This window comes from Bradyrhizobium sp. Kon10 (genome assembly GCF_055807395.1).
This window is the reverse complement of sequence record NZ_JBVVOZ010000018.1, coordinates 56,472-111,600: the sequence shown is the minus strand read 5'-3', so window position 1 is coordinate 111,600 and position 55,129 is coordinate 56,472. Positions and strand designations below refer to the sequence as shown.

Annotated in this window: 51 protein-coding genes, 1 tRNA gene and 1 pseudogene (2 of these 53 only partly in view); 31 read left to right on the top strand and 22 right to left on the bottom strand. The window is 64.5% G+C overall.

Features of this window, described 5'->3' with window-relative positions; all coding sequences use genetic code 11:
- Positions 1–589 carry the 3' end of an MFS transporter gene (locus AC0L2O_RS23955; protein ID WP_473371427.1) on the top strand. It extends 740 nt beyond the left edge of the window, so 589 of the gene's 1,329 nt are visible here — the last part of the coding sequence; its start codon lies beyond the left edge, outside the window; it ends in the stop codon at positions 587–589.
- A gap of 177 nt (positions 590–766) precedes the next feature.
- Here AC0L2O_RS23955 and AC0L2O_RS23950 read toward each other — a convergent pair whose 3' ends face one another.
- The gene (locus AC0L2O_RS23950) at positions 767–2,158 is read right to left on the bottom strand and encodes a M48 family metalloprotease (protein ID WP_369726562.1); all 1,392 of its coding nucleotides are present in this window, start codon (positions 2,156–2,158) and stop codon (positions 767–769) included.
- Between the two features lie 131 nt (positions 2,159–2,289).
- The gene (locus AC0L2O_RS23945) at positions 2,290–3,141 is read right to left on the bottom strand and encodes a thermonuclease family protein (protein WP_473371440.1); all 852 of its coding nucleotides are present in this window, start codon (positions 3,139–3,141) and stop codon (positions 2,290–2,292) included.
- A 254-nt stretch (positions 3,142–3,395) separates the two neighbouring features.
- Here AC0L2O_RS23945 and AC0L2O_RS23940 point away from each other — a divergent pair, with 254 nt between their 5' ends.
- From AC0L2O_RS23940 to AC0L2O_RS23930, 3 genes are all read left to right on the top strand, one after another.
- Positions 3,396–4,601, top strand: a complete 1,206-nt coding sequence (locus AC0L2O_RS23940; RefSeq protein ID WP_473371426.1) for an ABC transporter substrate-binding protein — start codon at positions 3,396–3,398, stop codon at positions 4,599–4,601.
- A 124-nt stretch (positions 4,602–4,725) separates the two neighbouring features.
- Positions 4,726–5,517, top strand: a complete 792-nt coding sequence (locus AC0L2O_RS23935) for an enoyl-CoA hydratase (protein ID WP_409191021.1) — start codon at positions 4,726–4,728, stop codon at positions 5,515–5,517.
- Between the two features lie 2 nt (positions 5,518–5,519).
- The gene (locus AC0L2O_RS23930) at positions 5,520–6,284 is read left to right on the top strand and encodes a VOC family protein (protein ID WP_473371439.1); all 765 of its coding nucleotides are present in this window, start codon (positions 5,520–5,522) and stop codon (positions 6,282–6,284) included.
- A 275-nt stretch (positions 6,285–6,559) separates the two neighbouring features.
- On the opposite strand, the gene AC0L2O_RS23925 is transcribed toward AC0L2O_RS23930, so the two are convergent.
- The 3 genes from AC0L2O_RS23925 to AC0L2O_RS23915 form a co-directional block, all read right to left on the bottom strand.
- Positions 6,560–7,378 (bottom strand): enoyl-CoA hydratase/isomerase family protein, encoded by an 819-nt coding sequence (locus tag AC0L2O_RS23925; RefSeq protein WP_473371425.1) that lies wholly within the window; start codon positions 7,376–7,378, stop codon positions 6,560–6,562.
- A gap of 89 nt (positions 7,379–7,467) precedes the next feature.
- Positions 7,468–8,628, bottom strand: a complete 1,161-nt coding sequence (locus AC0L2O_RS23920; protein WP_473371424.1) for an acyl-CoA dehydrogenase family protein — start codon at positions 8,626–8,628, stop codon at positions 7,468–7,470.
- Positions 8,629–8,644: 16 nt separating this feature from the next.
- A complete protein-coding gene (locus tag AC0L2O_RS23915) occupies positions 8,645–9,709 on the bottom strand; it encodes an acyl-CoA dehydrogenase family protein (RefSeq protein ID WP_473371423.1) in 1,065 nt (354 codons plus the stop codon).
- Between the two features lie 277 nt (positions 9,710–9,986).
- Between AC0L2O_RS23915 and AC0L2O_RS23910 the strand changes: the two genes are divergently transcribed.
- Positions 9,987–10,772, top strand: a complete 786-nt coding sequence (locus AC0L2O_RS23910; protein ID WP_473371422.1) for an SDR family NAD(P)-dependent oxidoreductase — start codon at positions 9,987–9,989, stop codon at positions 10,770–10,772.
- Between the two features lie 193 nt (positions 10,773–10,965).
- Here the strand turns inward: AC0L2O_RS23910 and AC0L2O_RS23905 are convergent, their stop codons facing one another.
- On the bottom strand, positions 10,966–11,238 hold the full coding sequence (locus AC0L2O_RS23905; protein ID WP_197087151.1) for a GlsB/YeaQ/YmgE family stress response membrane protein: 273 nt from the start codon (positions 11,236–11,238) through the stop codon (positions 10,966–10,968).
- A gap of 28 nt (positions 11,239–11,266) precedes the next feature.
- Positions 11,267–11,842 carry a YidB family protein gene (locus AC0L2O_RS23900; RefSeq protein ID WP_473371421.1) on the bottom strand — a complete coding sequence of 192 codons (576 nt, stop codon included), beginning with the start codon at positions 11,840–11,842 and terminating at the stop codon, positions 11,267–11,269.
- Between the two features lie 143 nt (positions 11,843–11,985).
- Here AC0L2O_RS23900 and AC0L2O_RS23895 point away from each other — a divergent pair, with 143 nt between their 5' ends.
- Positions 11,986–12,987: a 2-dehydropantoate 2-reductase gene (locus AC0L2O_RS23895; RefSeq protein ID WP_473371420.1), complete on the top strand. Its 1,002-nt coding sequence runs from the start codon at positions 11,986–11,988 to the stop codon at positions 12,985–12,987.
- A gap of 27 nt (positions 12,988–13,014) precedes the next feature.
- Positions 13,015–13,230, top strand: coding sequence for a hypothetical protein (locus tag AC0L2O_RS23890; protein WP_369719780.1), 216 nt, complete (start codon positions 13,015–13,017; stop codon positions 13,228–13,230).
- Between the two features lie 121 nt (positions 13,231–13,351).
- On the opposite strand, the gene AC0L2O_RS23885 is transcribed toward AC0L2O_RS23890, so the two are convergent.
- A complete protein-coding gene (locus tag AC0L2O_RS23885) occupies positions 13,352–13,966 on the bottom strand; it encodes a hypothetical protein (protein ID WP_473371419.1) in 615 nt (204 codons plus the stop codon).
- A gap of 204 nt (positions 13,967–14,170) precedes the next feature.
- On the opposite strand from AC0L2O_RS23885, the gene AC0L2O_RS23880 reads away from it, so the two are divergent.
- From AC0L2O_RS23880 to AC0L2O_RS23865, 4 genes are all read left to right on the top strand, one after another.
- Positions 14,171–15,199, top strand: coding sequence for an alpha/beta hydrolase (locus tag AC0L2O_RS23880; protein WP_473371438.1), 1,029 nt, complete (start codon positions 14,171–14,173; stop codon positions 15,197–15,199).
- Positions 15,200–15,224: 25 nt separating this feature from the next.
- Positions 15,225–15,863 carry an RraA family protein gene (locus AC0L2O_RS23875; protein WP_473371418.1) on the top strand — a complete coding sequence of 213 codons (639 nt, stop codon included), beginning with the start codon at positions 15,225–15,227 and terminating at the stop codon, positions 15,861–15,863.
- Between the two features lie 95 nt (positions 15,864–15,958).
- Positions 15,959–16,035 (top strand) — tRNA-Arg (locus AC0L2O_RS23870).
- Positions 16,036–16,161: 126 nt separating this feature from the next.
- A complete protein-coding gene (locus AC0L2O_RS23865; RefSeq protein ID WP_473371417.1) occupies positions 16,162–17,301 on the top strand; it encodes an amidohydrolase/deacetylase family metallohydrolase in 1,140 nt (379 codons plus the stop codon).
- 329 nt (positions 17,302–17,630) lie between these two features.
- Here AC0L2O_RS23865 and AC0L2O_RS23860 read toward each other — a convergent pair whose 3' ends face one another.
- Both AC0L2O_RS23860 and AC0L2O_RS23855 read right to left on the bottom strand, forming a co-directional pair.
- On the bottom strand, positions 17,631–18,776 hold the full coding sequence (locus tag AC0L2O_RS23860; RefSeq protein WP_409191012.1) for an acyl-CoA dehydrogenase family protein: 1,146 nt from the start codon (positions 18,774–18,776) through the stop codon (positions 17,631–17,633).
- A 133-nt stretch (positions 18,777–18,909) separates the two neighbouring features.
- Positions 18,910–19,854: an SDR family NAD(P)-dependent oxidoreductase gene (locus AC0L2O_RS23855; protein ID WP_473371416.1), complete on the bottom strand. Its 945-nt coding sequence runs from the start codon at positions 19,852–19,854 to the stop codon at positions 18,910–18,912.
- Positions 19,855–19,927: 73 nt separating this feature from the next.
- Between AC0L2O_RS23855 and AC0L2O_RS23850 the strand changes: the two genes are divergently transcribed.
- Together AC0L2O_RS23850 and AC0L2O_RS23845 are read left to right on the top strand one after the other, a co-directional pair.
- A complete protein-coding gene (locus tag AC0L2O_RS23850) occupies positions 19,928–20,581 on the top strand; it encodes a TetR/AcrR family transcriptional regulator (RefSeq protein WP_369719721.1) in 654 nt (217 codons plus the stop codon).
- A gap of 25 nt (positions 20,582–20,606) precedes the next feature.
- On the top strand, positions 20,607–21,284 hold the full coding sequence (locus AC0L2O_RS23845) for an alpha/beta hydrolase family protein (RefSeq protein WP_473371415.1): 678 nt from the start codon (positions 20,607–20,609) through the stop codon (positions 21,282–21,284).
- A gap of 2 nt (positions 21,285–21,286) precedes the next feature.
- On the opposite strand, the gene AC0L2O_RS23840 is transcribed toward AC0L2O_RS23845, so the two are convergent.
- On the bottom strand, positions 21,287–22,261 hold the full coding sequence (locus AC0L2O_RS23840; protein WP_473371414.1) for a ketopantoate reductase family protein: 975 nt from the start codon (positions 22,259–22,261) through the stop codon (positions 21,287–21,289).
- Positions 22,262–22,419: 158 nt separating this feature from the next.
- On the opposite strand from AC0L2O_RS23840, the gene AC0L2O_RS23835 reads away from it, so the two are divergent.
- The gene (locus tag AC0L2O_RS23835; RefSeq protein ID WP_473371413.1) at positions 22,420–23,223 is read left to right on the top strand and encodes an enoyl-CoA hydratase-related protein; all 804 of its coding nucleotides are present in this window, start codon (positions 22,420–22,422) and stop codon (positions 23,221–23,223) included.
- Between the two features lie 130 nt (positions 23,224–23,353).
- Here the strand turns inward: AC0L2O_RS23835 and AC0L2O_RS23830 are convergent.
- Positions 23,354–24,222 (bottom strand): annotated as a pseudogene (locus AC0L2O_RS23830) (LysR family transcriptional regulator).
- A gap of 112 nt (positions 24,223–24,334) precedes the next feature.
- Between AC0L2O_RS23830 and AC0L2O_RS23825 the strand changes: the two are divergent.
- The 4 genes from AC0L2O_RS23825 (at position 24,335) to AC0L2O_RS23810 (ending at position 28,571) form a co-directional block, all read left to right on the top strand.
- On the top strand, positions 24,335–25,699 hold the full coding sequence (locus AC0L2O_RS23825) for an FAD-dependent oxidoreductase (RefSeq protein ID WP_473371412.1): 1,365 nt from the start codon (positions 24,335–24,337) through the stop codon (positions 25,697–25,699).
- A gap of 32 nt (positions 25,700–25,731) precedes the next feature.
- Complete coding sequence (locus AC0L2O_RS23820) at positions 25,732–26,736, top strand: ABC transporter substrate-binding protein (protein ID WP_409191008.1); 1,005 nt, start codon at positions 25,732–25,734, stop codon at positions 26,734–26,736.
- Positions 26,737–26,977: 241 nt separating this feature from the next.
- Complete coding sequence (locus AC0L2O_RS23815; RefSeq protein ID WP_369719714.1) at positions 26,978–27,751, top strand: ABC transporter ATP-binding protein; 774 nt, start codon at positions 26,978–26,980, stop codon at positions 27,749–27,751.
- Positions 27,744–28,571 carry an ABC transporter permease gene (locus AC0L2O_RS23810; protein ID WP_473371411.1) on the top strand — a complete coding sequence of 276 codons (828 nt, stop codon included), beginning with the start codon at positions 27,744–27,746 and terminating at the stop codon, positions 28,569–28,571. Before AC0L2O_RS23815 ends, AC0L2O_RS23810 begins: the two co-directional genes overlap by 8 nt.
- 117 nt (positions 28,572–28,688) lie before the next feature.
- Here the strand turns inward: AC0L2O_RS23810 and gtdA are convergent, their stop codons facing one another.
- Positions 28,689–29,729, bottom strand: coding sequence for a gentisate 1,2-dioxygenase (gtdA, locus tag AC0L2O_RS23805; RefSeq protein WP_473371410.1), 1,041 nt, complete (start codon positions 29,727–29,729; stop codon positions 28,689–28,691).
- A 201-nt stretch (positions 29,730–29,930) separates the two neighbouring features.
- Here gtdA and maiA point away from each other — a divergent pair, with 201 nt between their 5' ends.
- A complete protein-coding gene (gene maiA, locus AC0L2O_RS23800; RefSeq protein ID WP_473371409.1) occupies positions 29,931–30,563 on the top strand; it encodes a maleylacetoacetate isomerase in 633 nt (210 codons plus the stop codon).
- Complete coding sequence (locus AC0L2O_RS23795; RefSeq protein ID WP_369719710.1) at positions 30,553–31,065, top strand: MarR family winged helix-turn-helix transcriptional regulator; 513 nt, start codon at positions 30,553–30,555, stop codon at positions 31,063–31,065. The genes maiA and AC0L2O_RS23795 overlap by 11 nt, the downstream gene beginning before the upstream one ends.
- A gap of 167 nt (positions 31,066–31,232) precedes the next feature.
- On the opposite strand, the gene AC0L2O_RS23790 is transcribed toward AC0L2O_RS23795, so the two are convergent.
- The 4 genes from AC0L2O_RS23790 to AC0L2O_RS23775 form a co-directional block, all read right to left on the bottom strand.
- Positions 31,233–32,846 carry a benzoate-CoA ligase family protein gene (locus AC0L2O_RS23790; RefSeq protein ID WP_473371408.1) on the bottom strand — a complete coding sequence of 538 codons (1,614 nt, stop codon included), beginning with the start codon at positions 32,844–32,846 and terminating at the stop codon, positions 31,233–31,235.
- A complete protein-coding gene (locus tag AC0L2O_RS23785; protein WP_369719708.1) occupies positions 32,843–33,982 on the bottom strand; it encodes an FAD-dependent monooxygenase in 1,140 nt (379 codons plus the stop codon). The genes AC0L2O_RS23790 and AC0L2O_RS23785 overlap by 4 nt, the downstream gene beginning before the upstream one ends.
- A gap of 203 nt (positions 33,983–34,185) precedes the next feature.
- Positions 34,186–35,046, bottom strand: coding sequence for a cysteine rich repeat-containing protein (locus AC0L2O_RS23780; RefSeq protein WP_473371407.1), 861 nt, complete (start codon positions 35,044–35,046; stop codon positions 34,186–34,188).
- A 156-nt stretch (positions 35,047–35,202) separates the two neighbouring features.
- Complete coding sequence (locus AC0L2O_RS23775) at positions 35,203–36,204, bottom strand: NADP-dependent oxidoreductase (RefSeq protein WP_473371406.1); 1,002 nt, start codon at positions 36,202–36,204, stop codon at positions 35,203–35,205.
- 207 nt (positions 36,205–36,411) lie between these two features.
- On the opposite strand from AC0L2O_RS23775, the gene AC0L2O_RS23770 reads away from it, so the two are divergent.
- Together AC0L2O_RS23770 and AC0L2O_RS23765 are read left to right on the top strand one after the other, a co-directional pair.
- Positions 36,412–37,707, top strand: coding sequence for a dicarboxylate/amino acid:cation symporter (locus AC0L2O_RS23770; protein WP_369719704.1), 1,296 nt, complete (start codon positions 36,412–36,414; stop codon positions 37,705–37,707).
- 13 nt (positions 37,708–37,720) lie between these two features.
- Positions 37,721–38,671, top strand: a complete 951-nt coding sequence (locus AC0L2O_RS23765) for an amino acid ABC transporter substrate-binding protein (RefSeq protein WP_473371405.1) — start codon at positions 37,721–37,723, stop codon at positions 38,669–38,671.
- A gap of 213 nt (positions 38,672–38,884) precedes the next feature.
- Here the strand turns inward: AC0L2O_RS23765 and AC0L2O_RS23760 are convergent, their stop codons facing one another.
- The gene (locus tag AC0L2O_RS23760; protein ID WP_473371404.1) at positions 38,885–39,682 is read right to left on the bottom strand and encodes an ATP-grasp domain-containing protein; all 798 of its coding nucleotides are present in this window, start codon (positions 39,680–39,682) and stop codon (positions 38,885–38,887) included.
- 401 nt (positions 39,683–40,083) lie between these two features.
- Between AC0L2O_RS23760 and AC0L2O_RS23755 the strand changes: the two genes are divergently transcribed.
- The 3 genes from AC0L2O_RS23755 to AC0L2O_RS23745 all read left to right on the top strand — a co-directional run bounded on the left by AC0L2O_RS23755 (position 40,084) and on the right by AC0L2O_RS23745 (position 43,283).
- A complete protein-coding gene (locus tag AC0L2O_RS23755) occupies positions 40,084–40,857 on the top strand; it encodes a ferredoxin--NADP reductase (protein ID WP_369719702.1) in 774 nt (257 codons plus the stop codon).
- A gap of 456 nt (positions 40,858–41,313) precedes the next feature.
- A complete protein-coding gene (locus AC0L2O_RS23750; protein WP_473371437.1) occupies positions 41,314–42,939 on the top strand; it encodes an FMN-binding glutamate synthase family protein in 1,626 nt (541 codons plus the stop codon).
- A 104-nt stretch (positions 42,940–43,043) separates the two neighbouring features.
- Complete coding sequence (locus AC0L2O_RS23745) at positions 43,044–43,283, top strand: PilZ domain-containing protein (protein WP_369719701.1); 240 nt, start codon at positions 43,044–43,046, stop codon at positions 43,281–43,283.
- A gap of 180 nt (positions 43,284–43,463) precedes the next feature.
- Here the strand turns inward: AC0L2O_RS23745 and AC0L2O_RS23740 are convergent, their stop codons facing one another.
- Positions 43,464–44,759, bottom strand: a complete 1,296-nt coding sequence (locus AC0L2O_RS23740; protein WP_473371403.1) for a hemolysin family protein — start codon at positions 44,757–44,759, stop codon at positions 43,464–43,466.
- Between the two features lie 232 nt (positions 44,760–44,991).
- On the opposite strand from AC0L2O_RS23740, the gene AC0L2O_RS23735 reads away from it, so the two are divergent.
- Complete coding sequence (locus tag AC0L2O_RS23735; protein WP_473371402.1) at positions 44,992–47,067, top strand: methyl-accepting chemotaxis protein; 2,076 nt, start codon at positions 44,992–44,994, stop codon at positions 47,065–47,067.
- 21 nt (positions 47,068–47,088) lie between these two features.
- On the opposite strand, the gene AC0L2O_RS23730 is transcribed toward AC0L2O_RS23735, so the two are convergent.
- The 3 genes from AC0L2O_RS23730 to AC0L2O_RS23720 form a co-directional block, all read right to left on the bottom strand.
- Positions 47,089–49,053, bottom strand: a complete 1,965-nt coding sequence (locus AC0L2O_RS23730; RefSeq protein WP_473371401.1) for a carbohydrate porin — start codon at positions 49,051–49,053, stop codon at positions 47,089–47,091.
- Positions 49,054–49,449: 396 nt separating this feature from the next.
- Complete coding sequence (locus AC0L2O_RS23725; protein WP_473371400.1) at positions 49,450–49,707, bottom strand: hypothetical protein; 258 nt, start codon at positions 49,705–49,707, stop codon at positions 49,450–49,452.
- 140 nt (positions 49,708–49,847) lie between these two features.
- Positions 49,848–50,654, bottom strand: a complete 807-nt coding sequence (locus AC0L2O_RS23720; RefSeq protein ID WP_473371399.1) for a creatininase family protein — start codon at positions 50,652–50,654, stop codon at positions 49,848–49,850.
- Between the two features lie 163 nt (positions 50,655–50,817).
- On the opposite strand from AC0L2O_RS23720, the gene AC0L2O_RS23715 reads away from it, so the two are divergent.
- From AC0L2O_RS23715 to AC0L2O_RS23695, 5 genes are all read left to right on the top strand, one after another.
- The gene (locus AC0L2O_RS23715; protein ID WP_473371398.1) at positions 50,818–51,840 is read left to right on the top strand and encodes an ABC transporter substrate-binding protein; all 1,023 of its coding nucleotides are present in this window, start codon (positions 50,818–50,820) and stop codon (positions 51,838–51,840) included.
- A 203-nt stretch (positions 51,841–52,043) separates the two neighbouring features.
- A complete protein-coding gene (locus AC0L2O_RS23710; RefSeq protein WP_473371397.1) occupies positions 52,044–52,859 on the top strand; it encodes an ABC transporter ATP-binding protein in 816 nt (271 codons plus the stop codon).
- Positions 52,860–52,873: 14 nt separating this feature from the next.
- The gene (locus AC0L2O_RS23705) at positions 52,874–53,674 is read left to right on the top strand and encodes an ABC transporter permease (RefSeq protein ID WP_369719695.1); all 801 of its coding nucleotides are present in this window, start codon (positions 52,874–52,876) and stop codon (positions 53,672–53,674) included.
- Entirely contained in the window at positions 53,674–54,663 is a 990-nt protein-coding gene (locus AC0L2O_RS23700) for a 2-hydroxyacid dehydrogenase (protein ID WP_473371396.1), read from the top strand. The genes AC0L2O_RS23705 and AC0L2O_RS23700 overlap by 1 nt, the downstream gene beginning before the upstream one ends.
- Positions 54,663–55,129, top strand: the 5' portion of a protein-coding gene (locus AC0L2O_RS23695) for a protease inhibitor Inh/omp19 family protein (protein WP_473371395.1). Its footprint extends 226 nt past the window's final position; 467 of the gene's 693 nt are visible here — the first part of the coding sequence; the start codon lies at positions 54,663–54,665; the stop codon falls past the right edge of the window. Before AC0L2O_RS23700 ends, AC0L2O_RS23695 begins: the two co-directional genes overlap by 1 nt.

Genomic DNA, 55,129 nt, shown 5'->3' with positions numbered 1-55,129 from the left:
CGCGCGCGAGGGCCACAACATCATGCTCGGCGCGTTCGCGCCGCTGGCAAGCTTCGCGCTGTTCCACATGGTCACGGTGTTTCCGCTGTCCTGGGTGTTCCTGTTCACCCGCGAAAGCCCGGTGCGCTTTCTGATCATCGAGATCGTCGCCGCCGTGTTCGGTGTCGGCGCGATCGTGCTGTCCGGCGTGATTGCCGACCGCGTCGGCCGCAAGTCGCTGCTGATGGGCTCGGCGATCGCGATCGCGATCTATAGCGGCTTTGCGCCGCAGCTGCTCGATGCCGGCGCGTTCGGCGAAACCATCTACATGGTGATCGGCTTCATCCTGCTCGGCCTCTCGTTCGGCCAGTCGTCCGGCGCGATCGCTTCGAACTTCAAGCAGATGTATCGCTATACGGCCTCGGCGCTGACGTCGGACATGGCGTGGCTGTTCGGCGCCGGTTTTGCTCCGCTCGCAGCGCTCCTGCTCGCCACCAATCTCGGCGTCATCGCCTCCGGTGCCTATCTGCTGTCGGGTGCGTTCTGGACCCTGCTGGCGCTCTGGCTCAGCGGTCAGCGCGAGGCCGGCGATATGGACGCGGGCGGGTAGGGCCTTTCAGTTGTAAGACCAACGGAAATGTCGTCCCGGCGAAGGCCGGGACCCATACCGCGTGATCTGTCGAACGCGGGTGTTCTTCGTCCCGAACGACGAGCATCCGCCAAACTGCTCCCTGTGGTTATGGGTCCCGGCCTACGCCGGGACGACAGCGGAGTTTGAGGCCGCGCTTCAATCCGTCACGATCTTGACGCGGTCGCGCACCTTCACCTGCGCATGTGCATCGAGGCCGTTGAGCACGCGAAAACGTTCGGCGGGATGATCGACGCCGGCCATCCGGTGCGAGAGCGACTCCGCAGTATCGCCCGGCTGCACGGTGATCACCTTGATGCGCAGGGGGCGGGCAGCCTGGATCTCCTCGAGCGTCAGGCGGCGGAATGAATTGACGGTCTCGCGCGCGTTGCGCTCGCTCTCGGTCGATTTCTGCCGTGTGGCGAAGATGAAGCGATAGACGTCGCTGCCGAAGCGGAGCGCATACACCTTGAACTGCCACTGGTCGCCCTTGGCGGTGGCGGAGGCCGCCGGGAAGCCGTTGATGGTGATATCCTCGGTGGACGCCTTCTCGACGCCCTCCATCCAGCCTGAATTGAGATAGTCGCCGAGCGACTGCTCGGCCGGCACGCGCACGACGTCGAAGCGCATCGCCTGCGAACCGCCCTCGCGCACGCCGATCACCGCCTGCGCGGTATTGTCGAGCGTAAAATTGTCCGGCGCCTGGAAGGTGAAGCCGAGCTTCGGATGCAGGAAGCGCCGGCCGCGGACAAAACCTTCGCTGGGGTCCTCGCCGTAGACGAGGTTGTCGATCGCGGCGAGATAGGTCTCGCGGTCGCGCTCGCCACCCTCCGGCGCAGCATATTGCCGCGCGATGGTCTGCGCGTTCTGCACCCGCTCGGGCGTTGCCGGATGCGAGGAGGTGAAATCCTGCGCGCGCGGATCGAGCGAGGTCTTGCCGACTTTCAGCTCCGCATTACGCTCCATCGCCGAGAGGAAGCGTGCGGCACCATAAGGGTCGAAATGTGCCTTGGCGGAAATGCCGACGCCGATGCCGTCGGCCTCGAATTCCTGATTGCGCGAGAAGCTCGCCATCGTGAGCTTGGTCTTGGCGAGCGCAAGCGCAGTGAGATCGGGATCGGTGCTCATGTCGGTCACGACGCGGGTGACGATCGCGGCCTGGCGGGCCTGGTCCTCGCGCATCGCGGCGTGCTTCGACAGCACATGCGCCATCTCGTGGCTCAGCACCGAGGACAATTCCGAGGTATCACTCGCGAGAGCAAGAAGTCCGCGCGTGACATAGAGCTGGCCGTTCGGCAGCGCGAACGCGTTCACCGCACCGGAATTGAGGATGGTGACCCTGTAGCCCTGGTCGGGGCGATCGGACGCCGCGACGAGCCGATCGACGGTCTTGCTGACCAGTGATTCGAGCCTGGGGTCGTCATACGTGCCGCCATAGCTCGCCAGGATGCGCTCGTGCTCCTTTTCGGTGGCGGGGGTCTGGGCCACGGCCGGCTTTGGCTTGGGCATCGCGATCGTCGGGGGCATCGCAGCGGTCTGGAACCGGCCCATATCGCCGCAGCCGGCGAGGGCTGTGCCCAGCACGAGGCAAAGCACAGCCGACGCTGCCCGCAGGCTGCGGCCATGACCTCGTCCGTGCCGTCCTAGCACCCCATTCACGTCGCTTAACCCGTGCCTGGCCCTTAGGGCCTTACCCCTGTCGGCTCGTTTGCGCCCAGCAACTCGACCTGTGCCACGAGGCGCACGTCGATCCGCGGCCCCGCCGTCCCCTCAACCCAGCCCCGAACGCGAATACGCCTATTTTCCAGGGACTTAAGAGTCATTCCGGCGCTTTCAAACGCCGGCACCATGCGCCTTGAAATAGTCACGGCAAAGCCGCGTGTCCAGTTTCGACCGAAGTTGAGGTAGGTCGTTGCCCCAGCTTGCCGGACCGACAGGACTTTGCCCTCGACCACCATAAAGCGCCCGATCCCGGCCAAAATATCGTCCGGACTTTCCGCGTTTTTTATGGCCGACGGGTCAGCCCAATTGCCCTTTTTTTGGCGCCGCGCCTCGGCCTCGGCCCCCATCAGGGCGGCCGCGCAGTCCTTGTCGGCGATCTCGGCGGAGACGAGCGCTTCGCCCTGGGCCAGCAGCATGGCCTGCACGGAGGTGTCGCTGTCGCCGATAAACAGGAGGGCCGATTGGCGGCCGTAACGGTCGGGCGTGTCGTCGGTGCCACGCAGGCTCACATCGCGGCCGACGAGCTGCGATGTCAGCGCTTGTTTCGTCGTTGCAGTTGTCTCGATTCCGGTCAGGCGGATCTCGCGACCATCGCCGAGGCGCACGCTGCGCGCGTCGACAATGGCGGCAACGCGGCCCTCGCCTTGGGACTCGAACTGGCAAGGGCTCGCGTGCGCGGTGTGACTCGCGGCGAGAAGGAATGCGGCGAAGAGGTGAAACGGTCGTGTCACGTGACCCGTAGAGGTTGCGTTGCGTGCCGACCTTAACTGAAGCGTAGCAGGTCGCGAAGTGGCTTCGTCACACTCCGTCATTGCGAGCAACACCAATCCTGCGTCTTCCCGTGGCGACAGACTGGATTGCTTCGCTTCGCTCCAATGACGTGGAAAGATTGATCCGACCCTGACCATTCCGTTTTGCGGAAAACGGAAGGCCGCACGCGAGATTGACAGTGCAGCTGCGCTTGCTGCGCTGTCGCGCATGCGGCATGATTGCAGCAACAAGTTCTACCAAGAGCAATAATCAAGCCGCCATCAGAGCACGGCACGATAAGGGAGGTCTATCTTCAATGAAGAGAATTTTGTCGGGCATTTTTGCCGCGTCGTTCGCCCTGAGCGCGAGCGCGGCGCAGGCACAGGACAAGCCACCGCTGAAGATCGGCGGCATCCTCGACATGTCGAGCCTCTATGCCGACATCACCGGCCTGGGCAGCGAGACCGCGGCCAAGATGGCGGTCGAGGATTTCGGCGGCGAGGTGCTGGGACGCAAGATCCAGGTGCTGGCGGCCGACCATCTCAACAAGGCCGATCTCTCCGCCAGCATCGCCCGTGACATGCTCGACAACCAGGGCGTCGAGATGATCTACGACGTCGCGGCCTCCGCGACCGCGCTGGCCGCCGGCGAGATCGCCAAGGCGCGCAACAAGATCATCATCTTCAACGGACCCGGCTCGATCCGCCTCTCCAACGAGGCCTGCGGTCCCACCACCGTGCACTACGTGTTCGACACGTTCGGCCAAGCCAACGTGACCGGCCTTGCTGCGGTGAAGTCGGGTCTCGACACCTGGTTCTTCCTCACCGCCGACTATGCCTTCGGGCAGGATCTCGAGAAGGACACCAGCAATGTCGTCGTGAAGACCGGTGGCAAGGTGCTGGGCAACGTCCGGCACCCGCTCAACACCTCGGATTTCTCGTCCTTCCTGCTCCAGGCCCAGGCTTCCAAGGCCAAAGTGATCGGGCTTGCCAATGCCGGCGGCGACACCGTCAATGCCATCAAGCAGTCGGCCGAGTTCGGGATCATGAAAGGCGGCCAGAAGATCTCGCCGCTGCTCGCCTTCGTCACCGATATCGACTCGATCGGACTGGACACGGCGCAAGGCCTGCTGCTCGCGGAGGCGTTTTATTGGGACCTCAACGACGACACGCGCGCATTCTCCAAGCGTTTCAGCGAGCGCATGAAGCGGCCGCCGACCTCGGCGCAGGCCGGCGTATATTCATCGGTCATGCACTACCTGCAGGCCGTGAAGGCGGCCGGTACGACCGATTCCGCCGCGGTCATGAAACTGATGAAAGAGATGCCGATCAACGACTTCTTCGCCAAGAACGGCAAGATCCGCGAGGACGGACGCATGGTGCACGACATGTACCTGTTCGAAGTGAAGAAGCCGTCGGAGTCAAAAGGCCGCTGGGACGATTACAAGCTGCTCGCCACCGTGCCCGGCAACGAGGCGTTCCAGTCGCTGGAGCAGTCGCGCTGCCCGCTGGTGAAGAAATGACGGCGTGACGAAGTCGCGCCGTCATCCCGGGGCGCGAAGCGAACCCGGGATCTCGAGGTTCCGGATTCTCGCTTCGCGAGCCCCGGAACGACGGAGATACAAAACAACAACAAGGGAGACACCCATGAGCAACGACATGGTTCTGCAAAAGCTCGAAGGCGGGCTGCTCACCATCACCATGAACCGCCCCGAGCGGAAGAACGCGCTCAACCCCGACATGGTGCGCGGGCTGGTCGAGGCCGCGCGGCGCGCGGCCGACGATCCGGAGGTGCGCGCGGTGCTGTTCAAGGGCGCCGGGGGCAGCTTCTGCGTCGGTGGCGACGTCAAGTCGATGGCGGAGGGCCGCGCGCCGCTGCCGTTCGAGCAGAAGCTCGCAAATCTGCGCCGCGGCATGGAGGTGTCGCGCATCCTGCATCAGATGCCGAAACCCGTGGTGGCGCAGCTCGATGGCGCCGCGGCCGGCGCCGGGCTGTCGATGGCGCTGTCCTGTGACCTGCGTGTCGCCAGCGAATCCTGCAAGATCACGACCGCCTTCGCCAAGGTCGGCTTCTCCGGCGATTACGGCGGCACCTATTTCCTGACGCAACTGCTCGGCAGCGCGCGGGCGCGCGAGCTCTATCTGACCTCGCCGGTGCTCACGGCCAGGGAGGCGCATGCGATCGGCATGGTGACCAGGGTCGTGCCCGATGCGGAGATCGACACCGCCGCGCACGAGCTCGCGCTGTCGCTGGCGCAGGGGCCGTCGATCGCGCTCGGATTCATCAAGCGCAACATCAACAATGCCGAGCACCTGGCGCTGGAAGACTGCTTCGACGGCGAGGCGATCCATCACACCCGCTGCGGCGACACCGAGGACCACAAGGAGGCCGCCAAGGCCTTCGTCGAGAAGCGCAAGCCGGCGTTCAAGGGCGCATGACGATGGTGCCCTATATGCGGCTGCGACAGATCTGCTTGGTCGCGCCGCAGCTCGCGCCTGTCATCTCCGACATTGCCGAGATCATGGGCCTCGCCGTCTGCTACCGCGACGGCAATGTCGCAAAATACGGCTTGGAGAACGCGCTGCTCCCGGTCGACACGATTTTGCTGGAAGTGGTGGCGCCGTTCAGGGACGGCACCACGGCCGGCCGCTTCATCGAGAAGAGCGGCGGTCGCGGCGGCTACATGGCGATCTTCTGCTGCAACGATCCGGACGAACGCGGCCGTAACGCCAACGCCATGGGCGTGCGCACCGCCAACGTCATCGACCATGCGCCCTATCACGGCGTTCAGCTCCACCCCCGCGACTGCCGCGCCGCGTTCATCGAGTTCAACCACACCGAAGGCAGCGACGATAGTCTGGGCGCGTACCCACCAGCGGGGCCGGACTGGCAAAAGTTCATCCGCACGGATGTGACGCAGGCGCTGACCGCCGTGGAGATGCAGAGCCCCGACCCGCAGGGGCTTGCGGAGCACTGGGGCAAGATCATCGGTGTTGTGCCGGGCGCCACACGTGGCGGCGACGCAGAGCTCAAGCTGCCCAACGCCAGCTTTCGCTTCGTAAAAGGGGCGAGCGAAATCATGAGCGCGCTGGAGTTTCAGGTGGCTGATGTGACGCGCGTGCTGCACGCGGCAAGGCAAAAGGGCCAAGCGGTTGCTGGGAATGAGTTCTTGTTAGGTGGGGTAACGTTCCGGCTCGTAGCCTGAGGTCTTGCCTTCTCGGTGCACAACCCTGTGTTGCGCATCCAGAACGACAGGGCGTGACGATCTTGGATGCGCTCGTGGTCGGGCGGAAGTAGCTAGCCAAGTCCTACGGTGTCGTCCCGGCGAAGGCCGGGACCCATAACCACAGGCAGTGGTTTGGCGAAGACTCGTGGTGACCAACCGCGCGCTACAAATTCTCCCTGGGGTTATGGGTCCCGGCCTTCGCCGGGACGACACCCGAGTATGTGGCGATGGCGGCGGGAGGCGAGAAGCGTGAGTCACCGCCCCCTGAAATTCGCTACGCGTCGCTCTTCCGTGGCTTTCACGCCTTCCTTGAAATCCTCCGTCGCGCGCAGGCGTGTCTGTTCCTCGAGCTCGTGGTTGGTCGCGGCCATGACGCGGTCGGCGAGGCCGGCGCGCATGGTGGCGCGGGTGGAGACGAGGCCGAGCGGGGAGCATTCGGCGATTTCGCCGGCGAGCTTCAGCGCTGCGGCTTTCACCTGGTCCTGCGGCACCAGCTCGTTGGCGAGGCCCCATTTGTAGGCTTCCTCGCCGGTGACGCGGCGGCTGGTGTAGAACATCAATTCCGCATTGTTCTTCCCGATCAGCTCGGGCAGCGTCACCGTCAGGCCGAAGCCGGGATGGAAGCCCAGCTTGGTAAAGTTGGCGGAGAAGCGCGCTTCGGGGCAGGTGACGCGGAAGTCCGCCGAGACCGCGAGACCCAGTCCGCCGCCGATGGCGGCGCCCTGTACAGCGGCGACGATCGGCTTCTTGGCGCGGAAGATGCGCACGGCCTGGATGTAGAGATGGTTGATCGGGCCAAGGCTGTCCGCGGGATCGCCCTTGGCCGTCTTCTCGGCCTCGCGCGCTTCCTGCGCCTGTCGTGCCGGATCGCCGAAGTTGGCGCCGGCGCAGAACGCCTTGCCTTGCGCCGACAAGACCGAGCTGCGGATTTCGATATCGCGATCGAACTCGTCGAGCGCGTCCGCGATCTGGTTGATCAGCGAGATGTCGAAGAAATTGAGCGGCGGGCGGCGGATCTCGATGGTCCCGACGTGCCCGACCTTCTCGACGCCGATGTCCTTGTAGATGGTCATTCTAGTCTCCAGTATCTCGGTAGCGAAGAACCACCTTCCCGATGGAGGAGGTGAAGAGCGCGCGGTGCGAGAGCGTCGCTCGCATCTGACTATCGAAGTCCCAGCCCGCGCGCGATGATGCCGCGCAGCACTTCGGTGGTGCCGCCCTGGATGGTGAGTTTCGGCGCGGTCTTGATGGCGAAGTCGAGTTGCCGTTCCAGCGTCTCGCGGTTGGTCGCGGTCTCCTCGACGAAGGCGGCGAGATCGCGCACCCGATGCGGCAGCTGCTGCTCCCAGACCGTGCCGATGTCCTTGACGATGGAGGCCTCGACCACGGGTTCCTTGCCGGCTTGCAGCATGCCGGCGACCGAGACCGACATGCGCCGCATGGTGTGGAGCTGCGCCACCAGCCTTCCGATGCCTTCGGCGCTGCGCGTATCCGGATTGGGTCCGACCGCGCGGACCAGCTCGGTCAGCACGTAGTAGGTTTCCAGGAAGCGCTCGGGACCCGAGCGCTCATAGGCAAGCTCCGATGTCGCCTGTTTCCAGGCACCGTCGACCTCGCCAAGCACATGATCGTCGGGCACGAAGAAGTCGGTGAAGACGACCTCGTTGAACTCGTACTGGCCGGTGATCTGGCCGATCGGATTCACCTGGATGCCCGGCTGCTTCATCTTGACCAGGAACTGGGTCAGGCCGTGGCGGCGGTTTTCCTTGGTCGGTGGCGAGGTGCGGAAAATCGCGATCATGTAGTCGGCGATGTGCGCCGACGAGGTCCAGATCTTGGTGCCGTTGATGAGATAGCCGCCGTCGGTCTTGGTCGCGCGCGTTTTCGCCGCGAACAAGTCGGAGCCGGAGTTCGGCTCGCTCATGCCGATGGCAAAACAGATCTCGCCGCGGCAGATCCGCGGCAAGATCTCCATCTTGATGTGCTCGGGCGCGTATTTGAGCAGCACCGGCCCGCTCTGGCGGTCGGCGACGAAGAAGCGCCGCGTCGGCGCGTTGGCGATGCGCATCTCCTCCGTCACGACGTAACGTTCGAGGAACGAGCGCTCCTGGCCGCCATATTTCTTCGGCCAGGTCATTCCGAGCCAGCCCTTGGCGCCGACCCGGCGGGAAAATTCCGGCGCGTCGGTGTCCTCGCGGTTGGGCTTGTGCGGATCGAAAGTGCCGGCGGCGATTTCCTCGGCGAGGAAGGCGCGCACTTCCTTGCGCAATTGCTCGCATTCAGCCGGCAGGCGGATCGGATCGAAGCGGAGAGCGGCGGTCATGTGTTTCTCTTCCTGATCAGCGCGCGGCCACGAGCGGCCACAATTCGTCGGCGCCACGCTTCGCAACCAGCTTGCCGAGTTCGACGGCCCAGTGGCTTTCCGAGCCGAAATCGTCGCGCCAGGCGAGCGCCCGCAGCGAATAGCGGTGCAAAATGTGCTCCAGGGTAAAGCCGATCGCGCCATGGACCTGATGCGCAATGGCGCCGCCTTTTTCGGCCGCTTCCGCGCAACGGATCTTGGCGGCGGCGGCTTCGAGATAGACCTCGTCGTCGAACGATTTTGCGTTCGCGATCGCATCGGCAGCCGACGTTGCTGCCGCCAGCGCTGCGGCGGACTCGCCGGCAAGGCGGGCGAGATTATGCTGCACCGCCTGGAATTTCGAGATCTTCTTTTCGAAAGCGACACGCTCGTTGGAATAGCGCACGGAGATGTCGAGCATCGCTTCCAGCGCGCCCGCGATCTGCAGGCTGCGCGCGACGCCGCCCATCAGCATCATCGTGGTCTGGTCAAATCCCTTTGGCGCCGGCTTGACGGTGATGGGCTGGACCTTGTCGAGCATGACGGTGTCGCTGTGGTCATAACCAACATTGAGTCCGGATTCGATCCGCGCACGGGATGCCTCGACCAGTGCGATCGAGACGCCGTCCTTGCCGTGCGCAAGGACTGCAACATGCTTCGCCGCCTTGGCAAAGGGAACGCCGCGCGCGCGGCCGGAGAGCGAGCCGTCGGCGTCGAGCGTGATGCGATCCTTCGGGGAAGCCGGCAGCACGGTCATCTCGCCCTCGGGCGAGGCGATCTTCGCCTGCGCGAGCAGCCAGCCTGCGAGCATGGTTTCGGCCAGCGGAACCGAGACCGCAAATCGTCCGGCGGCATTGAGAAGCGCAAAGCCGTCAGCCAGGCTCGCGCCCGAGCCGCCGAAATCGTCAGGCACCCAGGACAATGGCAGCCCGGCCTCGCTCAGCGCTTGCCACAGCGGCGCCTGCCACGAATTCTTCTTGTCGTTGTTGATGGTTTGCGGATCGGCGAGATCGGCGAAGATTTTCTCCGCGGTCTCGACGACGATATTGTCACTCTCCGCCACAGCGTTCCCCGTGTTTCTGCCCCGTGTTTTGCCATTGGCGCGTCCGGCCGTTGGGCGGGCGTGCAGGTTCTTCTTGCGCCCGATGATCCGAAAAAGCCATGGCCCTGACAAGCGTTGATCGCAGGTCAACCTGCGGCGCGGGCATGGGCGCAAGAACCGAACTGGACTAATTCCGCTTAGCGGAGTTTGCTCGATTTGCAGGGCGCCGCAAACTCGCTAAACAGGGCCGGCCAAATCCAAAGAGCCTGCAATTCAACAAACGGGGAAGGACATCCGGATGGCAAAGGACGGCTTGTGCGCAATCCTGACGGGGTCCGCGTCCGGCCTCGGCGCGGCGACCGCGGAAATTCTCGCGCGCAGCGGGGCGCGGCTCGTCATCAACTATTCCTCGAGCGAGAGGGAAGCCGAGGCCACCGCCGAGGCCTGCCGCAAGGCGGGCGCCGCGGAGGTCGTGATCGCGCAAGGCGACGTGTCGCGCGACGAAGACTGCCGCAAGATCGTCGCGGCAGCCGGCGGCTGGGGCCGCCTCGACGCACTCGTCAACAATGCTGGCACCACCAAGCATGTCGCCCATGCAGACCTCGACGGATTGTCGGCGGAGGATTTCCAGCGCTTGTACGGCGTCAACACCATCGGCCCGTTCCAGATGGTCCGCGCGGCGCGCAGCCTGCTGGAGGCCGGCGCCAAGGCTGCGGGGCGACCGTCCGCGGTGGTGAACGTGTCGTCGGTCGCGGGGATCAGTGGAATCGGCTCGTCGATTGCGTACGCCGCGAGCAAGGGCGCGCTGAACACGATGACGCTGTCGCTGTCACGTGCGCTGGCGCCGCTGATCCGCGTCAACACGGTGTGCCCCGGCTATATCGACACGCCCTGGTTCACCAAGGGCCGCGGCGAGGCGGGCGCCAAGCAGGTGCGCGACAGCGTCGTGGCGAAGGTGCCGCTCAAGGTCGCATCATCAGCGGAGGACATCGCGCAGCTGGTCTGTTTCCTCGCGATGCCGGCGTCGAGCAACATGACCGGCGAAGTCGTGCGGATGGATGCGGGGATGCATTTGGTGACTTAGTTGACGCCGCTTCGCGCGTCATAAATTGCGGTCGTCCCGGCGAAGGCCGGGACCCATATCCACAGGCAGTCGTTGTCGCGCGAAGTCGGCAACTACCAATCTTCGCCAAACCAAATTCGGTGGCTATGGGTCCCGGCCTTCGCCGGGACGACACCGAACTTATTGATAGGCCACAGCGCAAAGGGACCGTGGGCTACCCCTTGATCACGCCGCTCGCGACCAGCCGGTGCCAGATGAACAGCACCACCACGGCGCCGATGGTGGCCATGATGAAGCCGGCGCCCTGGTCCGGACCATAATGGCCGATGGCCTGGCCGATGAAGGTCGCGAGAAACGCGCCGACGATGCCGAGGATGGTGGTGAGGATGAAACCCGACGGGTTGTTCGGCCCCGGCGCCAGCCAACGCGCGATGAGGCCGGCGACGAAGCCGACGACGATGATCCACAAGATGCCGCCCATACTCATGTCCGTGCTCCCCTCGGTTAGACCACAATCAGACTCGACCCGCGATCTCGTTGTCGGTCGGCAGCCGGCCGTCCGGCGTCAGGTGATCGACCACCTGCGGCAGATACTGGCTCAGGCCTGACAGCAGCTCGTCGCGCGACAGCCCGCTCTGGGCCGACAGGCTTTGGATCTGGTCGGCGCCGAGTGCGTTGGCGAGATCGCCAGGGGCGATCGGCTTGTTGTCGCCTTTGCCGACCCAGGAGTTCGCGGTCTCGCCGTGACCGCTCTGCTGAAGCTGATTGAGGAGATCGCCGAGCCCACCGCTGAGCACGCTGCCAGCCGCGCCTCCCGCGAGCAGGCCGCCGAGGCTGCCCTTGAGAATGTCACCGAGGCCGCCGCCAGCGCCCGCGTTTGCCGGCGGGGGGAGGTGCGTCGGTCCCGGGGAGGGCTGCGGCGCACTGCCGGATTGGTTGCCGCTCAAATGCTTGAATGCCTTCCAGGCGAGCAGGCCGAGGATCGCCATGGTCATGGGCGACATGCCGCCGCTCGATGAGGATTGCGAGCTCGGCGCGCTGGGGCCGCGCGGGCCGTTCTGCATGCCGTTGAGGACGTCGAGTAAACCCATGGCCGTCTCCTGCCGGTACAAGCCCCGTTCGAAAACATATGAGGCTCTCATGACGGTTACAAGGCGGATGCGGCGCAACCGCGCGATGGGCAGCAGAGCTCGCCTCTGCTATCGAGGGCGACTCATTTTGGGAGCGTGGCCAGGTGAATACGGATCGATCGATCGTGGTGGCCGGAGCGGGCGCGATCGGCTGCTTTGTCGGCGGCATGCTGGCGGTCGCCAATCGCCGCGTCGGGCTTTTGGTGCGGCCGCGGGTGAAGGCGGAGATCGAGCGGTTCGGGCTGCGGTTGACCGGTTTCGACGGCGCCGAGAACAAGCTCGGTGCGGGCCAGCTGGCGCTGTCGGAGGATCCCGCGATCTTGCACAGCGCCGGCATCGTGCTGGTCACGGTGAAGAGTGCGGACACAGCTGCGGTCGCGGACCTGATCGCGCAGCACGCCCCGCGGGATGCCGTCATCGTGTCCTTGCAAAACGGCGTCGGCAATGTCGCCGTCCTGCATGAGCGCCTCGGCGGCCGGCGCGTGCTCGCCGGCATGGTGCCGTTCAACGTGATCGCGATGGGCGAGGGCCGCTTCCATCGTTCGACGTCGGGTGACATTCATCTCGGCGAAGATGCGGACAACACCGCCGCCGCGCTGTCGGTGCCGGGGCTTGCCGTCCGTGCCAGCCGCGACATCACCGGCGTGCAATGGGGCAAGCTGATCATCAATTTGAACAACGCGCTCAGCGCCTTGTCGGACCTGCCGCTGGCTGCGCAATTGGCGAATCGCGAATGGCGAAAATTGTTCGCCGACCAGATGGCGGAGGGGCTGGCTGTGATCAAGGCCGCCGGCATCAATCCGGTATCGGCGACGCCGGTCCCTGCGAACTGGACACCGACCCTGCTGAGGTTGCCCGACTCGATCTTCAACCTGATCCTGGGCCGCACCGTGAAGATCGATCCCGAGGCGCGTTCCTCGATGTGGCAGGACTTGAAGCAGGGGCGCCGGACCGAGATCGACTATCTCCAGGGCGCGGTCATTGCGCTTGCCGAGCAACATGACGTCGCTGTGCCGCTGATGCGCCGCATTGTTGCGCTGATCAAGGAAGCGGAAGTCGCGGGCAAGGGTCCGCCCGGGCTGACGCCGCAGCAGATCCGCGGCTAGGGCTTGAGTGCGATGGGAGAGAACGCGATGAGGTGTTGTTTGCTGATCGGGCTCGCTTTGGCCGCCCTCTGCGGCGCTTCCACCTTCGCGGCGGCAAGGCCGCCGACCGTCATGAACTCTCCCGGCTACGACGCGCGACTGCAGGAGAGCCGCAAGGCGTTGAGCAACCCGCCGACGACAACAGCGCCGGTAACGGCACCGGTGGTGACGCCCAGGCGCAGCAAGAAGAAGCATACGAACTGACGCGCGCCGCTCGACGCGACATTTACCGCTGTCGTCCCGGATCGGCGCTCCGCTTCGCTCGCTTGTCCGGGACGACAGCGGAGTTTCATTCGGCCGGCGTGCGCTCTGGATTGCCGCCGGCTTAGCCCTTCTTCGCCGGCTTGCTCGGCGTCGGGCTGAACAGCTTCTTGAGCTCGCTCAGGCCCTCCGACAGGCGCGGCCATTCACAGGAGAACGAGCTCTTGGCGCAATTGCCGCCCTTCGGCCGCGTCCGCGGATCGGCGCCGACCGCCTGCTGGACCTTTGGCCGCTCGACCGGAACAGGCACACGCTCGATCTCGGTTCGCAGCGCGACCTCGTGGACCTCTTGTTCCTGCTGCTGGTGCGCGACGGCTTCGGCCGCAACGGTGCTGCGGCGCTGGTTGGCGAGATAGGCGGTATAGGATTGGTCGATCTTCTTCTGCTCCTCCGGCGTCGGATTTGGTCCGGCGATGTCGAAGGTGCGGTCCTGCAGGAAGTCATAATAGGAATAGCCGCCACCGGTCTTGCGGCGGCCGGCGAATTTGGCGTTGCAATCGGCAAGCGCCGCCGTTTTCTCGGCCTTGGTCGCGGCCTTCTCGGCCGCATCGGCGCATTCCTCGAAATCGACGGGGGCGTGCTTCCACCATGGCGCCTGGGCATGCGACGGCATCAGCAGAGAAAATCCTGCTGTGGCAATGACAAGCGCCGCACGACGCGATGCAACTACGTCCGACATTCTACGAGAGCATTCCTTGCAAAACTCAACCCGAACTGAGTCGGACGAATTTTTGCCCCTTTATTGCCGGCTTGTCACCCATGGAACCCGGGAATTTCATGGCTGGGGTGCTGACATTTTTTGCTTGACGTGGCGCTGGAGTCACAGCCGTACGGCAGGTGATGCGCTTAGAGTTCGGCTTGAATTTGAAGGGGAATGACCACCATGAGAGCGCTGGCCTGTCTCGCCGCAATTGCGTTGGCGCTGGTGTCCGGCCATGCGTTCGCAGCCGACGAGGATGCACCCAACCGCAAGTCGGTGAAGGTGATCGCCGACGCGAGGCTCTCCATCGGCGGTCAGGGGATGTTGCCGCTCTATCTCTCCAGCGACTGGTCGCTGCCGATGCCGGTGGTCTCGCGCGCGATCATTGTTCTGCACGGACGCCTGCGCAATGCCGACGAATATTATTTGTCAGCGCACACCGCGCAGCTCGCAGCCGGCGACGACGGCAAGAGCGCGCTCATGATCGTGCCGCAGTTCCTGGCGGAGATCGACATCGAAGCGCACAAGCTGCCCGCGGACACGCTGCGCTGGTCGCTGGAGGGATGGGAGGGCGGCGACGCTGCGCTGGCGCCGAATCCGGTTTCTTCTTTCGAGGCACTGGATGCGATTCTCGCAAAACTCTCCGACCGGCGCATCTTCCCGAATCTGAAGCAGGTCGTGGTTGCCGGTCATTCCGGCGGCGGGCAGGTCGCGCAGCGCTATGCCATTGCGGGCAAGGGCGAGGCGATGCTGTCGCGCCAGCACATCGACGTCCGCTACGTCGTCGCCAACCCGTCCTCCTACGCCTATTTCAGCGCGGATCGGCCCGTGCCCGCTGTTGCCGCATCCTGCCCGGGCTACAACAAATGGAAATACGGCATGGACGAGCGCCCGCTTTACCTCGCCGACGCCACACCGGCCGCGCTCGAGCAGCGCTATGTCGAGCGTGACGTGATCTACCTGCTCGGCACGCTCGACAACAATCCGGAGCACCCGGCGCTCGACAAGAGCTGCATGGCGAAGGCGCAAGGCCCTTATCGCTACGCCCGCGGTCACGCCTATGTGGAGGCGATGGCAAAGCGTGACCATGGCACGCCCAATCACCGGGTGTGGGACGTCGCCGGCGTCGGCCATGACGGCGACAAGATGCTGACCTCGAAATGCGGGCTTGCCGCGCTGTTCGACAGTCCCGGTTGCGGGGCGGAGCGGTGACGCGGATGAGAAGGGCGGGGCTTTCATGACCATCACCATCGCTGCCAACAGCGTGCCGAAACCGCCGGCCGATATCATCGCGAGTTTCAGGGCGGCGCCGACCTCGATCATCTCCGACAATCTCGGCCGGCTGCCGGGCGCGGTCGGGCTCAAGCCCTGCCATCGCGGCGGCAAGCTGGTGGGGACGGCGTTCACGGTGCGCACGCGGCCGGGCGACAATCTCGCGATCCACCGTGCGCTCGAGCTGGTCGGACCCGGCGACGTCATCGTGGTCGATGGCGGCGGCGACGAGACCCGGGCGCTGGTCGGCGAGATCATGAAGAACATCGCGCAGTGGCGCAAAGCCGAAGGCTACGTGATCGACGGCGCGATCCGCGACGTCGCGTCTTTCGCCGGGGACGACTTTCCCTGCTTCGCCCGCGCGGTGATCCACCGCGGCCCCTACAAGAACGGCCCCGGCGAGATCAACGTGCCGGTCTCGATCGGCGGCAGCGTGATCTCGCCCGGCGACATCGTGGTCGGCGACGAGGACGGCGTGGTGTCGTTTCCCGCCGCCGGCGCAGCGGCGCTGCTCGACGCGGTGCGTGCCCAGATCACCCGTGAGGAAGAGACGCTGAAGGCCATCCGCGAGGGCCGCTACCAGGGCTTGTACGGGAAATCCTGATCAGACCCCCTCGGACCGTGGAAACTGGAGGCTTTCGGTCTCGCCACCGCTTTGATATGAACGGCGCCGGTAACCCGCCGCTCGGTGGGTTCCGCGGTCCCGTAGCTCAGCCGGATAGAGCGACGGTTTCCTAAACCGTAGGTCGGAAGTTCGAGTCTTCCCGGGATCGCCATTTTGTCATGGGCCATCGCCCTTCTTTCCCACGCTCCATCGCGCAAAACTTGCTAGAAGCGGGAAAACTCCCTCCTAGCCTCGCCGACATGTCGGCCCCGCCTCACTGCCGCATCCGGAGACGACAATGCCTTTCGACTTGATCCTGCGCGGCGGCCGTGTGGTCGATCCGTCCCAGAAGCTCGATGCCGTGACCGATGTCGCCTTTGCCGGCGGCAAGGTCGCTGCAGTCGGCAGCGGGCTCAAGGCGGATCCGGGCACCGAGGTGCGCGACGTTTCCAGCTACATCGTCACCCCCGGGCTGATCGACCTTCACACCCACGTCTATTGGGGCGGCACCTCGCTCGGCATCGATGCCGAGGAATTCTGCCGCAACTCCGGCGTCACCACCTCGGTCGACACCGGCAGCGCCGGCCCCGGCAATTTCGCGGGCTTCCGCAAGCATGTGATCGAGCCGAGCCAGGTCCGCATCCTCGCTTATCTGCACGTCTCGCATGCCGGCATCTTCGGCTTCTCGCAGCGGGTCATGGTCGGCGAGAGCGAGGAATTGCGGCTGATGAATCCGATCGAGGCGGCCAAGGTGGCGGATGCCAATCGCGACCTCGTCGTCGGCATCAAGGTGCGCGTCGGGCTGCATGCCTCGGGCACCTCGGGGACGGTGCCGCTCGACATCGCGCTACAGGTCGCAGACGAGGTCGGCATGCCCCTGATGGCGCATATCGACCATCCGCCGCCGAGCTACGAGGAGGTGCTGGCGCGCCTGCGTCCCGGCGACGTGCTGACCCACGCGTTCCGGCCGTTCCCGAACACGCCGGCGACCGCGCAAGGCACGGTGAAGAGGGCGGTGCTGGACGCGCGCGAGCGCGGCGTGCTGTTCGATATCGGTCACGGCAAGGGCTCGTTCGCTTTCAAGACCGCGCGCGCGATGCTCGCCAACGGCTTCTATCCGGACACCATCTCGTCGGACATCCATCAGCTCTGCATCGACGGCCCGGCCTTCGACCAGGTCACGACGCTGTCGAAATTTCTGTGCATGGGCATGCCGCTGTCGGATGTAATCGCAAGCTCGACCGTCAACGCCGCCATGGCACTGCGGCGGCCCGAGCTCGGCAGCCTCAAGCCCGGCAGCGTCGGCGATGCCACGCTGATCTCGGTGAGGGAAGGCCAGTTCGACTATGAGGACGTGGTCGGCGAGCACCTGATCGGCGACCGCAAGATCGTCTCCGAAGGCGTCGTCGTCGGCGGCCGCTGGTGGCATCCGAATTAGGTGGAGCGCAACGCGTCGGCCGAATTTCGCCTCTTCCCGCTTGCAGCAGGGCGACCGCATTTAAGAGCGGGCTCCCCGCGGCCTATCCTTCGAGACGCCCGCTTTGGCGGGCTCCTCAGGATGAGGGCGGAGTGCGCGGTCAAAGTTTTCAGCGGGCGCCGATGCCCCTTAGCCTCATCCTGAGGAGACCGCGGAGCGGTCGTCTCGAAGGACGAGGCGCGCGCTCAAAAGAATCGGCTCAGTCGGTCTGTCCCAGTCGCAAATATCTTTCCGCCAAGGTGAGGACGTTCGTCGATTTCCTCGCTACCGACAAGCGGATGAGATAGCGACTATAGCGATCTTGCGATCAGCAGCTTCATGATCTCGTTGGTGCCGCCGTAGATCTTCTGGATGCGGGAATCGATGAAGATGCGCGAGATCGGATATTCCTGCATGTAGCCGTAGCCGCCGAACAGCTGCAGGCATTCGTCGGCGGTCTGGACCTGCTTGTCCGAGCACCAGTATTTCGCCATCGACGCCGTGACGGTGTCGAGGTCCTTGGCGATCAGTCGCTCGATGCACCAGTCGACGAAGACGCGCGCGATCATGGCCTCGGTCTTGCGTTCCGCGAGCGTGAAGGCGGTGTTCTGGAAATCCATCAGCGGCTTGCCGAACGCCGTCCGCTCCTTGGTATATTCTGTGGTGAGCTTGACCGCGCGCTCCATCGAGGCGACGGCGCCGACCGCGAGCGCCAGCCGCTCCTGCGGCAATTGCTGCATCAGCTGGACAAAACCCTGGCCTTCCTCGCCGCCGAGCAGATTGTCCGGCGGCACCGTGACATTGTCGAAGAACAGCTCCGACGTGTCGGAGGCATGCAGGCCGATCTTGTCGAGGTTGCGCCCGCGCTTGTAGCCGTCCGCGCCCGCGGTCTCGACCACGATCAGCGAAATGCCCTTGGCGCCGACCTCGCCGGTCCGCGCCACCACGATCACGAGATCGGCGGCCTGGCCGTTGGTGATGAACGTCTTCTGGCCGTTGATGACGTAGGAATTGCCTTGCTTTTTTGCCGTGGTCTTCACGGCCTGGAGGTCAGAGCCGGTGCCGGGCTCGGTCATGGCGATGGCACCGACCATCTCGCCCGAAGCCATCTTCGGCAGCCAGCGCTTCCTCTGCTCCTCCGAGCCGTAGTTGAGGATGTAGTGCGCGACGATGGCGCTGTGCACGGAAACGCCGGTCGTCAGCTCCGGCACGGTGCTTTCGAGGTCTTCCAGCACCGCGGCGTCATAGGCGAAGTTCGCGCCCAGTCCGCCATACTCCTCCGGTACGCTTGCGAGCAGCGCGCCCATCTCGCCAAGCCCGCGCCATGCAAAGCGCTCGACCATCTTCTGCTCGCGCCATTTCTCGGCGTGCGGTGCCAGATCCTTGGCGAGATATTTCCGGAACTGGTCGCGGAAGACATCGAGTTCTTCAGTCATCCAGGAGGAGCGGTAGGACATGGCGGCCTCGATCGTGCTGGCGATGTGTCCGCTCAGCCGTGCCACAAGGCGAGACGCGGGCGCAAGCCCGTCGTGTTGCGACGCCGACCGGAGCTGCCAAAGATCGTGTCTTGAGGCTGCGTCGGCGGATGCCCTATCCCGCCTGCGCGGTCTTGCCGCCGTCGACGACGAACTGGCCCCCCGTCGTGTAGGGATGATCGTCCGAGGCGAGCACGAGTGCGAAGGCTGCGATCTCCTCCGCCGTCGCCACGCGCTGCATTCCCGGTACATGGGATTTGGCCCATTGCGCGATGGCGACGTGCCAGGCGGCATCGGGCAGGTTTTCCATGCCGGCGAGCCGTCGGATGAAGGGCGTATCCGTGGTGCCGGGAATCAGCGTATTGATGCGGATCCCGTATTGGGCATATTCGAGTGCTGCGGCCTGAACCATGCCGACAAGCCCGCGCTTGGCGGCGGAATAGGCCGAACGGTTCGCCGTGGTGGCGATGGCGTTGGATGACGACGTCACCACGATCGACCCACCCGTCCGCAGCATGTGCGGAATCTGGTACTTCATCGAGAGGAACACACCGCGCAGGTCGGTATTGATCACATCGTCGAATTCGGCCGCGCTGTACTGGTGCAGCGGCTTTTCGATCGAGATGCCGGCATTGTTGAAAGCGACATCGAGGCGGCCGTGAAGATCGATCGTTTTATCGACCAAGGCCTTGACCTCGGCCTCGTTGCGGACATCGGCGCGGACGAACGTTGCGTTGCCGCCGCCCGCCTTGATCTCGTCCTCAACCCGCGTTCCGCGCTCGACATTGCGTCCACAGAACACGACCTTGCCGCCTTCGGCGGCGAACATCAATGCGGCGGCGCGGCCGATGCCGGAAGTGCCGCCGGTCACGATGACGGTCTTGTCGTCGAAGCGGCGCCTGCCGCTCGGCTTCTGCTGCGGCAGCGCCGCGCTCTGGCCGAGCGCGATGCCGCCGGCCAGGCCGCCGACGGTGCTCGCCAGCATGCCCAGCGCGGCGCCGGCCACCAGATGACGCCGCTTTACGCGCGAACTTGCGGTGCTATGCTGCATTTCGGTCATTTCGAACTCCCGGCTGACCAATCTAAACGGTGTTAAGATAGGTAGTCTGCAATCTGAACAGTGTCAAGTTAGCATGACGAAATCGAAAACGCCGCGCGCCGCGCCGAGCCACCGGGCTCCCCGGCCCGAACCCGGCTATCATCACGGAGAGCTTCAGGAGGCTCTGATCGCAGCGAGCGAGGCCATTTTGGCCGAGCACGGCGCCGAAGCTTTTACCCTGCGCGAGGCCGCTCGCCGCGCCGGTGTGTCTCCGGCCGCACCGTCGCACCACTTCGGCAATGCGCAGGGCCTGCTGACCGAGGTGGCGATCCGCGGTTATGATGCACTGGCCGGCGCGCTGCGCGATGCTGCGTCCCGCAAGCAGGGAGCGCGCGAAAAGCTTCAGGCCCAGGGGCTTGCCTATGTCGAATTCGCGCTCAAGCATCCCGGCCGATTCCAGATGATGTTTGCCAACAAGCGCCTCGTCGCCGACGACTCGCGTCTGACGCAGGCGAGCAGGGCGGCCGGCCGCGAGTTCGAGATCATTATCGCCGAGCTCGTCGGCGGGACGCCGAAAGAGGCGAAGATTGCGGCGGCGGCGGCCTGGTCGACTGTCCACGGCTTTGCCAAGCTGGCGCTGGAGGAGAAATTCGGCTCGGTCGGCAGCGAGGCCGGACATCGCGAGATCATGACGACGCTTGGTCGCGTTCTGAATTATCTCTGGCCCGCAAGTGGGGCGCGCCGCTAAGTGCCGATCGAGGGCTGAACGCGTCATGAGGACCAAGGCAACAGAGCTCAAGCTCGACATCGCGCGCATCGGCACGGTCTCGGCGATGCTGACGCGGCCGGAGCATGCGCGGGCCTGCTACGTTCTGGCGCATGGCGCCGGCGCCGATATGCGGCATTCGTTCATGAACGAGGTCGCGGAGGGGCTCGCGGAGCGCGGCATCGCCGCGTTCCGCTTCAATTTTCCCTACATGGAGAGGAAACAAGGGCGCCCCGACCAGCCGGCGGTCGCGCACGCCACCATCCGCGCGGCAGTCGAGGAGGCGGCGCGGCTGTGTCCCGGGCTCAAGCTCGTCGCGGGTGGAAAATCGTTCGGCGGGCGAATGACGTCGCAGGCCCAGTCCAAGGCCTCGCTGCCTAATGTCAAAGGGCTCGCCTTCCTCGGTTTTCCCCTGCATGCCGACAACAAGCCATCGAGTGAGCGCGCCGAGCACCTCGCCGGCATCGCAATTCCCATGCTGTTCCTGCAAGGCACGCGCGACAAGCTCGCCAACCTCGGTCTTCTCAAGCCCGTGGTGGCGGCGCTCGGGGCGAAGGCGACGCTGCATGAGATCGCAGGCGGCGATCACTCCTTCGCGGTGCTGAAAAAGTCCGGCCGCACCAATGAAGAAGCGCTGACCGAGGTGCTCGATACGCTCGCGGCGTGGATCGACGCGCTCGCCTGAATTCAGGCGGAGTAAAGCCCCTTGTCGCGCGCCTTCTGGATCGCGAGCGCGGCGATCAGGTCCAGCGTCGGCGTCGAGAGGCAGGCAGTGCCCGCGAAGGCGGCGGGCGCCTTCACCAGCACGTCGATCTCCATGGCGCGGCCGAGCTCGTAGTCCTGCAGCAGCGACGGCTTGTGGTTGGGGGCGGGGCCGCTGCGGGTCACGCGCTTGACCTCGGGAATGAAGTGCTGCGCGATGTCGTTGGCCTCGTTCAGCATGCGCGGGATCACTTCGGTAAAGGCGGGGTCGTCGCGCACGCCGCGCGCGGTCTGGCCGGTGAGCAGGCACAGCACCGAGAGCGACATGTTGGTCAGCAGCTTTGACCAGATCGCCTCGCGGATATCGGAAACCGGCGGCGAGTCCAGCCGAGCGTCGTTCAACACGTTCCGGAGTTTGGTGATGCGCTCGCAATGGCGGTCGTCGCATTCGCCGATCAGCAGGCGGTTGCGATCGGGCGTGAGGTTTTGCACCACGCCCGGTGCGATCACCTCGTTGGACGAGAACACCACCCCACCGACGATCCGCTCTTTCGGGATGCAGGCGCGCAGCCGTCCGCCGGGATCAAGGAAGGAGATGTCGGGCGGGGTCGGGTGCCGCGGCGGCAGGCCGATCCCATACCACCAGGGAATGCCGTTCTGGGCGAACACGATCGCGGTATCGTCCTGGAGCAGCGGCTTGAGGCTGGCGACCAGCCCCTGGAGCGCAGTCGCTTTCAGCGTGCTGATCACCACGTCCTGCGGTCCGAGCAGGGCCGGATCGCCCGTGGCATTCACCTTGGCTCCCACCTCGGAATCGCCGACGCGCAGCTTCAGGCCGTTCGCGCGCACCGCTTCGAGATGCGCGCCCCGCATCACGCACGAGACCTCATGGCCGGCACGGGCCAGCCTGACCGCGATATGGCTCCCGACGGCGCCTGCGCCGAAAATGCAGATGCGCATGATGTGATGTCCCCGTCCTGATCCGTTGACTGCCGCCCGGCGCCAGCATGGCACAAGCCGCCATGCGATGGACGCGGCAGCCCTACGACGGAAAGATATGGATCGGGGTGCGCAGCCTCGGTCATAGTGCGCGGCAAACAACATGACCGGAGATCCCGATGACCGCCAACCCCGTCCTGTGGACCCTTGATGCCCGTGGCGTCGCGACCGTCACGCTCAACCGTCCGGAGGTGAACAACGCCTATGACGGCGCGTTGATCGCCGGCGTGCTCGCGGCCATGGACGAACTCGGTAAACAGCCCAACCTCCGCGTCGTCGTGCTCCGGGGCAACGGCAAGCACTTTCAGGCCGGCGCCGATCTCAAATGGATCAACGGCGTGCGGCCGCAACCGACCGAGGCGAACGAGGCCGCGTCCCGCGCGACGTTCGAGGCCGTGCAGCGGCTCAACACCTTGCCGATTCCGACCGTGGCCCTGGTGCAAGGCGGCTGCTTCGGCGGCGGCACCGGCGTGATCGCGGCCTGCGATGTCGTGATCGCGGCCGACAACGCCCTGTTCTCGATCACGGAAGTGCGCTGGGGCCTGACGGCTGCAATCATCATCCCGCAACTCTGCGATGCCATTGGTGTGCGGCAGGTCCGCCGGTACGCACTCACCGGCGAACGCTTCGGCGCCGAGGACGCCCGCCGCATCGGCCTCGTGCATGAGGTCGTGCCGCTGGCCGACCTCGACGCCGCCGGCGCCAAGGTGGTCGAGCAGCTGCTCGCCAACGGGCCGGAGGCGATGGCCGAGACCAAGCGGCTCGCGCTGGAAAGCTCGTTCGGCGGAATGGCTGTGGATGATGCGGCTTACAGGCGGCTCGTGCAGCTGCATTCGCTGAAGCGCCAGAGCAGGGAGGCGGCGGAAGGGTTGGCCTCGTTCGCCGAGAAGCGGGCGGCGAATTGGGGTGGCGGCAAAGGCTGAGCGAGCCGCTCGGCAGCTGCGGCTTGTGACAGGCGCGTAGCCCGGATGGAGCGAAGCGCAATCCGGGGGCGGCATCCCCGCATTCCGCTGCGCTGCATGCGGGCTACGGTTACCGCACGCTCGCTGCGCTTTACAGCGACGGCGCGAGAGACGTTTTCAGCAAGGTCAGCAACGCCTGCGCCGCCGCTCGGGGATCGCGGCCTTGACCCACAATTCCGGAATCGGAAAATCGCGCAGCACCGGCTTCAGTGTCCCCTCGCGCAAGGCGTCGGCGACGAGATAATGCGAGATCAGGGCGATGCCGTTGCCCGCGATCGCGCTGCGCGCCAGCACATGGCCCTCGTTGGAGGATAGTAGCGGGCTGACCTGGATGCTGATGCGGCCGCGCGGGCCGTCAAAGATCCACTCCGGTCCCGTCGGCAGAAAGCTGAGGCAGCGATGCTCGACGAGGTCGCGCGGATGCTTTGGCGTGCCGTGCTTCTTCAGATAGGCGGGCGAGGCACAGAGCAGCCGCTTCAGCGCACAGAGCGGCTCGTCCACGACGCCGCCGAAGGAATGCGGAAAGGCGCCGATGGCGATGTCGAATCCCTCCGTCACCGGATCGACCGGACGATCGATCAGCACGATCTCCAGCTTGAGCCGCGGGTTCTGCGTCTGGAATGCGCTAAAGGCATCCGCAAGCCGCGCCACTGTCAGCGAGGTCGGCGCCTTGATGCGGAGGTGATCGACCAGATCGTGGCCCTTCTCGCCCATCCGCGACAGCAAATCGGTGGCGTCGGTGACGACGCCGCGCGCGCGATGGACGTAGCGCTGGCCGGCGTCGGTGAGCCGCAATTGCCGGGTCGAGCGATGAAACAACGGCGTGCCGATCCGCGCCTCCAATTGCGTGACCCGCTTGGCCACAACCGAGGTCGAGACGTTGAGCTTTCGCGCCGCGGCGGAGAAGCCGGCCGCGTCGGCTGTGGCGAGGAAGGCCTGAAGGTTCACCAGGATATCCATCCCGACCTTTCGCGATTCGAGAAAGCTGATCGCCCATTTTGATGGATTGTAGCTTGCTCAGCGTTAATTCATAGTCGGACCCAAGCAAGAGATTTCAGGGACAGGACGCGCCATGCGGGCCACGACCATCGAAGAACCAGCGCGCCAGGTGCCGCTCTACGGCGAATACGAGGTCGTTGTCCTCGGCGGCGGCCCGGCCGGCATCGTGGCGGCGGCGTCCGCCGCGCGCGCGGGGCGGCGGACGCTGCTGATCGAGCGTTACGGCTTTCTCGGCGGCATGGGCACCGCCGCCGGCGTCACCAATTTCTGCGGCCTGCACGGCAATGTCCATGGCGAGCACCATCGGCTGGTGCAGGGCATGGCATCCGAGCTGTTGGCGCGGATCGACCGCCTGAACGGGCTGAACGCGCCGCATCTGATCCTCGGCAAGGTCTTTGCCCAGGCCTATGACACCGCCGCCTACAAGATCGCGGCCGACGAGCTGCTCGCCAGCCACAAGGTGCACATCCTGTTCCATGCGCTCGGCGCCGGCGTAGTGATGGGTGACGACCGCTGCATCGACGCGCTGATGGTGGAGACCAAGGCCGGCCGGCGGGCGGTACGCGCGGAGATCTTCATAGACTGTTCCGGCGACGGCGATCTCGCGGTCTGGGCCGGCGCGCCGTTCGAGCTTGGCGACGAACACGGCCATCCCCTGTACCCGTCAATGATGCTCCGCCTTAACGGCATCGATCCGCAGCGGGCGGGCGAGGCCTGGCGCACCATCCCGCAATTGATGGAAAAGGCCAGTGCGGCCGGCACCCACAAATTCCCGCGCAGAAGCGCGATCGTACGGCCGCAGAAGTCCGGCATCGAATGGCGGGTGAATTTTACCCAAATCGCGCGCGAGGACGGCCACGCCATCAACGGCATCGAGCCTGACGATCTCACCCGTGGCGAGATCGAGGGCCGCAAGCAGGCGCTGGCCGCGTTCGAATTCCTGCGGACCGTGCCGGGGTTTGAGAAGTCCTACATCGTCGACCTGCCGCCGCAGCTCGGTATCCGCGAGACCCGGCGCGTCACGGGCGGCTATCAGCTCAGCGGCGAGGACGTGCTCGGCTGCGCTTCGTTCGAGGATTCTATCGGCGTCAATGGTTGGCCGATCGAGGCCCATGTTCCCGGCGATGTCGTGTTCACTTTTCCGCCAATTCCCGAATCGCGCGGCTATAACGAGCTGCCCTACCGCATGCTGGTGCTCGACGCCGTCGATAATCTGCTGGTCGCCGGACGCTGCGCCTCGATGACCCATGAGGGCCAATCGGCGGCACGGGTGTCCGGTGCCTGCTTCGTGATGGGGGAGGCAGCCGGTTCCGCAGCGGCGCTGGCACTCTCAGGTAATCGCATTCCACGCGAAATCCCGGTTGAAAAGTTGCAGGAAACGTTGAAACAACAGGGCGCCTTCATCGGGCGGGACCAGCCCGTCCCCGAGGGACTGTGACGGCCTGCAAGAGAAAAAAGAGAGGAAACGAGATGATCGGGATTGCGCGGCTCGCGGTTGCCGGCCTGGTGGCGATCATGGCGATGGGGACGGCCCGGGCCGAGGACGCGCTCAAGGCCAAAATCGGCGTGCTCCGTCTATCGTCGTCCGCGCCGGTCTTCATCGCGCAGGACAAGGGCTATTTTCGCGACGCCGGCCTCGATATCGAGCTGAAGTTCTTCGACGCCGCGCAGCCGATCGCGGTCGCCACCACCTCGGGCGACGTCGACTTCGGCGTCACCGCGTTCACGGCCGGCCTGTACAATCTCGCCGGCAAGGGCGTGTTGAAGGTGATCGGCGGCATGAGCCGCGAGAGGGCCGGCTATCCCCTGATCGGTTATTTCGCCAGCAACAATGCCTACGCGGCCGGATTGAAGACGCCGAAGGACCTTGCGGGCAAGCGCGTGGCGGTGACGCAGGTCGGATCGAGCTTTCACTATTCGCTCGGGCTGCTGGCGGACAAATACGGTTTCAAGCTGTCGGATGTGAAGATCGTCCCGCTGCAATCGCTGTCGAATGCGGCCGCCGCGCTGAAGGGCGAGACCGTCGATGCGGCGCTGTTGCCGATTTCGACGGCGCGAAAGCTGATGGATGATGGCGGCGCAAAGTTTCTGGGTTGGGTCGGCGACGAGACGCCATGGCAGCTCGGCGCGGTGTTCGCTTCGCCGAAGACGCTCGCCAACAAGGTTCTGGTGACGAAGCTGCTCGGCGTATTGGCGAAAGCCGATCGCGAATATCACGACGTCATCCTCGCCGCGATGAAGAACGGCACAGCCCCAATCAACGACAAGACAAAGCCGCTGCTGGAGATCATCGCCAAGTACACCAATTTGCCGGTCGAGCAGGTGGTCGGCAACTGCGCCTATATCGATCCGGACGGCAAGCTCGACGTCAAGAACGTCGACAACCAGATCAAATGGCTCCAGGAGCAGGGCTTTGCCGACAAGGGCTTTGATGCGAATACGATCATCGCCAAGGAATTTGTGAAGGCGGATTGATGCCATGTTCTTCGAACTATCCCCGTCATCCTGAGGTGCCTGTCTTGCGACTTGCCGCAAGGCAGGCCTCGAAGGGCGCACGGCCCACGTGCAGCTCGGCCGTCAGTGTCGTCCCGGCGAAGGCCGGGACCCATAACCACCGAATTGAATTTGGCGAAGACAGGCAATGACTATTTTGCGCCACAACTGCCACTCGGCGTATGGGTCCCGGCCTTCGCCGGGACGACACTGAGGCCATGAGATGGACCTGATCGCCAACCATATCACCCATCGCTTCGGCGATCTCGCCGTGCTCGACGATGTCTCGTTCACGGTCAGCGCCGGCGAGGTGGTGGCGATTGTCGGTCCCTCCGGCTGCGGCAAGAGCACGCTGCTGTCGATCCTCGGCGGGCTGTTGCAGCCGACGTCGGGCGCGCCCGAGCTGCGCGGATCGCCGCCGGCGGGCAGCCTCAATCCGCTCACCTTCGTGTTCCAGGATTTCGCGCTACTGCCCTGGGCCAATGTCGAGGAGAACGTCGAATTCCCGCTGCTGCACACGCAGCTCTCGGCCATCCAGCGCCGGGCGCTGGTCGATGACGCGCTGCGCCGCACAGGCCTGACCGACTTCCGCAAAACCTATCCGAAGCAGCTCTCCGGCGGCATGCGCCAGCGGGTCGGCATCTCGCGCGCGCTTGCGGTCAAGCCTGCGATACTGCTGATGGACGAGCCGCTGTCGGCACTGGATTCGCAGACCCGCGAGCTGCTGATGGAGGATTTTGTCCGTTTGCTCGCGGACGGCGGCATGGGCGCGGTCTATGTCACCCACAATCTCGAAGAGGCGGCGCGGCTCGCCGATCGCATCGTGGTGCTGTCGCGCCGGCCGGGCCGCATTCGCGAGGTCGTGACCGTGCCGATGACGCGCACCGAGCGCGGCGAAATCGCCGCGCGTGAAAAGCTGCTCGCGCTCCAGAACCAGATCTGGTCGCTGATCCGCACCGAGGCGATCGATGCCGAGCGCGAGGTGCAGCATGCTTGATCGCGCACCGGCAGCGACATCATCGACAAAGGACGAGACGACCCGCCGCGTTCGCTTTCGCGGCGCCGGCTTCGTGCCCGCGAGCAGCCGGTTTGGCGGCTGGATCGCGCTCGCGTTGGTCATTGCGATCTGGCAGGCGGCCGGCAGCGCCGGCGTCGTCAATCCGCTGTTCCTGCCGGCGCCAGTGGCGATTGTGCGCGCGATCTACCAGCTCGCGATCTCGGGCGCGCTATGGCAGCACCTTTCCGCTTCGTTGCTGCGCATCGGCGTCGGCTGGCTGCTGGGGACGACGGCCGGAATTGCGGTCGGCTTCGCCATCGGCCTGTCGCGGCTCGCGCGCAGCGTCGGCATCACCTTCATCTCGGCGCTGTTCCCGATCCCGAAGATCGCGCTGCTGCCGCTGTTGATCCTGTGGCTCGGCATCGGCGAAGAGCCGAAGATCGCGACCATCGCGTTAGGGGTATTTTTCTCGACGGCGATCTCGGTCTATAGCGGCGTCGACGGGGTGCCGCGCAACCTCATCCGCATGGCGCAGAGCTTCAACGTGCCGTTCGCCACCATCGTGCGCAAGGTGATCTGGCCGGGCGCCTTGCCCGCGATCCTCGCCGGTTTCCGTATCACCGCCTCGGTGGCGCTGTTGCTCGTCGTTAGCGCCGAGATGATCGGCGCCCAATACGGCATCGGCGCGTTCGTGCTGCAGGCGGGCAATCTGATGCAGACGGATCAGCTGCTCGCGGGCGTGGTGATCCTGTCGGTGTTCGGGTTGGCGGTAGGCAGGGTAATCAATTGGCTGGAGACGCGGCTGTTGCATTGGCGGTAAGGCGTACTCCCGTCATTGCGAGCGAAGCGAAGCAATCCAGAAATCTTTCCGTGGTGGGATTCTGGATTGCCTCGTCGCAAGTGCTCCTCGCAATGACGGTGTGGCTGGCATCCAGCCTTACGCGTTGCCGCGATCCTCGCGGAACAGGTCGAGCTTCTGCTGCACGGGCCGGTCCGAAAAGCTGAACAGCACGGCATCCATGTCGGCCTCGTGCGTCACCCATTGCCAGCTCGGCACCACGAAAAGATCGCGCGGGCCCCATTCGAACACGGCATCCCCAATCCGGCTACGGCCGTGGCCTTCGATCGGACAGAACACCGTCGCATCGGTCGAGCGGTAACGCGCGGTCTTGAAACCCTTCGGCAGCAGCTGGATGAAGGTGCCGATGGTCGGCATCGCGAAATCGCCGGTCTCGGGATTGCTGAACTTCAGCTTCAGCCCGTGGCACGCGTCCCACTCCTGGCTCGCGCGCGCCTTCTCCAACGACTCGCGGGTGTAGGCATAGGGATAGCTGAAGATCGGCGAGGTCTTCGACGATCGTTTTATGTCGACCGGCAAAAGGTTATGGCCATAGCGCGCAAAGCTGTCGCCGGCCGGTCTTGTGATCTTCTGCTGGTCGTCCTTGGCGCCTTCCGCAAACGAGCAGTCGAAGAACTGCACCATGGGAATGTCGAGACCGTCGAGCCAGAACATCGGCTGGTCGGTCTCGTTGGAATGATCGTGCCAGGTCATCGACGGCGTGATGATGAAGTCGCCGGGCTCCATCGCGGTGCGCTCGCCGTCGACAGCCGTATGGGCGCCCTTGCCTTCGAGCACGAAGCGCAGCGCCGACTGACTGTGCCGGTGTGCCGGTGCGACGTCGCCGGGAACCACCATCTGCACGCCGGCATAGAGCGAGGTCGTGATCTTGGACTGGCCGCGCAGGCCGGGGTTTTCCAGCACCAGCACGCGCCGCTCGGCTTCCTTGGCCGTGATCAGCTTGCCGGCCTCCGTCATGTAGTCGCGGACGACGTCGAACTTCCAGAGGTGCGGCCGGCAGGCGCTCCTGGGCTCCGGCGTGATCAAATCGCCCATCACCGTCCACAGCGCGGTGAGGTTCTCGCCGTCGATCTTCTTGTAGAACGCCTCGCGTTCCGGCGTCCTGGTCACGGCTTCCATGGTGCGGCTCCCGTTCGTTTTGTTAATTGACAGTATACTGACAGTCTAGGTAGCGTCAACTTGTTGAACAACAGTCCGGGTCGTCATTCCGGGGCGCGCGAAGCGCGAACCCGGAATCTCGAGATTCTCAGGTGCGCAATTGCGCACCATAGTTCGATGCTAACGCATCGCCCGGGAATGACAGATAGAGGGAGGGTTCTGATGAAGCTGCACGGCTATTTCCGCTCCAGCGCCGCCTACCGGGTGCGGATCGCGCTGAACCTGAAGGGCCTCGGTGCGGAGCATCTGCCGCATCATCTGCGCAAGGGCGAGCAATGCGCCCCCAGCTATCTCGCCATCAACCCGCAGGGGCTGGTGCCGGCGCTGGAGGACGATGCGGGCGCAGTGCTGACCCAGTCGGTGGCGATCATCGAATGGCTCGACGAAACCCACTCCAATCCGCCGCTGCTGCCGAAAGATCCGCTCAAGCGCGCCAAGGTGCGGGCGTTCGCGCTCGCCATTGCCTGCGATACGCACCCCGTGCAGAACCTGAAGGTGCTGGCACGCCTGCGTGAACTCGGGCTTGCCGAGGACAAGGTTCAGGACTGGGCGGCGTGGGTCAATCGCGAGGGGCTGTCGGCGTGTGAAACGCTGATCAGGAACGAGCCCGGCCCGTTCTGCTTCGGCGATGCGCCGACACTTGCCGATCTCTGCCTGGTGCCGCAGCTCGCCAATGCGCGCCGTTTCGGCGTCGATGTCTCCGCCTATCCGCGTCTGATCAAGGCGGAAGCCGCCGCAAAGGCGCTGGCCGCCTTCGCCAACGCAGCCCCGGAGAAGCAGCCCGATGCCGAGTAAGCCCGCGGCTGCGATCACGATCGACGCGGTCTATGCCGCGCCGGGCTATCTGTTCCGGCGCATGCAGCAGATTGCGGTCTCGATCTTCATGGAGGAATGCAAGGCGTTCGACCTGACGCCGGTGCAATACGCGGCGCTGATCGCGATCCACACCCATCCCGGCATCGACGCGACGCGGTTGTCGGCGGTGATCGCTTTCGACCGCTCCACGCTCGGCAGCGTGATCGAGCGGCTGCAGGCCAAGAACTATATCGAGCGCAGGCCTGCGCCCGAGGACAAGAGGATCAAGCTGCTCTATCTGACCAAGCCGGGCGCGGCGGTCCTGCGCGAGATCATCCCTGCCGTCGAACGCGCGCAGGCGCGCATGCTGGAGCCGCTCAAGCCCACTGAGCGCAAGGCGCTGATGGGACTGCTGGTGCAGCTCGTCGATCTCAACAACGAGGCGTCACGGGTGCCGCTGCGCACCGAGGACGCGCTGGAGCATCTGGGGAAAACGGGGTGAGGGGGCGTGCGTCAATACCATCGTCGTCCCGGCGAAGGCCGGGACCCATAACCACTACTCCTGGTTTGGCGAAGACAGGTAAACACCATTCCGTGCCACACTGCTGCCTCGGCGTATGGGTCCCGGCCTTCGCCGGGACGACACTGAATGTGCGGCCGGCCGTCTCCTCACATCCGCAGCAAAGCCTGCCGATCGATCTTCCCCGTACCCGTCTTCGGCAGGTCGTCGATGAAGATCACCTCGCGCGGATATTTGTAGGGCAGCAATTTGCCTTTCACATAATCCTGGAGCCGCCGCGTCGCCTCGCTCTGGTCGACGGTCCTGCTGTTCATCACCACCACCGCCTTCAGCGTCATGCGCCGGTCCGGCAGCTCGGCGGCAAACACGGCGCATTCGCGGATGTCGGGGTGGTCGGCCAGACACAACTCGACCTCGAGCGGATAGACCCACTGGCCGGAGATCTTGATGAGATCGTCGGCGCGGCCGCGGAAGAAGTGGAAGCCGTCGCTGTCGCGGACGAAGCGGTCGCCGGTGTAGATCCAGCCGCCGTCGCGGATCGTTTCCGCCGATTTGTCCGGTCGGTTCCAGTACAGCGGCGTGTTGGAATCGCCGCGCACCCACAAGATGCCTTCCTCGTCGTCGCCGACGTCGCGGCCGTCCTTGTCCCTCAGTGCGATCTCGTAGCCGGGCACGCGCAGGCCGGCGGCGCCGAGCTTCTTCCGCTCGGGGCGGTTGGAGAGATAGATGTGCAGCACTTCGGTCGAGCCGAGGCCCTCGACGATTTCGAGTCCGGTGAGCGCCTTCCAGCCGTTGAACACCTCGGCCGAGAGCACTTCGGCCGCGGATAGCGACATGCGGAGCGACGAGAAGTCGGTCTTGGCCGCACTGTCAGCCTTGGTCAGCGACGTATAAAGCGTCGGCAGTCCGAAGAAGACGGTCGGCTTGTACTGCTCGATCGCGGCAAATATCGAGGCCGGCTTCGGCTGTCCCGGCAACAGCAGCGTTGCAGCGCCAGCCGAGAACGGGAAGGTGACGGAATTGCCGAAACCATAGGCGAAGAAGATCTTCGGCACGGAGAAGCAGATGTCATCCGGCATCAGCTTCAACACGTTCTGCGCAAACGCCGCCTCGCTATAGGCCATGTCGTGCTGGAGATGCACGATGCCCTTCGGCCGGCCGGTCGAGCCGGAGGAGTACATCCAGAACGCCATGTCGTTGCGATGGGTATCGGCTTCCGCGAGCGCGGTTGGAAACTGTGGAAGCCAGTCTGCCGCGCCGATCGCGTTCGGCGCGGCGTGCTCGCCCACCTCGCCGTTGACGACGATCAGCGTGCGCAGGCCCGTGTCATTGCAGGCCTCGGCGTTGAAGCGCGCGCAGAACTCGGACTCGGCCACCGCGACGTTCGCGCCGGAATCGGCGAGATAGAATTGCAGCAGATCCGGCGGGGTCAGCGTGTTGATCAGCAGCGGAACGAAGCCCGCGCGGACCGCGCCGAAGAACGCCGCCGGATAGGCCGGGGTGTCATCGAGAAACAGCAGCACGCGGTCACCGCGCTTCAAACCCAGTGAAGCAAGGCCGTTGCCCCAGCGGCAAGCGTCGGTACAGAGCTCCGCATAGCTGCGCGTGCCTGCGGGGCCGATGAGCGCGAGCTTGTCGCCATGTCCTTTGGCGAGATTGTCGAAGAGCACGCGGCTTGCATTGTAGGCTTGCGGAACGGCGAAGCCGATCTCGCGGGCGCCCGGGCCGTCCGCGGGCACCTGGTCGCGAATCTCGCTGCTCATGCCTCGTCCTCGCCGTTCTTCGCGGCCTCATAGCGCGCCATGAAGGCCGGCGACATCGCCCGCAGCCGGGCATCGTCGATGCGGCCCGAGCGGGTGATGTAGCTATAGGCAAAGTCGATCAGGCCAAGCTGCATGTGCTGGGCGAAGTGCTCGTACCAGAAGGCGCTGGTCCGCGCGGCGTTGACGAGCTTCTGCACCACTGGCTTTCGCGCGGCCTGGTAGCGATGCAGCGCGGTCGTCAGATGCGCATCCGATTCCAGCGCCTTGACCAGCGCGATGGCGTCCTCGATCGCGAGCCGCGTGCCCGAGCCGATCGAGAAATGCGCCGAGTGCAGGGCATCTCCGATCAGAACCATGTTCTTGAACGACCAGTGCTCGTTCCAGACCCAGGGGAAGTTGCGCCACACCGACTTGTTCGAGACCAGGCAGTGGCCGCCGAGCGTGTCGGCAAACACCTCCTCGCAGACCCCCTTGGACTGCTCGACGTCCTTGTAGGCGAAGCCATAGGCCTGCCAGGTCGCGTGGTCGCATTCGACCAGGAAGGTGCTCATGTTCGGCGAATAGCGATAGTGGTGGGCGTTGAAGGCGCCGCGATCGGTCTTCACGAAGGTCTGCGACAGCGTGTCGAAGCGTTTCGACGTGCCGTACCAGACGAATTTGTTGGAGGAGTAGGACAGCGAGGTGCCGAAATCGCCCTCATAGGCGCGGCGTACCAGCGAATTCAGGCCGTCGGCGGCGACGATCAGGTCATGGCCGTTGAGCTGGTCGATCGCGTGAATCGGCGTGTCGAAGCGCGACGTGACGCCGGCATCGAGCGCGCGCTGCTGCAAGAACTTCAACAGCTCGAGCCGGCCGATCGAGGAGAAGCCGACGCCGTCGATAGCGACGTTGTCGCCGTCCAGGCTCAGCGTGATGTTCTGCCAGCTCTCCATGTGCGGCGCGATCGCATCGACGGTCTCGGGGTCGTCGGCGCGCAGGAATTCCAGCGCCTGCTCGGAGAACACCACGCCAAAGCCCCAGGTCGCGTCGGCCGGGTTCTGTTCGAACAGGTCGACTTGATCCTCGGGGTGACGCTTCTTCCAGAGATAGGCGAAGTAGAGCCCGCCGGGCCCCCCGCCGATCACGGCGATCCGCAAAATCTGCCTCCCTAATTGACAGTATACTTACTATCTAGGGGTAGACTAATGTGCTCCGGCGTCCCGCGCCAGCGGAATTATCGGCAAGGCATGGCGCGCCGAGGCTCGCTCCCGGACCCCCGCTTGGGGTGTGCCCGAAACCGTCACGCGCGAAGCATAGCCAAATCGCACCGGCTTGGCCACCAGCGCGATCGCGCGACGTCTTATCGCGCCGCGAACGGCGCCAGAACGTCCTTGCATCCGGGCGACAGCGACGCGGCATTGCTCGCAATGCATTGCACGATGCGACCGCCACCGGGAGCCACGCCGCCGCACAGCGCGCGAATGTCGCCGCCACAGGCGGACCGGACGATGAACAGCTCCTCCCGAGGCCGCAACGGCCGCAGCACGATCGCGGCAGGGGCTGCGGCCGGTGTTGCCGCCGCAGCCGGTGCAGCGCCCGCAGGCGCCGCGGCTGCAGCACCACCACCGAAGGCGGCGCTCACGGCTGTTGCGCAGGCCGCCGACACCTTCGCCTTGTTCTTCTCCAGGCATTCGAGCGCGGGGGCGCCGCCCGGCGGCACACCGGCGCAGACCTTTGGATAATCGGAGCGACAGGCGCTCTTGATGGCGGAGACTTGCGCGCCGCTTGGCGGCTTGGGCGTGGCGGCTTTCGCAGCCGCCTCCGCGGTCGGCTTCGCAGTCGGCGCGGCCTCGGTTTTTGCCGGTTCAGACTTTGCGGGTTCAGACTTGGGAGGCTCAGACTTGGCTGCTTCGGATTTGGCCGGCTCAGATTTGGCCGGCGCAGCTTCGGTCTTCGGCGCGGCGGCCGGCTCGACCGCGCGAACCGCGGTCTGGCATCCCGATGACAGGCTGGACATGTTCTTGTGGAGGCATTGATACGCCTCCACACCACCGGGCGTCACGCTCGAGCAGTGCGCGATGAAGTCCGAGCGGCATGCGGAGCGGATGGCGCTCTTCTGAGCCTCGGTCGGCGCTTGCGCGAACGCGCTTGTTGCAGTTGCGAAGAGTGTTGCCGCGAGCAACATTTTGCGCGTCGAAACATGTTTCAACGTGTTGAACATCTGGGTGAATTCCTGCCCTGTCGGTCACGCCGACGATTTTTGAAAAGTGATGCAAGCGCAATTAGCGCGAGCAGTGCCTCGCGCGCGATATCTTTGGGCGCCTTGGCCTCTACCGCAAGTAGATAATGCCGACGCAATTGCGACGTAACTACGTCTTCAGAGCTTGACCATGCGCTTGCCGCGGTTCTCGCCGGCAAGCAACCCGATCAGCGCCTTCGGCGTGTTCTCCAGTCCATCGATGATGTCTTCCTGCACTTTCAGCTTGCCGGATTTGACCCAGGCCTGGAGATCGGCCAGCGCGCGCTGGCTTTCCTTCATGTAGTCCATCACGATGAAGCCCTGCATGACGAGACGCTTCACCACGATCAGCCCGGGCACGCCGCGCGGGCCATGCGCCGACGGCGCGCCGTCATATTGCGAGATCGCGCCGCAGCAGGCGATGCGGCCGTAATTGTTCATCTGCGGCAGGCACGCTTCCAGAATCTCGCCGCCGACATTGTCGAAATAGACGTCGATGCCTTTTGGCGCGGCCGCGCGCAGCGCCTTGAAGGTCGCACCGTCCTTGTAGTCGACGGCGGCGTCGAAGCCGAGCTCGGACGTCAGCCAGTTGCACTTGTCCGCGCCGCCGGCGATGCCGATCACGCGACATCCTTTGATCTTGGCGATCTGTCCGACGATAGAGCCGACCGAGCCCGCCGCCGCCGAAACCACCACGGTCTCACCTTCCTTGGGCTTGCCGATCTCCAGAAGGCCGAAATAGGCGGTGAGGCCGGCGATGCCGAAGACGCTGAGCAGATGCGTCATTGGTTCGAGCTTCGGCATTTTTGTGAGATGCTTTGCCGGCACCGCGGCATACTCCTGCCAGCCGGTGTCGCCGAACACGATGTCGCCGGGCGCGAGCCCCGGCGCCTTCGAACTGACGACTTCGGCAATGGCGCCGCCGGCCATCACGCTGTTGGCTTCGACGGCTGAACGATAAGTCGCACCGTGCATCCAGGCGCGATTGGCGGCATCGAGCGAGATGTAGCGAACGCGCAACAAGGCCTCGCCGTCCTTCGGCTCAGGCCGTGCGCCTTCGACCATCTTGAAGTGCTCGGGACCGAGCTTGCCGCTGGGCTTTTCCACCAGAAGAATTTGGCGATTGGCGCTGACGGTCATGGCGTTGCCTCCCTGAATGTGACGATTATTGATGCAGCCGCAGCCAAGAAAAGATGCAAGCCGCATTCGTTGTGCGCTGCATGAAGGCTAGATCGCTGCGGCCAGTTTCACAACGGGAACATCCGGACAACGCGACCACACGCCAAGCGTGTTGCGTCGTCTTGATATCTGCGACATCATGAACCACCGGTGTAGTGGGGGTCACTTATGTCGAACAGGTTTACGCAATACATCTTGGCGGCGATGGTGCTCGGCATCATCATGGGCTCGGCGATCTACAACTTCCTGCCGGATACGCGGGGCGACTGGGCCTCGTCCATTAATCTGGTCGCCGTGATCTTCTTGCGCCTGATCAAGATGATTATCGCGCCGCTGGTATTCGCGACCCTGGTCGGCGGCATCGCCCATATGGGCTCGGGCTCCAAGCTCGGCCGCATCTTCGCCAAGACCATGGGCTGGTTCGTCAGCGCCTCTTTCGTTTCGCTGATGCTGGGCCTGATCATGGTCAATCTGCTCCAGCCCGGCGCTAACTTCCCCGGCACGTTGCCGGACAAGGCGCAGTCGACCGGCCTGCCGGTCTCCGCCTTCTCCATCGAGAAGTTCCTGACGCATCTGATCCCGACCTCGATCGCGGATGCGATGGCGCAGAACGAGATCCTCCAGATCGTAATCTTCGCCGTGTTCTTTTCGGTGGCGATGGGCTCGATGCCGGAACGCTCCAAGCCGATCCTGGCGCTGATCGACGATCTCGGCCACATCATGCTCAAGGTGACGAGCTATGTGATGCTGTTCGCGCCGCTCGCGGTCTGGGCCGCCATCACCGCCACCGTCGCCAAGAACGGCCTGCTGGTGCTCTGGAAGCTCATCGTGTTCATGGGCGGGTTCTATCTCTCGCTGTTCCTGCTCTGGGGCATCCTGGTCATCGTCGGCTTCATCGTGATCGGGCCGCGCTACAGCCATCTGCTGAAGCTGATCCGCGAGCCGCTGATGATCGCGTTCTCCACCGCGAGCTCGGAAGCGGCCTATCCGAAGACGCTGGAGGGCCTCAACCGCTTCGGCGCTTCGTCGCGAATCTCGAGCTTCGTGCTGCCGCTCGGTTATTCCTTCAACCTCGACGGCACGATGATGTACTGCACCTTTGCCAGCATCTTCATCGCGCAGAGCTATCACATCGACATGCCGCTCGGTACGCAGCTTGCGATGCTGGCGACGTTGATGATCACGTCCAAAGGCGTCGCCGGCGTGCCGCGCGCCTCGCTGGTCGTGATCGCCTCGACGCTGTCGCAGTTCAACATCCCCGAAGCCGGCCTGTTGATGATCATGGGCATCGACACCTTCCTCGACATGGGCCGCAGCGCCACCAACGTAATCGGCAACACCCTCGCGACCTCCGTGGTCGCGAAATGGGAAGGCGAGCTCGGGCCCGAACATGCGATGGGGCCGAGCGACGTCGTGCCGGGCGATATGGTGCCCGGCGAAGTGCCCGCGATGGCCGGCCATTGATGGGGAATGCGTGATGCGCCCTTTAAAGCCGAGTTGGGGCAAGCCGAGTTGGGTTAAGCCGGTTTGGGGCGGCCTGTTGCTGGCGGCGAGCCTGCTGGCCACCGGCGCGTCGGCCCAGACCGGCGGCAGCGACGGGCTTAGCCCGACGCTGCTTGCCATCAAGAACGCGCACACCGTGCGGCTCGGCTATCGCGAGAGCTCGCCGCCGTTCTCCTTCCTCGACCAGGCCAACCGCCCGATCGGCTATAGCCTCGAGCTCTGCGAGGCCATCGTCGAGGAGATCGGCGCCGAGGTCGACGATCCCAATCTCAAGATCGACTATGTCAAGGTCACCTCGGACGATCGTATCGACGCGGTGCTCCAGAACAAGATCGATCTCGAATGCGGCTCGACCACGGCCAATGCCGAGCGCGGCAAGCGCGTCGCGTTCTCGCCGCTGATGTTCGTCGCCGGCACCAAGCTGATGGTGCCGAAGGCCTCGAGCGTTCAATCGCTGACCGACCTGAAGGGCAAGACCATCGTGGTGACCAAGGGCACCACCAACGAGCAGGCGATCCAGGCCGCCGACAAGAAGTCTTCGCTGGGGCTGAACATCGTCGTCGGCGCCGACCACGAGCAGTCGTTCCAGATGGTCGTGGACGGCAAGGCCGATGCGTTCGCGACCGACGACATCCTGCTGTCGAGCCTGATCGTGCGCCACAAGGCGCAGGACAAGTTCCGCGTGACCGGCGACTACCTGTCCTACGATCCCTACGGCATCATGTTCCGCAAGGGCGAGCCGCAACTGACAGCCGTGGTCGAGCGAACCTTCCGCAAGCTCGGCTCCAACCACGATTTGGTGCCGCTCTACAACAAATGGTTCACCGCGCGCCTTCCCACCGGAGAGCGGCTGAACGTGCCGATCTCGCTGCAACTGGAAGAAGCCTTCAAGGCAATGGACGATTCGGCGAGCGCGAATAATTAGAACGTCTTGACTGCGACGTTCGCGCCCCAAGCTCGCTGCACCCTCGCCACTTGTGGGAGAGGGTGGCTTCGCGATAGCGAAGCCGGGTGAGGGGTTTCTCTCCACGCGTGACCTCTTGCAGTTGAACTCGCGGAAATAACCCCTCATCCGGCGCTTCGCGCCACCTTCTCCCACAAGGGGAGAGGGGACAGCAGCGAGTGCCTGGCGCTCAGCTCAGGTCCCAAACACCCGATCCAGCGCCGCATCATACGTCGCCTGGACCAGTTCCGGATACAGCTTCCCCAGCGCCTCCATCATCACGCCGGAGTTGATTTCCAGCACCCGCCACGCGCCGTCCACGCGAACGATGTCGATCGACGAGAACGTGATGCCGATGGCGCTCGCAGCATCGACCGCGATCTTGACGCAGGCCGCGCGAACCTCGCCGTCCTCCAGCAGCACCGGCTTGGCGCCGGCATCCAGATTGTGCCGCCAATCCGAGCCGCGCTGCTTGCTGTAGACGACGAGTGGCGCATCATCGAGCAGCACCACGCGGACTTCGTCCTCGATCGCGACATAGGGCGAGATCACGAGCCCTGCGCTCATCGAAAACACCTCGCCGACCGCGTGGTCGAGCTCCGCCTCGCTCGTCACCCTGAACACGGATCGCCCCGACGTCCCCTCGTTCGGCTTCACCACCACGCCGTGCGGATTGCCGTGAAGCAGCTCAAGCATCGCCTCTCGCCAGGCATCATCGACAACATCCCTGCCCAGCTTCGGGTTGAGGAAGAGCTGATGCGGAATGCAGGGCACGCACTCCAGCGACAGCGCTTCGGCGGTCGCCGATTTGTCGTTGGCGAGGCGGTGCGCGATCGCGCTGTTGAGGCCGATGTCGTAACCGAAGGCAAAGCGACGCTCCTCGCCGCGGCGCATCGCGATCAGCCAGCCGCCGGCGCGGATATCGACCGCGATGCCATGGCCCGCACAATAGCGCGTGATGGCCTGGACGAAGATCCGCTCATTGCTCGCCATATGCTTCCATCATTCCGTCGCCAAAAGCCGCAAAAATGCGGGAAACGGCGCCAAACAGGGGTGAAAGTCAGAGCTATTCTTAATGAAATTCTCGCGAGCGCGACGGAAATTAAGTGCTGCGATCGAGCCCCGCAGGGAAAAGAAATTGCCCTGCGCGCGCGGCTGGTAGCAGATTCATGAATAATGCGTCCAATTCCACCGCAATGCCGGTTTGATCGGCATCAATTGCATCCGAAACGAGGTTGATTATTGGCTTCAATGGCGTAGATCACAGCCAAGAAATCCTCCGTCAGGAAATCCTCCGCCAGGAATCCTCCGCAATGGCAAGTGGTGTTCGCCTCGCTTTCAGGGGCAGGGCAATGCTTTGTTCAAAACCGCAACTATTCGGAATATCGAAAATCATGAGCGCGTTTTACCGAGAGAAGGTTCTGTCCGTCCAGCACTGGACCGACACTTTGTTCAGCTTCCGCGCCACCCGCGATTCCGGCTTCCGTTTCCAGAACGGCCAGTTTGCGATGATCGGGCTCGAGGTCGAAGGTCGCCCGCTGCTGCGCGCCTACAGCATGGCGAGCGCCAATCATGAGGAAGAGCTCGAGTTCTTCTCGATCAAGGTTCAGGACGGGCCGCTCACATCGCGCCTGCAGAAGATCAAGGAAGGCGACACCATCCTGGTTGGCCGCAAGGCGACCGGCACGCTCATCACCGACAACCTCATTCCCGGCAAGCGGCTGATGCTGCTCTCGACGGGCACCGGCCTCGCCCCCTTCGCGAGCCTGATCAAGGACCCGGACGTGTACGAGCAGTTTGAATCCATCGTGCTGGTCCATGGCTGCCGTCAGGTCTCCGAGCTCGCCTATGGCGAGAAGCTGGTCGCGTCCTTGCGCGAGGACGAGCTGTTCGGCGAGCTGCTCGCGGACAAGCTGGTTTATTACCCGACCGTGACCCGCGAGCCGTTCAAGAACCGCGGCCGCATCACCGACCTCATCAGCTCCGAGCAGATCTTCAACGACATCGGCCAGGGTCCGCTCGACATCGAAACCGACCGCGTCATGATGTGCGGCAGCCCGGGGATGCTCGAAGAGCTGAAGGTGATGTTCGAGGGCCGCGATTTCATCGAGGGCTCCGGCAACAGGCCCGGCCATTTCGTGATCGAGAAGGCGTTCGTCGAGCGGTAAGGACCGCGCCTTCTCGTCCTCAGACCGTCTGCCCCACGGCGGCCGGCGTCCCGGACAAGCGCGCCACAAGCGCGCGCCGATCCGGGACGCATAACCACAGGCCGTGGTTATGCGAAGGTTGGTAACCACCAGCCTCGTCCCGCAACTCCTTCCTGTGCTTATGGATCCCGGGTCTGCGCTGGCGCTTGCCCGGGACGACGGCTGAGATTGCAGCCACCACCTTCCGTATCCCCGCCCTCTGCTGCACTGCAAAATCCGCCCATCGGGCTGATTGATTTGGTTCGGCTGAATTCGCTAGCCTGAAACATACGCCGCGTCATATCCGTATGACAGGCGCGGGCCTATCGTGCCGCCCCATGCTGGCGAGAGGATGTGATCGTGGCCGACGACAACAAAACGCAAGAATCGCCCAAAGCCCAATCGCCCAAACGCCTGGCGCTGGCGGAAGAGGGGGTCATGGAAACCCTGCTGCTTCCATTCTCGCCGCGCTTCATCATCCTGACCATCTGCGCGGTCGTCACCGCGCTCCTGATCGGCATCGGCATCGCCGATCGCAAGATCTTCGACGTCCTGCTGATCCCGATCGTGATCTTCGGCGCCCTGACGGCTCTGGGCGTCCGCGATCTCATGCAGAAGGGCCACGCGGTCCTGCGCAATTACCCGATCTCGGCGCACATCCGCTTCCTGCTCGAAGAAATTCGCCCGGAGATGCGGCAGTATTTCTTCGAGAGCGAGAAGGACGGCATGCCGTTCTCGCGCGACATTCGCGCTGTGGTCTACCAGCGCGCCAAGATGCAGCTCGACAAGCGGCCGTTCGGCACCCAGGAGGACGTCTACCGCGAGGGCTATGAGTGGATGCATCACTCGGTGTCGCCGCAGGCGCATGCCGAGGAGAAGTTTCGGGTCACCATCGGCGGACCGGACTGCGCAAAGCCCTATTCCGCCTCGGTGTTCAACATTTCCGCCATGAGCTTTGGCGCGCTCAGCCCGAATGCCGTGCGTGCGCTCAACGCCGGCGCCAAAATGGGCGGCTTCGCGCACGATACCGGCGAGGGCGGCTTTAGCCCCTACCACGCGGAGATGGGCGGCGACATCATCTGGGAGATCGGCTCCGGCTATTTCGGCTGCCGCCATCTCGACGGCACGTTCGATCCGGAGGCATTCGCACGCGTTGCCAGCACAGACCAGATCAAGATGGTCGAGCTCAAGATCAGCCAGGGCGCCAAGCCCGGCCATGGCGGCGTGCTGCCGGCGGCGAAGGTCTCGGAGGAGATCTCGAAGATCCGCGGCGTTGCGATGGGCGAGGACTGCATCTCGCCGGCCTCGCATCGCGCCTTCTCCACGCCGGTCGGGATGATGCAGTTCATCGCGGAGATGCGCAGGCTGTCCGGCGGCAAGCCGACCGGGTTCAAGCTTTGCATCGGCCACCCCTGGGAGTTCCTGGCGATCTGCAAGGCGATGCTGCAGACCGGCATCTATCCGGATTTCATCGTGGTCGACGGCAATGAGGGCGGCACCGGCGCCGCGCCTTTGGAGTTCATGGATCATCTGGGCATGCCGATGCGCGAGGGCGTCAATTTCGTCCACAATGCGCTGATCGGCATCAATGCGCGCGACCGCATCAAGCTCGGCGCCTCCGGCAAGATCGCCACCGCCTTCGACATGGCCCGCGCCATGGCGATCGGCGCCGACTGGTGCAATTCGGCGCGCGGCTTCATGTTCTCGCTCGGCTGCATCCAGTCGCTGAGCTGCCACACCGATCGCTGCCCGACCGGTGTCGCGACGCAGGACCCGACGCGCGCGCGCGCGCTCTATGTGCCGCTCAAGATCGATCGCGTGCACAATTATCATCTCGCCACGCTGCACTCGTTGACCGAGCTGATTGCCGCGGCCGGTCTGCAACATCCGCAGCAGCTGCGCCCGATCCACTTCAGCCAGCGGACGTCGACGACTCAGGTGAAATCCTTTGCGCAGCTCTATCCGTCGCTGCGCCCGGGCGAGCTGCTCGAAGGCACGGAAGACCCGCGCTTCCGCGACGCCTGGGTGATGGCGCAGGTGGATACGTTCCAGCCGGCGCCGTGAAAGCCCGGCTATGCGTTGGGACCACGCCGGTTGGCCGGCGTAAATTGTTTGCGAGCAGGGCTGGTGCTAAACGTTTGATTCAACTTTGGGTGTAGGCTTGGCCCATGAACGAACGACGCGACAAATCCAGGCACCGCGTGCTGAAGGCCGGAACGATCGAGTTCGGCGGCGGCGCGATCGATTGCACGGTCCGCAATTTCTCGGAGACCGGCGCAGCACTCGACGTCACCAGCCCGCTCGGCATCCCCGAGCACTTCACCCTGGTCATTCAGGCCGACGCAGTGCATTTGGCGTGTACCGTGGTCTGGCGCAAGGAAAAGCGGATTGGGGTGAGGTTTGGGTGAGGCTGTTTTCCCTCTCCCCTTGTGGGAGAGGGTGGCTCGCCGCGTAGCGGCGAGACGGGTGAGGGGTTGTCTCGGCCACTCCAACCATCAATTGATTGAGCGGATAGAGACCCCTCATCCGGCGCTTCGCGCCACCTTCTCCCACAAGGGGAGAAGGGAAGAGTTTCAACGCCCGCCAACTCACGCCGCCTCCGCCTCGCTGCGCCGGCTTGCCAGAATCTTGTCGATCCTCCGGCCGTCGAGATCGACCACTTCGATATGCCAGCTGCCGAAATCGAAGGCGTCGCCGACATTGGGCAGCGCGTTGAATTGTTGCAGCGCCAGGCCGGCCACGGTGTGATAGCGGTGCGGCGGCAGTTCGATGCCGAGCAGATCGCCGAATTCGTCGACCGGCATCCAGCCTGAGACCAGCAGCGAGTCGTCCGCGCGTCTGACGTAAGCCGGCTCCGGCGGGCCTTCCTCGGAATGGAAGGCGCCGACGATCGATTCCAAAATATCGGCTGCCGTGACCACGCCTTCGAAGGCGCCGTACTCGTCGTAAACGAACCCGACATGGACCGGCGCAGCCCTCAGGATCGCGAGCACATCGCGCGCATCCGCCGAGGCGGGAATGCTCGGCGCTTCGCGGACCAGCGGCCGCAGGTCGGGCGTGCGGTCGTTCATATAGGCGACCAGCAGGTCCTTGGCCTGGAGCACGCCGAGCGGCTGGTCGCGGTCGCCGTCTGAAGCGGGAAAGCGCGAATGCGGGCTCTCCGCGATGATCTTGCGAATGGTCTCCGGATCATCGTTGAGGTCGATCTCGTCCACCTCGGTGCGCGGGGTCATCAGGGCGCCGACCGGCCGGTCGCCGAGCCGCATCACGCCGGCGATCATCTCCTTCTCGCCGGGCTCGAGCACGCCGGCGTTCTCGGCCTCGCTGACGAGATGATGGATCTCGTCTTCCGAGACCTTTTCCTCAGCCTTGCCGCCGCGGCCGAGCAGCGCAAGGATCAGCTTGCCTGAAATATCAAGAAGGAAAACGAGCGGCAGCGATATCGTCGCCAGCCAGTCCAGCGCGGGTGCGACCTTGACCGCGATGCTTTCGGGATCGCGCAGCGCCACCTGCTTTGGCACCAGCTCGCCGACGATCAGGGTCGCATAGGTGATCAGCGTGACCACGATGCCGACGCCGACGATGTCGGCGATGCCTACCGACAGCCCGAGCTCGAGCAGCCATTGCGTCAACCGCTGCCCGAGCGTCGCGCCCGAGAACGCGCCCGAGAGTACACCCACCAGCGTGATCCCGATCTGCACCGTGGAGAGGAATTTGCCGGGATCGGCCGCAAGACGCAGCGCCCGCTCGGCGCCGCGCACGCCCTTGGCGGCGAGCATCGAGAGCCGGGCCGGACGCGACGACACCACGGCCAGCTCGGACATGGACAGCAGGCCGTTGATGACGATCAGGACCACGACGACGACGAGTTCGACCGAGAGCATTGATGTTCCGAGGTAAGTGGGCGTGGCGCTGGTGGCGCGACCAAGCGTTGATATAGGTATTTGGCGCGCAATTGCCGGCCAATTCTGTCGCACACGCAATGCCGGGGAACCTCCGCCCGGCTCCGGAGCTCTCGAACAGCCCCGCGGAACTACGGTGCTGCCCTTGCTTAACGGGGCCTTAGCCCGCAGCCGCTATTTTCCCGGCATTGCAGACATGTATTCGGGGACCACGATGCGAATTGGGAAGCTCTTCGCGCTGTCGATGCTGACGGTGACGGTATTTGCAGTCATCCTTGGCGCCGAGGTGCTCGTACCCCAGACGCGCATTTTCACGAACCGCTCCGACGCGATCAAGACGGTCGAGGCGTTTGGTGCGACCCTGATGGTGAGCCAACAGGTCGCCAGCCTTCGCGCCCCTTACATCTCCCCGATCTTCCAGGAGGGACCTGCGACCCAGCCCCAGACCGAAGCTGCCGCGAAGGCGGCGAAGGCGGCCGATGCCGCATTCGAGGGCGCAAGGCGCGCCCTCATGGTGCTGAATGATTCCGGACCGATGATCGAAAAGCTGGACCGTACCGCGCGGCGGCTCAAGGACATCTATTCTGCGGCAGATCGTGCGATGGCCGTTCCGCTGGCGGCGCGCGACAGCGCCGTGATCAAGGGCTTCCTGCCGGGCGTTGCCGAGGTCATCGGCAATATCGAGCCGATCATGAACCGGCTCGAAGCGGAGGTCATCAACGCCGATTCCTCGCTTGCTGCGCTGTTGAGCCTGGCGCGGACCGCACAGGATCTGCGCGTCTCGGCCGGCAGCCGCGCCGCGTCGCTGTCGCCGGCGCTGAGCGCGCATCGACCGCTCACCACGGCCGAATTCTCGCTGATGGATCGCATGCAGGGGCGTGTCGAGGCCGACCGCGATCGCATCGAGGCCGGCATCGACCAGCTCGGAAGCCCGCCTCGCATTGCCACCGCGCTGAAGGCGGCGACGGAATCCTATTTCGGCAAAGCAGCGCTCGTCGTGGACAAGGAGATGCCCGCGGCCCATAGCGACGGCAAGTATGGCATCAACGCCGACGAGCTGGCGAACGTCATCGTGCCGGCGATCCAGATGTTCTACGGCGTGCGTGACGCCGCGCTGGCGGAAGCGGCTGACCGCGCCTCGGCCGCGCGGGATGGCGCGCTGGCGATGCTCGCGCTCGCCGGCGTGGCGGTGCTGGCGCTGCTCGGGACGCTCGGCGGCGTGACCATGATGCTGCGCAGCCGCGTGGTGACGCCGCTCAGCCGGATCGCCGACGTGATCGCAGCGCTCGCCGCCGGACAGCACACGGTCGAGATTCCCGCAACCGGCCGCAATGACGAGATCGGCCAGGTGGCGGGCTCGCTCCAGCACTTCAAGGACTCGCTCGTCGCCCAGAAATCCGCCGACGAGGCCGCCGCAATCGAGGCCGAGGCAAAGCTCAGGCGCAGCCAGCGCATGGACCAGATCGCGCGCGACTTCGAAGCCATGATCGGCGACGTCATCAACACCGTGTCCTCGGCATCTTCGGAGCTGGAGACATCCGCGGGAACGCTGACGAGCACGGCCGAGCAGTCGGAGCAGGTCACGGCGACGGTTGCGGCCGCGTCGGAACAGGCCTCCACCAACGTTCAGACCGTTGCCGCGGCCGCCGAGGAAATGGCGTCCTCAGTCGACGAGATCAGCCGGCAGGTCCAGGACTCGGCCCGCATCGCCGGCGAAGCGGTGCAGCAGGCTGGGCGGACCAACGACCATGTCGGCGAGTTGGCCAAGGCCGCCGGCCGCATCGGCGACGTCGTCGAACTCATCAGCCAGATCGCGGCCCAGACCAATCTGCTCGCGCTCAACGCCACCATCGAGGCGGCGCGCGCCGGCGAGGCCGGACGCGGCTTCGCCGTAGTGGCGTCCGAGGTCAAGGCGCTCGCCGAGCAGACCGCCAAGGCCACCGGCGAGATCAGCCAGCAGATCACGGGAATCCAGACGGCGACCGGCGATTCCGTCGGCGCGATCAAGACCATCGGCGATACCATCACCCGCATGTCCGAGATCGCCTCGGCGATTGCCTCGGCGGTCGAGGAGCAGGGCGCGGCAACGCGGGAGATCTCCCGCAACGTGCAGCAGGCGGCGCGGGGCACCCAGCAGGTCTCGGCAAGCATCGTCGATGTGCAGCGCGGCGCAAGCCAGACCGGATCGGCGTCCTCCCATGTACTCGCGGCAGCGAAGTCGCTGTCCGGCGAGAGCAGCCGCCTCAAGGTCGAGGTCGGAAAATTCCTGGACGCGATCCGGGCCGCGTAAGGAGCGGGTAGCCGGCCGCGCTCAGAACTCGCCGTGCAGCCGGCCTGAGATCACCGACACCGGCCCGCGGTCGGCGTTGTAGGCGGGGTTGACGATGAGCTGGTAGTCGGCGGTGAGGGTGAGATTCTTGTTCAGCGCGTAGGCATAATATGTTTCGAGGATGCGCTCCTTGCGGTAGTTGAGGGCGCCGTCGCCAACGAGAACGCCGAGCCCGCCGGCGGTCAGGAAATCGCGATAGTCTTGGGAGATGGCGTTGACTGCGCCGCCGATGCCGATCACGTCATCGGGCCGGCCCCATTTCGCGCCCTTGATCGACAGCCCGGCAGACAGGCTGCTGTTGATATCCGTGAAGGCGAGCGTTTCGGTCTTGCCGTCGTTCCAGCTCCAGCGGCCGAACAGTCCGACATCGTCGGTGATGGCCTGTTCGAGATTGACGACATAGCCGATCTTGATGCGGCCGCGCCGGGTCTGCGTGATGTCGAGGTTGAGCGCGGGATTGTCCAGCGTTTCGCGGAAGCTGCCCATATTGGCGCTGTCGATCCAACCCATGGTCCGGATCTTGCCGGGCTGCGAGAACAGCGAATAGCGCGTCTCGAGCTCGACCACGTATTGGCCGCGCTCCGGCACCCTGGTGTCGAAATGATTTGAGTTGGATTCCGCGACCATGAGGAAATAGCCACTGCGCACGGCCCATTGCTTCTGGTTGAGCTCGGCGGTGACGCCGTAGGTGAGTCCGACCTTGTCGGCGGAATAGTCGAAGGCGCCCGGCGCCCATATCGACCAGTTCATGAAATCCTTGCGCGTGTCCTTGGCGTAAGCATTGCCGTCGAACACGTCGGTCACGGCGAACTTGCCGGCCTGCAGCGTGAGGCGGGAGACGTCGACCTTCTCTGCAAGCTGCAACTGGCCGCTCGCAAGCTCCTCCTGCTCGCCGCCAAAGCCAAAGGTCTGGCGCAGGAAAAGACGCGAGGTGTTGTAGTGCGGGTAGGGGAAGTTCGACTTCTGCGCTTCGCCACTCGGGAAACCGGCTGCGCCCACCGTATCGTTCAGCCCAAATCCCTGAAGCAGCTCCGGATTGTAGTAGACCTCACCGCCCTCCCACAGCCGCGCGTTCAGAAACAGGCTGTTGCTCCAGGTCGCCTTGGCCTGCGCCGAAGGCGACAGGGAGTTCGCGCCGCTGTAGCGGGCAGGGAAGGAGGGATACCCCTGCGGCAGATAAGTGCCCTGGCCATGAATCTCCCAGCGATCCGATTCGGTATCGGTCAGCGAGCTCTTGGGATCGTAGCTTGGCACGCCCGGCCAATCGATCTTGCGATTGAGCCCGATCCGCAGGCTCTGGAAGTCCATCGACGACGAATATTGCGCGCCCGTGGGGAAGGTGACGTTGGCGTTCTCGAACTTACTATAGAGATATTCAAGCCGCGCGCTCCAATGCGGTGCGAAGGCGTATTCGACGCCGCCGCCGGCCACCCAGCCGAACCGCGTGTTCAGAACCTTGTCTTCGTTGCCACCGGTGGGCGTCGAGAGAAAGCGTTCGCCGGCAAAGGCCGCGCCGCCGGTCGCGTAGAACAGCCAGGCGCCGGTGCTGTAGCCCAGGCGCGCGCGCAGAGTTGCGACATAATCCCAGCGCTCCTCCGCGCTTGACAGCGCGGTGGTCGCCGACGACACCACGTGGTTGGAGGGCAAATAGTTCGGAAAGGAGATGTCGCCTTCGACACCAAGCAGCAGGCCCGAGTTGAGGCGCCAATTGTAGCCGGCCTGCACGCCGCCGGTCGCGCCGGTGAAGACATTTTTGTCGGTGGCGACCGTGGGATCGGTCAACGTCGCCGAGGACGTTCCGCGGGTGAAACCGGTATGCGCGCCGATATAGAGGCCGGTCCAGTCATAGACCGCCCTCAGCGCCGGTGCCTTCAGCGGCAGGTCGGCTGCAAGGCTCGGGTTCGGCAGCACCAGCACGCCCGTGGCGACCGCCGCGGCCGTCCGCAAGTACCGGTGTCGATGCCCTCTCAACGTCAACGCACGCCCCCAAACGCGAATATGCCTCAGCCGCCCCGACATCCCTGCCGATTCGCGGCGCTCCTGTCATCAGGGTCCGGCTGATTGTCCGATCCGACGAGATGATCTCGATGCAAGGGGATTTAGTCCCAAGCCCCTGCGCTTGCTGCAAACCTTATTGCGAATGGTTCTTAATAGCAACGAGTACAGAATGTCGTGGAAGATGGTTCGCATCCTTGTGTGACGGGACTGCAACAAATTCTGGTCGCCAAAACGGTTGACCCCGCCCGGGGGGACAGCCGGGCGGGGTCGGGGGCACGACACGGGGTGGATGAGGCGCCCGTGTCGGACGCGGGATCCACGTGAGATCGGCCTCAGGTTCTCACATCAATAGCAGGTGCGAACGTTGCCGACGTACTGGCCGAAGGCGTTGTACTGGGCGACCCAGCCGCAACGGTGATAGCCGTAATAATAGGGCTGGCTGCTCGCAGCGACCGCGGTGCCGACGATGGCGGCGGTGGCGATGCCGGCACCGATGGCCCAGCCGATCGGCTTGGCTTCGGCCTGCGACGTCGTGGTTACGATGCCGCCGGTCACGGCGAGGGCAGCGAGAGCGACAGCGGCAATTTTGGTCTTGATCGACATTTGAAACTCATCCGGGTTGAGGGCGGGTCCGTTGTGGTCCGCGTGCCCCATTGGACGGAGCCTTGCCCGAACCGGTTCGAAGCGGCTCGCACCAGTCTCGGATCTCGGCTCATTCCTGAATGATTCCAGATGGATGGTGCCTAGCCGAGGGGTCCCTTGGCGAGCCTGTTCACGTCGAAGTTATCGACCTCCGCAAGCAACTCGCAGAAGGCGCGCGCGCCGTGCTCGATGAGTTGCCCGCCTTTGTCAGCGACAGCAAGGGTCGCATTGCCGATAGCTCCGCTGGCGTTGAGATCCTGCGCCTGCCAGGCGAATGGCGCCGGCCGCTGCGTCGACAGCCAGCGATATTGCTTTTCCAGCGCGAGACTGCTCGCGGGAAAATCTGCGATCGCATCCATGCGCACCTGATCGGGATAGCGCGACAGCATGATCGAGGTCTCGACGGCGCCGCCGTGAATGCCGTGGCGCACTTCATCGGCCGGAAATAATTGGTCCGCGCCCGACAGCCGCGACCAAGATGTCGTCACCACGAACAGCTTATGATGCGCGCGCAGATCCTGCGCGACCAGCATCATCGCCGCGCTGTTGCCGCCATGGCTGGTGATGATGACGAGCTTCTTCATCCCGAGCCGCGCGATGTCCTCGCCGATCGCGGTCCACTTCTCCAGCGCCACGTTGGTCGGCAGTGTCTGCGTGCCCGGATACTCGATGTGCTCGGTGGAAATCCCGACCGGTTCAACGGGGAGGAAACTGGCCGGAATGGTCTCGGGCAAGAGCTCGCGCACGCGCGCGAGATACGCCTCCGCGATCAGCACGTCGGTCTCGAGCGGCAGATGCGGCCCATGCTGTTCGGTCGCGGCCAGCGGCAGCACCGCGATCCAGCGCGATATGTCCGCAGCGCCAGCATCGGCCCAGCGGATCTCGGTCCAGTCGCGGGAAGGCGTCATCAAGTTTTCCTTGCAAGTTTTCCCTGGAGGTTTCTTTGCGCGAATTTGTCACGTATTTTGGTGTTATGGAGGGACGCGGGCCGGCCGGTTCGCGTCCCCGAACGTCTTGCGGTTTTATCGCGTTGGTTTGGTGTCGGCTAGAAGCGATCGACGGAGTCCAATTATGCGCCTCATTCAGCTCTGGCGAGCGTTAACGGTTGCCTTTTATGCCGTATTCGTCTCGGTCGTCCCGGCGCGCGCCGAGACCCTGGACAAGGTCAGCTTCGGCACCAATTGGGTCGCCGAGGCCGAGCACGGCGGTTTCTTCCAGGCGGTCGCCGACGGCACCTACAAGAAGTACGGCCTCGACGTCACCATCGTTCCGGGTGGTCCGAACGAGAACAACCGGATGCTGCTGATCGCCGGCAAGATCGATTTCTTCATGGCCGCGAACACGCTGATGTCGTTCGATGCAGTCGCCAACAACGTCCCCGTGGTGACGATCGCCGCGATCTTCCAGAAGGATCCGCAGGTGCTGCTGACACAGCCGGACGCCAAGGTCAGCAAGATCGAAGATCTCAAACCGCTGACCTTGTTCGTCTCCAAGGAGGGCATGACCAGCTATTTCCAATGGCTCAAGTCCGAATATGGTTTCAGCGAGAAGAACGTCCGGCCCTACAATTTCAATCCGCAGCCCTTCATCGCCAATCCCAAGAGCGCGATGCAGGGTTACGTGACGTCGGAGCCGTTCGCCGTCGAGAAGGCGGCCGGCTTCAAGCCTAACGTGCTGCTGCTCGCCGATTACGGCTTCAACACCTATTCGACGCTGATCGAGACCCGCCGCGACATGGTCGAGAAGAAAACCGATCTTGTGCAGCGCTTTGTCGATGCCTCCATCGTCGGCTGGTACAATTACATCTATGGCGACAGTTCCGCCGGCAACGCCATGATCAAGAAGCTCAATCCGGAAATGACCGACGAGCTGCTCGCCTATTCCGTCGCCAAGATGAAGCAATACGGCATCGTCGATTCCGGCGAGTCCTTGAGCAACGGCATCGGCGCGATGAGCGACGAGCGCTACACCTCCTTCTTCGACAAGATGGTGAAGGCCGGTGTGGTCAAGCCCGATCTCGACTTCCGCAAGTCCTACACCTTGCGCTTCGTCAACAAGGGCGTCGGCGTCGAGCTGCGCCCGAGCAAGCCGTAACGCATGCTGCGGCTGGATCGATATGTCGCGGCGCAGTTCACCTCTCCCGCAGGGAGAGGTCGGATCGCATCGTCAGATGCGATCCGGGTGAGGGCTTATGCTTTCTCGTGGGACGAGAGCCCCCTCACCCGCGCCTTCGGCGCGACCTCTCCCCGTTGGGGAGAGGTGGGCAGCTCGGCTCAGCAACTCACATCCAACGCGCAATGGTAGAGGGCAAGACCTCGCCCGGGGTCGAAGCCGGCCTGACGGCGCTCGCCGTGAGCCTGCGCGGCGTGACCAAGGCTTACGACAATGGCGTCATGGCGCTCGGCCCGCTCGATCTCGCCGTGCGCAAGGGCGAGTTCATCTCGCTGCTCGGCCCTTCCGGCTGCGGCAAGTCGACCGCGCTGCGGCTGATCGCGGGGCTCGCTGCACCGTCGTCCGGCGCGTTGCGCGTCGCGCATCGCGAGGGCCCGCAGCAGCCGGGCCATGGTATCGGATTCGTGTTCCAGGAGCCGACCCTGATGCCCTGGACCAGCGTGCGCGAAAACGTCCGGTTGCCCTTGAAGCTTGCGCGCATCCCGAAAGCCGAGGCCCGCGCGCGTGCCGACGCGGCGCTGGCGAGCGTCGGGCTTGCGGATTTCGCCGAAGCCTTCCCGCGCGAATTGTCGGGCGGCATGAAGATGCGGGTGTCGCTGGCGCGTGCGCTCGTCACTGATCCCGATATCCTCCTGATGGATGAGCCGTTCGCAGCGCTCGACGAGATCACGCGCTTTCGCCTCAACGACGATTTGCTCGCGCTGTGGCGCGGCTTGCGCAAGACCATCATCTTCGTCACCCATTCGGTGTTCGAATCCGTCTATTTGTCGCAACGCGTCGTGGTCATGACGGCGCGGCCCGGCCGCATTCAGGCTGACATCCGCATCGAGACAATCGAGCCGAGGGCCGAGGAGTTTCGCACCTCGGTCGCCTATTCCGATTATTGCCGGAAAGTGTCGGCCGCGCTGGCGCCGTCCTATTTGGGGCAGTCGGTGCTATGAACGCGCAGCCCGCCATGACTACCAGACCGTCCGGCGCGCAACGCGCGGTACGCTTCGTGCTGCCCGTCATCGTGTTCGCCGCCGGCTTGATGGTCTGGGAACTCGTGGTTCGCGTCAAGGAGATCCCGCCCTATGTGCTGCCGGCGCCGTCCGCCATCTTCCTGACGCTGATCAAGGACTGGGCGGTGCTGTCGCAATCGCTCGCGACCACGCTGCTGACCACGCTGGAAGGCTTTGTCGCGGCGAGCCTTGGCGGCATCGCGCTGGCGCTGTTGTTCAACCAGTCCAAATGGGTGGAATATTCGCTGTTCCCCTACGCCGTCGTGCTTCAGGTCACGCCGGTGATCGCGATCGCGCCGCTGCTGCTGATTTATCTGGAGCAGCAGACCGCGGTCGTCGTCTGCGCCTTCATCGTCGCCTTTTTTCCGGTGCTGTCCAACACCACGCTCGGGCTGAATTCGGTCGACCGCAACCTCGCGGGACTGTTCCAGCTCTATGGCGCCTCGCCACAGCAGACCCTGCGTTTCCTGAAGCTGCCGGCGGCGCTGCCTTACATCCTCGGCGGCCTGCGCATTGCCGGTGGACTGTCGCTGATCGGCGCTGTCGTGGCCGAGATTGCGGCGGGAACGGCGGGCGCAGGCTCCGGGCTGGCCTACAGAATCGCCGAATCCGGCTACCGGTTGAACATACCCCGCATGTTCGCAGCGCTGCTGTTGTTGTCGCTGGCCGGGATTGTCATCTATGGGGTGCTGGCGCTAGTTTCCCACCTCGTTTTACGGCGCTGGCACGAGAGCGCGCTTGGAAAGGAAAATTGATGACCGCCGGTTCGATTTCGTCCGACAAGATCGACCTCCTGATCTATGGGCCGGTGCGGCCGATCCTCGAGAACGGTTTTTCCGATCATTTCGTCGTGCACAAGGCTGAGACGCGAGGCGATCTCGAGCGGTTGACGCCGGCGGTCCGCGAGAAGATCCGCGGCATGGCCGTGACCTATCATACCGTCCGCGCCGACAAGGATTCGCTGTCGCAATTGCCGAAACTCGAGATCGTCGCGAGCTTCGGCGTCGGCTACGACCACGTCGATGCCAGATATGCGGCCGAGCACGACATCGTCGTCACCAATACGCCTGATGTCCTGACCGAGGAGGTCGCCGACGTCGCGATGGGCCTGCTGCTCGCCACCTTGCGCGAATTCATCAAGGCCGACCGCTATGTGCGCTCCGGCCTGTGGCAGACGCAGAACTATCCGCTCAGCGTCGGCTCGTTGCGCGACCGCAAGGTCGGCATTGTCGGCATGGGCCGGATCGGCCAAGCGATCGCACGCCGCCTCGATGCGTCGCTGGTGCCCGTGGTCTATCACACGCGCAATCCGTCCAAGGACGTCTCCTACAAGCACTATCCCGATTTGATCGAGATGGCGAAGGCAGTGGACACGCTGATGGTGATCGTGCCCGGCGGCGCGTCTACCGAAAAGATGATCAATGCCCAGGTGCTGAAGGCGCTCGGCCCGCGCGGCGTGCTGATCAACGTGGCGCGCGGCTCCGTCGTCGACGAACCGGCGCTGGTGCAGGCACTGAAGTCCGGCACCATCCTCGCCGCCGGCCTCGACGTGTTCGCGGCCGAGCCCAACGTGCCGGACGAGCTCAAGACCATGCAGAACGTCATCCTGCTGCCGCATATCGGCTCGGCGTCGGTGGTGACGCGCAACGCGATGGACCAGCTCGTGGTCGACAATCTCAAGGCCTGGTTCGCCGGCAAGGCGCCGCTGACGCCGGTTGCGGAAACGCCGGTCAAGGGGCGCTGATGATCGCTGTCCGGGTCTTCGCATTGGCGGTCGCGGCATCTCTTGCCGCAATCGGCGCTGCGCGGGCGCAGGATGCGACGACGCTGAAGAAAGAGATGGTCGGGCAGTGGGAGCTCTCGACCACCGAACGCAGCAAGACCTGCGTCGTCACCATGAAAGCCGACCCCACCGGGCAGGGTTTCAAGCTCGAGCTGGAGCCGGCCTGCAAGACCGCGCTGCCGTTCACCAAGGACATCGTCGCCTGGAGCGTCAGGGGTCTCGACATCGTTCGCCTGCAGGATGCGACCGGTGAATCCGTGATCGACTTCACCGAGGTCGAGGCCGGCATTTTCGAAGGCCTGCGGCAGGGCGAGGGCGTCTACATCCTGCAAGACCTCGCCGCCGCCCGCTCGATGGCCAAGTCGATGGACCAGATGATCGGCGACTGGTCGATCGTGCGCGGCAACGGTCAGCCGGTCTGCGGCTT

What these genes read in the sequence shown, in the direction of transcription:
- AC0L2O_RS23950 (WP_369726562.1), bottom strand. Translation starts at nt 2,158, where the DNA reads ATGGGCCGGTTCCAGACCGCTGCGATGCCCCCGACGATCGCGATGCCC.
- AC0L2O_RS23945 (WP_473371440.1), bottom strand. Translation starts at nt 3,141, where the DNA reads ATGACGGAGTGTGACGAAGCCACTTCGCGACCTGCTACGCTTCAGTTA.
- AC0L2O_RS23940 (WP_473371426.1), top strand. Translation starts at nt 3,396, where the DNA reads ATGAAGAGAATTTTGTCGGGCATTTTTGCCGCGTCGTTCGCCCTGAGC.
- AC0L2O_RS23935 (WP_409191021.1), top strand. Translation starts at nt 4,726, where the DNA reads ATGAGCAACGACATGGTTCTGCAAAAGCTCGAAGGCGGGCTGCTCACC.
- AC0L2O_RS23930 (WP_473371439.1), top strand. Translation starts at nt 5,520, where the DNA reads ATGGTGCCCTATATGCGGCTGCGACAGATCTGCTTGGTCGCGCCGCAG.
- AC0L2O_RS23925 (WP_473371425.1), bottom strand. Translation starts at nt 7,378, where the DNA reads ATGACCATCTACAAGGACATCGGCGTCGAGAAGGTCGGGCACGTCGGG.
- AC0L2O_RS23920 (WP_473371424.1), bottom strand. Translation starts at nt 8,628, where the DNA reads ATGACCGCCGCTCTCCGCTTCGATCCGATCCGCCTGCCGGCTGAATGC.
- AC0L2O_RS23910 (WP_473371422.1), top strand. Translation starts at nt 9,987, where the DNA reads ATGGCAAAGGACGGCTTGTGCGCAATCCTGACGGGGTCCGCGTCCGGC.
- AC0L2O_RS23905 (WP_197087151.1), bottom strand. Translation starts at nt 11,238, where the DNA reads ATGAGTATGGGCGGCATCTTGTGGATCATCGTCGTCGGCTTCGTCGCC.
- AC0L2O_RS23900 (WP_473371421.1), bottom strand. Translation starts at nt 11,842, where the DNA reads ATGGGTTTACTCGACGTCCTCAACGGCATGCAGAACGGCCCGCGCGGC.
- AC0L2O_RS23890 (WP_369719780.1), top strand. Translation starts at nt 13,015, where the DNA reads ATGAGGTGTTGTTTGCTGATCGGGCTCGCTTTGGCCGCCCTCTGCGGC.
- AC0L2O_RS23885 (WP_473371419.1), bottom strand. Translation starts at nt 13,966, where the DNA reads ATGTCGGACGTAGTTGCATCGCGTCGTGCGGCGCTTGTCATTGCCACA.
- AC0L2O_RS23880 (WP_473371438.1), top strand. Translation starts at nt 14,171, where the DNA reads ATGAGAGCGCTGGCCTGTCTCGCCGCAATTGCGTTGGCGCTGGTGTCC.
- AC0L2O_RS23875 (WP_473371418.1), top strand. Translation starts at nt 15,225, where the DNA reads ATGACCATCACCATCGCTGCCAACAGCGTGCCGAAACCGCCGGCCGAT.
- AC0L2O_RS23865 (WP_473371417.1), top strand. Translation starts at nt 16,162, where the DNA reads ATGCCTTTCGACTTGATCCTGCGCGGCGGCCGTGTGGTCGATCCGTCC.
- AC0L2O_RS23860 (WP_409191012.1), bottom strand. Translation starts at nt 18,776, where the DNA reads ATGTCCTACCGCTCCTCCTGGATGACTGAAGAACTCGATGTCTTCCGC.
- AC0L2O_RS23855 (WP_473371416.1), bottom strand. Translation starts at nt 19,854, where the DNA reads ATGACCGAAATGCAGCATAGCACCGCAAGTTCGCGCGTAAAGCGGCGT.
- AC0L2O_RS23850 (WP_369719721.1), top strand. Translation starts at nt 19,928, where the DNA reads ATGACGAAATCGAAAACGCCGCGCGCCGCGCCGAGCCACCGGGCTCCC.
- AC0L2O_RS23845 (WP_473371415.1), top strand. Translation starts at nt 20,607, where the DNA reads ATGAGGACCAAGGCAACAGAGCTCAAGCTCGACATCGCGCGCATCGGC.
- AC0L2O_RS23840 (WP_473371414.1), bottom strand. Translation starts at nt 22,261, where the DNA reads ATGCGCATCTGCATTTTCGGCGCAGGCGCCGTCGGGAGCCATATCGCG.
- AC0L2O_RS23835 (WP_473371413.1), top strand. Translation starts at nt 22,420, where the DNA reads ATGACCGCCAACCCCGTCCTGTGGACCCTTGATGCCCGTGGCGTCGCG.
- AC0L2O_RS23825 (WP_473371412.1), top strand. Translation starts at nt 24,335, where the DNA reads ATGCGGGCCACGACCATCGAAGAACCAGCGCGCCAGGTGCCGCTCTAC.
- AC0L2O_RS23820 (WP_409191008.1), top strand. Translation starts at nt 25,732, where the DNA reads ATGATCGGGATTGCGCGGCTCGCGGTTGCCGGCCTGGTGGCGATCATG.
- AC0L2O_RS23815 (WP_369719714.1), top strand. Translation starts at nt 26,978, where the DNA reads ATGGACCTGATCGCCAACCATATCACCCATCGCTTCGGCGATCTCGCC.
- AC0L2O_RS23810 (WP_473371411.1), top strand. Translation starts at nt 27,744, where the DNA reads ATGCTTGATCGCGCACCGGCAGCGACATCATCGACAAAGGACGAGACG.
- gtdA (WP_473371410.1), bottom strand. Translation starts at nt 29,729, where the DNA reads ATGGAAGCCGTGACCAGGACGCCGGAACGCGAGGCGTTCTACAAGAAG.
- maiA (WP_473371409.1), top strand. Translation starts at nt 29,931, where the DNA reads ATGAAGCTGCACGGCTATTTCCGCTCCAGCGCCGCCTACCGGGTGCGG.
- AC0L2O_RS23795 (WP_369719710.1), top strand. Translation starts at nt 30,553, where the DNA reads ATGCCGAGTAAGCCCGCGGCTGCGATCACGATCGACGCGGTCTATGCC.
- AC0L2O_RS23790 (WP_473371408.1), bottom strand. Translation starts at nt 32,846, where the DNA reads ATGAGCAGCGAGATTCGCGACCAGGTGCCCGCGGACGGCCCGGGCGCC.
- AC0L2O_RS23780 (WP_473371407.1), bottom strand. Translation starts at nt 35,046, where the DNA reads ATGTTCAACACGTTGAAACATGTTTCGACGCGCAAAATGTTGCTCGCG.
- AC0L2O_RS23775 (WP_473371406.1), bottom strand. Translation starts at nt 36,204, where the DNA reads ATGACCGTCAGCGCCAATCGCCAAATTCTTCTGGTGGAAAAGCCCAGC.
- AC0L2O_RS23770 (WP_369719704.1), top strand. Translation starts at nt 36,412, where the DNA reads ATGTCGAACAGGTTTACGCAATACATCTTGGCGGCGATGGTGCTCGGC.
- AC0L2O_RS23765 (WP_473371405.1), top strand. Translation starts at nt 37,721, where the DNA reads ATGCGCCCTTTAAAGCCGAGTTGGGGCAAGCCGAGTTGGGTTAAGCCG.
- AC0L2O_RS23760 (WP_473371404.1), bottom strand. Translation starts at nt 39,682, where the DNA reads ATGGCGAGCAATGAGCGGATCTTCGTCCAGGCCATCACGCGCTATTGT.
- AC0L2O_RS23755 (WP_369719702.1), top strand. Translation starts at nt 40,084, where the DNA reads ATGAGCGCGTTTTACCGAGAGAAGGTTCTGTCCGTCCAGCACTGGACC.
- AC0L2O_RS23750 (WP_473371437.1), top strand. Translation starts at nt 41,314, where the DNA reads ATGGAAACCCTGCTGCTTCCATTCTCGCCGCGCTTCATCATCCTGACC.
- AC0L2O_RS23745 (WP_369719701.1), top strand. Translation starts at nt 43,044, where the DNA reads ATGAACGAACGACGCGACAAATCCAGGCACCGCGTGCTGAAGGCCGGA.
- AC0L2O_RS23740 (WP_473371403.1), bottom strand. Translation starts at nt 44,759, where the DNA reads ATGCTCTCGGTCGAACTCGTCGTCGTCGTGGTCCTGATCGTCATCAAC.
- AC0L2O_RS23735 (WP_473371402.1), top strand. Translation starts at nt 44,992, where the DNA reads ATGCGAATTGGGAAGCTCTTCGCGCTGTCGATGCTGACGGTGACGGTA.
- AC0L2O_RS23725 (WP_473371400.1), bottom strand. Translation starts at nt 49,707, where the DNA reads ATGTCGATCAAGACCAAAATTGCCGCTGTCGCTCTCGCTGCCCTCGCC.
- AC0L2O_RS23720 (WP_473371399.1), bottom strand. Translation starts at nt 50,654, where the DNA reads ATGACGCCTTCCCGCGACTGGACCGAGATCCGCTGGGCCGATGCTGGC.
- AC0L2O_RS23715 (WP_473371398.1), top strand. Translation starts at nt 50,818, where the DNA reads ATGCGCCTCATTCAGCTCTGGCGAGCGTTAACGGTTGCCTTTTATGCC.
- AC0L2O_RS23710 (WP_473371397.1), top strand. Translation starts at nt 52,044, where the DNA reads ATGGTAGAGGGCAAGACCTCGCCCGGGGTCGAAGCCGGCCTGACGGCG.
- AC0L2O_RS23705 (WP_369719695.1), top strand. Translation starts at nt 52,874, where the DNA reads ATGACTACCAGACCGTCCGGCGCGCAACGCGCGGTACGCTTCGTGCTG.
- AC0L2O_RS23700 (WP_473371396.1), top strand. Translation starts at nt 53,674, where the DNA reads ATGACCGCCGGTTCGATTTCGTCCGACAAGATCGACCTCCTGATCTAT.